This window comes from Chromohalobacter sp. 48-RD10, assembly GCF_029889785.1.
Taxonomy (GTDB): domain Bacteria; phylum Pseudomonadota; class Gammaproteobacteria; order Pseudomonadales; family Halomonadaceae; genus Chromohalobacter.
The window spans coordinates 114514-172184 of sequence record NZ_JARANX010000004.1 but is presented as its reverse complement, the minus strand read 5'-3'; the positions used below and the strand labels follow the sequence as shown (position 1 = coordinate 172184).

Genomic DNA, 57671 nt, shown 5'->3' with positions numbered 1-57671 from the left:
TGGCAGGCGAGCTGGCCGTTGTCGCTTTCGACGTGCGCCTCGTCGCCCTGCTGGGCAAACGTCAGGGTGCCTTTGCGGTAGCGCTTGCCCTCGGCGACCACGCTACGCTCGAGCCCGTAGTATCCCTGAGCCGACCACAATCGCAGATGATCCCCGGGCGAGGCCGAGATGAGATCCTGTGCCGGTGTACAGCGCCAGGACACGAATGCCTCCGCGCCATCGGCAAAGAAAGCGCTCGGCAGCAGCGGCGACTTGGGGGCGTCGTCATTCTCATCCGGCACATCGAGACGCGGCGGCGGGGTAAAATCGCTTCCCGAGGCGTCGCTCACCTGGGGTGGCTTCTCGGTACTCGCACAGCCGCCCAACACAGCGACACATACCACAGCCGACAAAACGTGCCGCGCACGCCGAGACATTTTGGGGAACATTCAGCTTCTCCTTGCTGGTCAGGACCCGCCCCACTTCCATCAGCGAGACATATTGCATGCGATATCATTCAATCAAAGAAGACCGATAGCATAGCAGTCCTCATGCCATGAGAAACGCCGGTACCATAAGAAACGCGCCGCCGAGCGGTGGCTCGGCGGCGCGTTAATGGCATCCACGCGAAAAGCTCACCCGTGGCGGCGACGCAATTCCTTGGCCGCATCGACCATGTTGGCCAATGCTGGCTCGACTTCCGCCCAACCACGCGTTTTCAGCCCGCAATCCGGATTGACCCAAAGTCGCTCGGCGGGGATCTTCTCGGCGGCTTTTTCCATCAACTGCACCATCCATTCCACCTCGGGAATATTGGGAGAGTGGATATCGTAAACGCCCGGTCCGATCTCGTTGGGATAGGCGAAGTCTTGGAAGGCGTCGAGTAACTCCATGTCCGAACGCGACGTCTCGATGGTGATCACGTCGGCGTCCAGGGCCGCAATCGCCGCGATGATGTCGTTGAACTCCGAGTAACACATGTGGGTATGGATCTGCGTCTCGTCGCGAGCCACGGCCGCGCTCAACTTGAAGCTTTCCACCGCCCAGTCGAGATACCCCTGCCATTCGCCCTGCCGCAGCGGCAGGCCTTCACGCAGTGCCGGCTCGTCGATCTGGATGATCTTGATACCCGCCGCTTCGAGATCGGCGACCTCATCCCGCAGCGACAGGGCGATTTGACGGCAGGTGGCATCGCGCGGCTGGTCGTCGCGTACGAAGGACCATTGCAGAATCGTCACCGGGCCAGTGAGCATACCCTTCATGGGCTTGTCGGTTAGCGATTGCGCGTACTCGCTCCAACGCACCGTCATCGGGCCGGGGCGGCTCACATCGCCGAAGATCACCGGTGGCTTCACGCAACGTGAACCGTAACTCTGCACCCAGCCGAAGCGCGTGAAGGCAAAGCCATCCAGCAGTTCGCCGAAGTACTCGACCATGTCGTTACGCTCGGGCTCGCCGTGGACCGGCACGTCGATATCCAGGGCTTCCTGGCGTTCGACGGCGTGGACGATCTCCTCGCGCATACGGGTCTCGTAGGCATCGCGGTCCCATTCGCCATTCTTGAAGGCACGGCGCGCGGCGCGGATGTCCTGCGTCTGCGGGAACGAGCCGATCGTGGTGGTCGGGAACAGCGGCAGGTCGAGATGACGCCGCTGGGCCTTGGCACGCGCACCGTAAGGGCTCGGACGTTCAGCATCAGCGGAAGAAACGCCCGACAGTCGCTTACCCACAGCAGGCTTGTGGATCCGTGGGGAGTTGCGGCGTGCTTCCAGCGCCTGTGTAGCGGCGTCCAGACGCTCCGTGTCCTCGTTCGTAGTGCGCCCATCGAGCAGGTGCGCCAATGTAACGACTTCATCTAGCTTTTGACGTGCGAAGGCCAACCAGCTCTTGAGCTCGGCGTCGAGGTCGGTTTCCGCCTCGAGGTCCACCGGCACGTGCAGCAGCGAGCAGGAGGCCGATATCCATAGACGCTCGCCGAGACGCGCGCGGGCCACTTGCAAACGCTCGCGCAGTGCTGCCAGATCGGCGCGCCAGATATTGCGTCCGTCGATGGCGCCGATGGACAGCACCTTGTAAGTGGGAAGACGGTCGAGCACCGCGTCGAGCTGTTCGGGCGCGCGTACCGTATCGATGTGCAGCCCGGCGACCGGCAACCCGGCGGCCAGGCCCAGGTTATCGCCCAAGGCGCCGAAATAGGTCGCCACAAGAAGCTTGACCCGCGCAGACTGCAACTTGTTGTAGGCAGCCTCGTAGGCCTGGCGCCAGTCACGGGGCAAGTCCTGCACCAGGGCCGGCTCATCGAGTTGCACCCATTCGACGCCCTGCGCCGACAAACGCTCGAGGATCTCGCCATACACCGGCAACAGCGCATCGAGCAGGGTCAGACGATCGAGCCCCTCGCTTTTTTCCTTGGCCAGCCACAACCAACTGAGGGGACCCAGCAACGCCACCTTGACCGAATGTCCCTCGGCCTGAGCTTCGGCGACTTCGTCGAACAACCGTGTGGAGGCCACCCGGAAGCGTTGATCTGCGTGCAACTCAGGGACCAGGTAGTGGTAGTTGGTATCGAAATACTTGGTCATCTCGCAGGCTGCTGCCGGCTCGCCGGTGGGCGCCCGACCACGCGCCATGCGGAACGTCGTATCCAGGTCGACCTCGCCCTCGACGGCACCGAAACGCGGTGGCACCGCCCCCAACAGCGCACTGACGTTGAGCACCTGATCGTAGAAGGCAAAGTCGCCCACGGTGACGAGATCGAGCCCCGCATCGCGACTGGCTTGCCAGTGTGCGGCTCGCAACGCCTTGCCGCTCTCCTCGAGCGTGGCCTGATCGATTTCACCTTTCCAGTAGGCCTCGACGGCCTTTTTCAACTCACGGTTCGCGCCAATGCGCGGGTAGCCCAGAATGTGTGCCAGCGCCATCGTGTTTCCCCTTGCGGTATGCGTCTAGAATAAGTGACTTCGTGGTCACGGCGACGCCGTGATGTGCTGGCGGGCAGTCTCGCTGGCGGCAGTGCGTGAATCAAACTAAATTAACTAATCATTAAAATGAACGGCTCTCATACACCATGCTCGAGCTTCGCCATCTCCGCACCTTGATCGCACTACGTGACGCGGGCTCGCTCGTCGAGGCCGCCGAACGCGTGCATCTCACCCAATCGGCGCTCTCGCATCAGATCAAGGATCTCGAGGAGCGCCTGGACACGCCCCTGTTCCAGCGCAAGACACGCCCGGTCACCTTCACGCGGGCGGGCGAGCGCCTGCTAGCGCTGGCCGAACAGATTCTGCCGCAGATCCGCATGGCGGAACGCGACCTGGCACGCCTGGCCGGCCATGAACAAGGGCGCTTGCACATGGCGATCGAATGTCATAGCTGCTTTCAGTGGTTGATGCCGACCATCGATCACTTTCGCGATCACTGGCCGGAGGTCGAGGTCGATATCCCCAGCGGCTACAGCTTCGACGCCTTGCCGTCACTGGCGCGGGAATCGCTGGATTTGGTGATCACTGCCGATCCCCAGCCGCTGGCCGGGATTCATTACGAACCCTTGTTCCGCTACGAAGGCCTACTCGCGGTGGGCAAGCAGCATGCCCTGGCACGCCGCGACTGGGTCACGCCGGAACAATTGGCCAGCGAGACACTGATCACTTATCCGGTGGAACACACGCGCCTCGACGTCTTCACCCAGTTTCTGACACCCGCGGGCTTCACGCCGGCCGAGGTGCGCACCGCCGAGTTGACGATCATGATGATGCAATTGGTCGCCAGCGGCCGGGGGGTCTGCGCACTGCCCAACTGGGCGCTCACCGAGTATCTGGAGCGCGGTTATGTACGCGCCCTGCATCTCGGCGAGCAGGGGGTATGGAGCACACTGTTCGCGGCGATTCGCGAGGAGAGTCGTGACGAGCCATGGATGGAGGACTTCCTGCGCACCGCGCGCGAGACCTCCTTCTCGGTACTCGAGGGAATCAAGCCGGCGTAGCCATGTCTCTTCTTAGCCATGCTTCACGCCAGCGCTTGCGGCATACAAGCGTCTGCCGAGTACGATAGCGGTCAAGTATTGCCCAGGCGGCGCCCCCGCGCGTGGCGCGACTCACCCTGAAGCATGTCCGACGTCGGCAACAACAGGCTAAAGCGCGCCCCGCCGAGCCGCGGGCTGCGTTCGACCACCGCGCTGCCGCCATGCCAGGCCATGATTTTCTGCACGATGGAGAGCCCCAGGCCATAACCGCCGGAGCGCCGCGTGCGACTGTCGTCGAGACGCGCGAAGGGTTTGAAGATCAACAGACGGTCGGCTTCGGGAACACCAGCGCCGTCATCCTCGACATCCAGGCGCACGGCCCGCGCTTCCCGTGTCACGCTGACATGGATGTGCCCTTCCGCATGGCGACAGGCATTGGACACGAGATTGGACAGCGCGCGTTGCAGATAGCGCGGATCGGCCTCGACATCGACCTCCTCGCCGTCCAGGACTTCGAGGCGCAAATGCGCGTGCAGCGGTGCCAGAGTATCGGTCACGCGATGGGCCATGGCACGGCAATCGGTGGTTTCGGTGGCCAGTTGGATGCCCTGGGCGCTGTCGCTCCCCAGGCGGGCGTAGGTCAAGATCTCGTCGACGAGCTGATCGAGTTCTTCGATATCGCCGTCGATATCCTGCAACTGGCGCCGCACCACGGGTTCCTCGGTCATGTCCTCGACCATCTGCACCGCGAAACGGATACGTGCCACCGGGGTGCGCAATTCATGGGAGACGGCGCGAATCATTTCCTGCTGCGTGCGCAACAACGATTGCACCTGGGCCGCCATGCCGTTGAAGGCCATCCCCAGCCGTCCGAGAAAGTCGTTGCTCTCGACCTTGACACGAGTATCCAGATGGCCCCCGGCAATACGCGTGGCGGCACGTTCCAGACGCTCCACGCGCCCTTCCACACCGCGCACCACGAAGTAGATGGTGCCTGCCAGCACCAGCAACATGATGCCCAGCAGGACCAGCGCCAACGAGATAGGCATCGGTTCGAAGGACGGGACGGGGCCGATATTGAGCCAGCGATCCGCTCCTAGCCGTGCGTGCACATACAACACGCCGAGCCCCGGCTCGAGTCGCACGACGACTTCACCGCCCTCGAGACGCGATTGCTGGATAGGATCGACACCCGAGGGGGGCGTCGGTGAAACCTCCAGCGGGATCTTGAAGACACGCTGAAGGCGCGCCAGACGCTCGTCGCGTTCATCTTCCGAGACGCCGCTGAGCCAGGTTCGCAAGGCCTCGGTTGCGCCGCGTAACTGCATCTCCTTGAGACCACCGACACGCAATTCCAGCAGCCAAGGCGTATCCGGCAGACGCCGTAGCACAGACCAAGCCGCATCGTGGCGCTCGATCAGCGGCCGTCCTTCATTGAGTCGCGAGCGATCGAAGTAATTCAGCGACACGTCATCGATGGGGTGCAACGTCATGGGAACACCCAGCGTCGATGACATCGATGCCAGCCATTCGTCGCGCTCGTCGACCGGCTGCTCGGCGGCCAGATGCGCAAGCACCTGCATCGGGCCACTGGCCAGGCGCTCGCGGTAATTCTCCTGACGCACCTGATCGACCACCAAGTATCCCAACAAGGCGAGTCCAAATGTCAGCACCAACGCCAGCAACAACAAGGCGTAAACGCGCAGAAAGGTGCTGTCCGATAGGGTTCGCCGCATCAACGTTAGCTGTCCTTGACGAACAGATACCCTTTGCTGCGCACGGTCTTGATTCGGTGCGGATGGTTGGGATCGTCACCGATCTTGGGCCGGATACGCGAGACTCGCACATCGATGGAACGATCCTGACCGTCGTACTTGATGCCCCGCAGCTGCGAAAAGATTTCCTCGCGGGTCAGTACGCGACCAGCATTACCGGCCAACAGCCACAACAGGTCGAACTCGGCGCTGGTCAAGTCGATGCGCTCGTCGTTGAGCCAAGCCTCTCGCGTGGCGCTATCGATGAGCAAGTCGCTGAAGTTCAGCCGAGTAGCGCCGCTGGCGGCGTCCAGAGCATCGGCACGGCGCAACAAGGCACGCATGCGCGCCAGCAGCACGCGTGGCTGTACCGGCTTGGGCACATAATCGTCGGCGCCCATTTCGAGCCCCAGTACCTGGTCCATATCATCGGTACGCGCGGTCAGCATGAGAATGGGGCCGGCATACTGGGCACGCACGCGACGGCAAATGGAAAGACCATCCTCGCCAGGCAACATGAGGTCGAGAATGACCATGTCCGGCTGCTCGTCGAGAATACGTTCCACGGCACGAGCACCGTCGTATTCCAGATCGACCTGGAATTCATTTGCCTCGAGGTACTCTCGCGTCAGATGCGCCAGCCGCTCGTCGTCCTCTATGATCAGGACGTGATCGTGATGTCTGCTGCTGTCCAAGCTGTCATCCATCCCTTTACATTAGTGCCATGAAGCCCTGCCTACCTTCGGCCTTGTCGTGCGAGTTCCGTTCATCTTTATTTTGTATTCTTCGCGCTATCCAGAGAGACGTCGCCTGAATAAGCGGTGCGACAAAGGGGTGCATGCCGCCACTCCCTACCATAGCGGATAGCAAGCGATGATACCCGAATTCACTTTCGAGTAGCTGTCGAGCATCATAGAGATCGCCACGCTGATTGAAAAATCGTCGCGTGGCAGCTAGTTATAGATTTTTTGACGGAGCGCAAGAATAGCACCAAGAGAACCACAGACTATCAACGACTTATCCACTTGCGACCCCCCACGAAACAGCTCTATCTTGTGCTCATCATCAGGATTCCCCCCATATATAGGACTACCGTATTTCGCGTGCTCGTTCCGAACAATCCTCTTCAGGCACGAAAATGCCGAGACAAGACGATTAATTCGGTCATCGTCGCGATAAGGCTCGACTTCTCGCGATGCGACATGAACGGCAGCACTCTTTACCCTGGGACCCGTAACGACAGGAAAGCGTCATGGATACCACTCCTTCTTCCTCTGACAAGGCGTCAGTGGACATCACCGCGCCGCAGCGACTGCGCGTCATCAAGCGTGGCGGTGATGTCGCGGTCTTTGATGGCAGCAAGATCTCGATGGCGATCACCAAGGCGTTCATCGCCACCGAAGGCGACAATGCCGCAGCATCGTCACGCATCCGTGATTTCGTTCACAAAGCGACCCAGAGCATCGTCGACACCTTCCTGCGTCGCATGCCCGATGGTGGCACCCTGCACATCGAAGATATCCAGGACCAAGTCGAGCTGGCTCTGATGCGCGCCGGCGAACAGAAAGTCGCCCGCGCCTACGTGCTGTACCGCGAAGAACACGCCCGTGCCCGTCAGCCTCAGAACGGCGATATCGCCAAGCCTCATCCCAGCCTCAACGTCACGCAGGCCGACGGCACCGTGCGTCCGCTGGATCTGGGCCGAGTCGAGACCCTGGTCTTTGACGCCTGCGAAGGGCTCACCAACGTCGAGCCACAGAAAATCGTCGACGCGTCGCTGAAGAATCTCTACGACGGCGTGTCCATCGATGGCGTGTCGCAGGCACTGACGATGACCGCGCGCACATTGGTCGAAAAAGAGCCCAACTATACCTACGCCACCGCGCGACTCTTGCAGGACAACCTGCGTCGCGAGGCGCTCTCTTTCCTGGATATCGCCGATGAAGCGACTTACCAGGAGATGGCCGACCTCTACGCGCCGGCCTTCAAAGCCTATATTGCCAAGGGTATCGCCTTCGACCAGCTCGATCCGCAGCTTGCCGAGTTCGATCTCGAGCGCCTGGGGGCAGCGCTGGATCACACCCGCGACGCCCAGTTCACCTACCTCGGTCTGCAGACGCTTTACGACCGCTACTTCCTGCACCACGACGACATTCGCTACGAACTTCCGCAGGTGATGTTCATGCGTGTCGCCATGGGCCTGGCGCTCAACGAGGACGATCGCGAAACGCGTGCCATCGAATTCTACGAGCTGCTCTCGAACTTCGACTACATGGCCTCCACGCCGACGCTGTTCAACGCTGGCACCGTCAAGAGCCAGCTCTCTTCGTGCTATCTTACCACCGTGCACGACCAGCTCGATGGCATCTACGGCGCGATTCGCGACAACGCCATGCTCTCCAAGTGGGCCGGCGGCTTGGGCAACGACTGGACCCCAGTGCGTGCGCTGGGCTCCTACATCAAAGGCACTAACGGCAAGTCGCAAGGCGTGGTGCCGTTCCTCAAGGTGGTCAACGACACTGCCGTGGCCGTTAACCAATGCTTTGCGCCCGATACCCAGGTGCATACAGCCGACGGTGTCAAGGCGATCAAGGACATCACGCGTGACGATCTCGTGCTCGGTCAGCGCGGCGAGTATCGTCAGGTCACGAACAAGTTCGCCTATAACCAGCGCGACCCGATGGTCGAGCTGAACATCAAGCATACCGTCGAAACCACGCGCGTGACTGCCGGCCATCCGCTTTGGGCGTTGCGCGGCGTGCCGATGGCGCAGGCTGGCCATCGCACCCGGGACTGGCTTGCCAAGGCGAAGATCAAGCCCGAGTGGGTGGATGCCGGCGAACTGACGGCTGGCGACTATGTTGCCCAGGTGATTCCGCGCGAAGTCGTGCCGGTGCCGGAATTCAGCGAAGACGATGCGCGGCTGTACGGCATCCTGCTCGGCGATGGCCATCTATCGAAGGACGGCCAGCAGTGGGGCGTATCCGGCAACCCATCGGCTGACGCCGATCATCTGCGCTTCGTCTGCGACTATCTCGAGGCGCGCGGTATTCATCACTGGCAGAGCGAGCGCGGTACCGCCTATCGTCAGATCCACTGGGCTGCCGGTCGCGGCGTCCAGCGTTGTGCCACGACCGGGCAAATCACCGGCGCCGGCGAACCGACGCTGCCGTTCGTCGCCGACGATCTGTACGACGCGGCCCATAACAAGCGTATCCATCGGCGCTTCGCCCATCTGCCAAAGAGCCAAACTCTGGCGCTGATTCAAGGCCTGCTGGAAACTGATGGCGGCGTGAGTCGTGGCAAGGAAATCTATTTCACCAATACCTCGCGTTCGCTCGCGGAAGGCTTGCGCTATCAATGCCTGCGTCTGGGGGTGCCAACCGCCGGCCAGTATCGCGAACGCGAGCAGAACCACGAAGGACGGCGCAGCGATGGCAGTTCGGTGCAGTTCACGGGCACCGTCAAGGCGTATGACATTCGTGTGCCGGCCGTGCCCGAGATTGCCGAACGCGTAAACTGCGTGGCACTGACCAAGCGCAACTGGATCGAGCACCACGGCTGTGTATTCACCCGCGTGCGCAACGTGTGCGAAATCGACCCGATTTCGTTCGTCTACGACCTCAAGGTCGAGGGCGATCCGTCCTATATGACCACGGCGGCACTCGCCCACAATGGTGGCAAGCGCAAGGGCGCGGTCTGCGCCTATCTCGAGACTTGGCATCTCGACGTTGAAGAGTTCCTCGAACTGCACAAGAATACCGGCGACGATCGCCGCCGTACCCATGACATGAACACCGCCAACTGGGTGCCGGACCTGTTCATGAAGCGGGTCTGCGACGACGAAGAATGGACGCTGTTCTCGCCGTCCACCTGCCCGGACCTGCACGATCTATACGGCGCCGCCTTCGAGACGCGCTATGCCGAGTACGAGGAGATGACCCTCACCGGGCAGCTCAAACTGTTCAAGCGCGTCAAGGCCAAGGACTTGTGGCGCAAGATGCTGTCCATGCTGTTCGAAACCGGCCATCCGTGGATCACCTTCAAGGACCCGAGCAACCTGCGCAGCCCGCAGAACCATGCCGGCGTCGTGCATAGCTCCAACCTGTGCACGGAGATCACCCTCAACACCTCGGCGGACGAGATCGCCGTATGCAACCTGGGCTCGGTCAATCTGGCGCAGCACATCGTCGACGGTGAACTCGACGGCGACAAGCTGAAGAAGACCGTCAAGACGGCCGTGCGTATGCTCGATAACGTCATCGACATCAATTACTACGCCGTGCCGCAGGCCAAGAATTCCAACTTCAAGCACCGCCCGGTAGGCCTTGGCTTGATGGGCTTTCAGGACGCGCTCTACAAGCGTGGGATCGCCTACGCCTCCCAGGAGGCCGTTGAATTCTCCGACACCTCGATGGAGCTGATCAGCTATCATGCCATCGAAGCCTCCAGCGACCTGGCCGCCGAGCGCGGACGCTACCAAAGCTTCGAAGGCTCGCTATGGAGCAAGGGCGTGCTGCCCATCGACTCCATCGCGAACCTGGCCGAAGAGCGCGGCGCCGACTATATCGAAGTGGACACCTCCACCACGCAAGATTGGACACGTCTGCGCGACAAGGTCGTAAGCCAGGGCATGCGTAACTCCAACGTCATGGCGATCGCGCCGACCGCGACGATCTCCAACATCTGTGGCGTGACGCAGTCCATCGAGCCGACCTACCAGAACCTGTTCGTCAAATCGAACCTCTCCGGTGAATTCACCGTGGTCAACGCCTACATGGTCAACGACCTCAAGGAACGCGGCCTGTGGGACGAGGTCATGATCAACGATCTCAAGTACTACGACGGTAGCGTGCAGCCCATCGACCGCGTACCGGATGATCTCAAAGCCCGCTATGCCAGTGCCTTCGAGGTCGAGCCCAAGTGGCTGGTCGAAGCTGCCGCGCGACGACAGAAGTGGATCGACCAAGCGCAGTCGTTGAACCTCTACATCGCCGGCGTCTCGGGCAAGAAACTTGACGTCACCTATCGCATGGCCTGGTTCCGTGGCCTCAAGACTACCTATTACCTGCGCGCGCCAGGCGCCACCTCGGTGGAAAGAGCCACTGTCGATCGTGGCCATCTCAATGCCGTGGGCAACGCCGACAGCGGTGCGGCACCGTCGCCTCAACCTGCTGCCAACCCTGCGCCCAGCCCAGCGGCCAGTGGCGCCTCCGGCGAAACGCGTGGCAAGGAGAAGCACTTTTTCGAGACGCGCGTCCCGGGAGACCAGGTCGGCGGCGCGCTAAGCTGGGATTGACACGTCACATGTAAGGCTTCGAAGTGGGCCGTGTCATGTGACATGGCCCGCTTTGCGTCATGCACTCGGTATCGGTAGGCTTGCCGCCGTTCCCACTCCCTACCCGACATCGCGAAAGGTACGAACATGCAACTCGGTATCATCGGACTCGGCCGCATGGGCGGCAATATCGCCCGACGCTTGATGCGCGGCGGCCACGACGTCGTCGCTCATGACCGCGATCGATCCATCGCCTCGGCGTTGATCGAGGACGGTGCCACCCCGGCGGACTCCCTGGCGACGCTGGTGGATCAACTGGAAACACCACGCGTGGTATGGGTCATGCTGCCTGCCGGCGACCCCACCGAGGAGACGGTCAATGCCTTGGCCGAGCAGATGGACGCCGGCGACATCATCATCGACGGCGGTAACACCTTCTACAAGGACGACATTCGCCGCGCTAAGGCGCTGGCGCTCACGGGCATCCATTACGTGGACGTGGGCACCTCGGGAGGCGTCTGGGGATTGGAGCGCGGCTATTGCATGATGGTAGGCGCCGAACAAGAGATTTTCGCTCACCTCGATCCGCTGTTCGACACTCTGGCGCCCGGTCACGGCAATCTGGAGCGCACCCACGGCCGCAACGCGCCCCATGATAGCGCCGAGCGTGGTTACATCCATGCCGGCCCGGTCGGTGCCGGCCACTACGTGAAGATGGTCCACAACGGCATCGAGTACGGTCTCATGCAAGCCTACGCCGAAGGCTTCGAGCTGATGCAGAGCAAGTCATCGCCGGATTTGCCGGAAGACGAGCGCTTCGATCTCAACCTCGCCGACGTGGCCGAAGTCTGGCGGCGTGGCAGCGTCGTCTCATCCTGGCTGCTCGACCTCACCGCCCAGGCGCTGACCGGCGACCCCAAGCTCGATCATTACTCCGGCGCCGTCGCCGATAGTGGTGAAGGCCGCTGGACCATCGACGCGGCCGTCGAGCAAGGCGTCTCCGCCCCGGTGCTGGCCAACGCGCTGTTCGCACGCTTCAACTCGCGCAAGGACAACACCTACGGCAACCGTTTGCTCTCGGCGATGCGCTTCGGCTTTGGCGGCCACGTCGAACCGCCGTCGCAGTAACCTCGGTATGCGCTGGCCAGCACATCAACATAATGGCCGGAAAGAGAACTGAGTCAGCCCGCCAGATGACTTTGGCGGGCTATCGTCATTCTCTGCGTCCCGGCAACAACCGCCACCACCTGCGCCTCATATCAATACGCGCAAACACTGCCCTGCATGGTATAGCGTGAACCCTCCTTCGTAACCGGTGCTCCACAATGGCTTGGCGCGTATGGGTTTATGGGAGCTGATCGGCAGTGGCAACAAGCTATCATCGCCAGTGTTCAGGTAATGAGCGAAGCCCTTCCCTACAACCGTGCCGGTGGTGATACCACGGCCGTTATAACCCGCAACACCTAAAATGCCCGGCGCCGGCTCGAAGAGGCGCAGAGTATGATCCGGAGTGAAGCCGACTTGGCCTGTCCAGGTACACTCCCAGTTCACCCGGCCCAATTGCGGGAAGTAATGCCGCTGGACCCGATCAGCCCAGCAGCGCAGGAAAGACGCCGGCTTGCTGTCGCCACATCCTAGGCTGCCCAGAATCAAGCGTCCCTCGGCATCGCGCCTCAAGCTGCTGAGCACCGTGCGGGTATCCCAGGCTCCCTGGCGTTCGGGCAGAATGTCACCGGCAAGCTCGTCAGAGAGTGGCGGAGAGGCAACCTGGTAGAAGTGTCCACGGAAGAAGTGCTCGCGCACTTGGTTCCAATGATCTTCCGTGTAGGCATTGGTAGCGATCACCAGACGCGGTGCCAGAATACTGCCTTGCGGGGTATCGACCCGCCAGCGGTCGCCTGCGCGTTCGATGCCCTCGGCGGGGCTATGAGTGTGCAGGTTGGCGCCTGCATCATGAGCCGCACGGGCGAGTCCCCGGGTATAGGCAGTCGGATTCAGTGTGCCGGCCCGCCGGTCGAGCAGAGCACGGTGGATGCGGTGGGTGCCGATACGTCGCTGACACGCCTCGCCCTCGAGCAACTCGACCGGCGCGCCGCACCTTGAGAATTGTTCGAAGCGCCGAGTCAGTTCCTCGGCCCCCTTGCCGTTGTGAGCAAGGTGCAAAGTACCTGTTCGAGTATCCTGGCAGTCAATGCCGTGCCGGTCGATGAGTGTGAAGACGTCGGCGGGTGCACGACCGAGCACTGCATTGGCACGTTTGCCGTTTTCCGAGCCCAAGGCTTCGAGAATATCGTCCGGCGGTATCCACATCCCTGCATTGACCAGGCCGACACTGCGCCCGGAACCACCGCTAGGAATGTCTCCCGCCTCCAGCAACGTCACCGAAACGCCAGCCTCGGCAAGATGCAGGGCGGTACTTAGCCCAGTGATGCCACCGCCGATGACGGCGACATCGGCAGCGGAGTTGTCTTCCAAACGAGAGTATTCTCGTTGTCGTTCGGGGGAAGTCGCGGTCCAGATACAAGCCGATTTCATGACGTCTCCCTAGCGTTGTTCTCGGCATGCGACCAGTCGTAAAAGCGTTGCGGATTGCGCTGCAGAGATTGTCGCTGCGACTGTTGCCACTCCCGGATTTCTGGAGCGTGTTCGCTCCCGGGATGCTGCACCAGCCAGCGCTCGAGATCCCGGAAGGCACGCGGCGCGAAGGGCTCGAAATCGCCCTGCGAGCGGAGCAGGACCAATTTGCGCTCCTCATGTCGAATCGACACGATCAGGGCGCAACTCGCCACGCCCCACAAGGCGATAATGGAGGCGATCATAACGATGATGGCGGATAGGCTCATGATGACTGACCTCCTTTGAAATTGGCGACATGCGGCGTGTCATGGCGACGGTTCATGATCCACATGCATAGCGGGATCATCAGCGTGAGTATTACGAGGCCGCTGATCGTCTTCCAGGGGGTCTGCCCAAGATTGCTATATAGGAAGTAGGCCATGATGCCGAGCATGATGGCGGGGATTTGGTAGCGAATGACGAGCTCCCAGACACGCGGCACGTAGAGATCAGCGCCCCGGTTGAGACTCAACACGCGCAGTCGGTGGGCATCGAACTTCCAGCCGATGGCGATCATGATGATGAAGGTGGCCAGGGGCAGGCCCCAGTTGCCGACCACGAAATCCAGATAGCCAAGGATATTGGCATTCATGGCGCTCGGGATGCCGAGTAGCCAGATAATGCCGCAGATGCTCAGCACGGCCTTGGTACGGCTGGTGTTCCGCTCCTCGCGATAAGTGGTGACGCCAACCTCGGTAATGGCGATAGCGGTGGTCAAGTTGGCGAAGAAAAAGCCCATGAAGAACAACAGGGCCCAGAAGTATCCGCCCGTCATGCTACCGAAGGCGTTAGCCAGAGCCACGAAGGCCAGTTCAGCGCCGGAGCTGGGCGAGATGCCGAAGGCGAAGACGATGGGAAAGACGGCAAAGATGGCAAGCAGGCCAAAACTAGTATTGCCGATCGCCGTAAAGATGCCGCCACCCAGCGGGATATCGTCGTTACGACCGAGATAGCTGCCATAGGTCAGGGCAATACCCCAGCCGAGGCCAGTGGAGAAAAGCGCCTGCCCCAGCGCCGCCAGCCAGGTTTCCCCCCGTGCCAGGTATTCCCAGTTGGGCGAGAAACTGAACTCCAGGCCCGCCATGGCCCCCGGCAATGTCACCCCGCGAATGGCGATAGCGATCAAGGCAATGGTCAAAATCGGCATCATCCACTTGGCGAGACGCTCAATGCCACCCTTGATACCGAACAGTAGGATGCCGGTGACCATCAGCATGGCAACAGTGTGCATGCCGACGTTCAGGGCCGTATTGCCACTAAAGTCTTGCCACAGGGCAGCAGTATCAAAATCATTCTGGGTGAAGGTGCCGAGCACGGCATGAAAAGCATAATAAATCGACCAGCCAACGATCGAAGAGTAATAGGACATCAATACAACGTTGAAGATCAGGATCACCAGCCCCAGCCCGACGAGGCGATTATTGCCATAGACCTTGCGGAAGGTGCCGATCAACCCCTGCCGGGTATAGCGCCCAAGGCTGGTTTCACCCATTAAGCCGGGTACCGCAATTAGGTAGAGCAGCAGAAAGTAGGCGATCAGGAAAGCACCCCCACCGTTCTCGCCCGTCACGTAGGGCATCCGCCAGATATTGCCGGCACCAACCATGGCACCGACGACGGCCATCAGGTAACCAAAGCGGCTACCCCATTGTTCTCTAGAAATTGTTGTTGTCATCATTGGACTCCATGACACGTTCTGCCTGGATGGTCGAACGTTCCAAAAACCCGACGACCATGTGCGTCGAGGTTTCGAGCACGTCCATGCAACGAGGCGCCGCCCCATCATCGGGACGGCGCTCGTGATCAGTCGAACTTGATACCTTGCGCCAGTGGTAGCTCACGGGAGTAGTTGACGGTGTTGGTTTGTCGACGCATATAGCTCTTCCAGATGTCGGAGCCGGACTCGCGACCTCCGCCGGTTTCCTTCTCACCGCCGAAGGCACCACCGATCTCCGCGCCACTCGGTCCGATGTTGACGTTGGCAATACCGCAATCGCTGCCGACATCCGAGATGAAGGCCTCGGATTCGCGCACGTCGCTGGTAAAGATGCACGATGACAATCCTTGGGGAACGTCGTTGTGCAACGTCATGGCCTCATCGAAGTCGCGGTAGCGCATGACGTAGAGGATCGGGGCAAAGGTCTCGTTCTTGACCAGATCGTTCTGTTGATCGACTTCGACGATGGCCGGGGTCACGTAATAGGCATCGGGATACTGATCGGCGAGTTGGCGTTCGCCGCCAAAGACGCTAGCGCCCTGCTGGCGCGCCTGATTGAGCACGGACTGCATCTGCTCGAAGGCTTGGACATCGATCAACGGGCCGACCAGGTTGCCCTCCATGGGATCGCCGATCGTCACGCCGGCATAGGCCTTCTTCACGCGCTCGACGACTTCGTCGCGGATCGACTCATGGACGATCAGGCGACGCAGGGAGGTGCAGCGCTGTCCAGCCGTCCCCACGGCGGAGAACAGAATGGCGCGGACCGCCATGTCCAGATCGGCACTGGGCGCCAGAATCATGCCATTGTTGCCGCCGAGTTCGAGGATGCTGCGACCGAAACGAGCGGCTACCCGAGGTGCAACCTCGCGCCCCATGCGCGTACTGCCAGTGGCACTGATCAGCGGCACGCGGGGATCGTCGGCCAGACGCTCACCTGCTTCACGGTCTCCCGGGATCACTTGGCTGAGGCCTTCAGGCGCCTCGTCGCCGAACTCGGCCATGGCGCGTTCAAGCAACGCCTGGCAGCCCAAGGCGGTAAGCGGAGTTTTCTCGGAGGGTTTCCACAACAGGCTGTTGCCGCACACTAGGGCCAGGGCAGCGTTCCAGGCCCAGGGAGCCACCGGAAAGTTGAAGGCGGTGATCAAGCCGATCGGTCCCAGCGGATGCCAGCTCTCGCGCATATGGTGACCGGGGCGCTCGGAGGCGATGGTCAGACCATAGAGCTGACGCGACTGACCGACGGCCAGGTCGCAGATGTCGATCATCTCCTGAACTTCCCCAAGACCTTCCTGATAGATCTTGCCGCACTCCAGGGTCACCAAGGCACCGAGATCTTCTTTGTGCCGACGCAACTGTTCGCCGAACAATCGAACGAGCTCGCCGCGGCGGGGGGCGGGTACTCGTCGCCACTCCTCGAAGGCTCTCTGGGCACGTGCCACGCGAGCCTCGACGGCATCGGCGCCCTCAAGGCGAATCTGGCCGAGCTCACCACCGTCGGTGGGTGAGATGACCGCAAAATCGCCCTTTCGGTAGGCGTCGCTGGAAACACCGAGACGTTGCATGAGGGATTCGATCATTCTTCCTCCTACTATTAATTCCTAGGCTCGAAAATCGAAACCAGTATTGGTGCGGAGGTTGACGCCCTTCAAACGACGTTTTATATGGAGGTCATTCCTATTTTTCTGGTTTAGCCTTCATGATGAAGAACCACGACGAGGCACAATCCATACCAAGGAGAGCGGCATGAGCCATCGACACCTGCCCAGCCTGACCGCCATGCAGTGCTTCGAGGCCTCGGTGCGGCACATGAGCTTCACGCGTGCGGCAGACGAGCTGAACCTGACCCAGAGTGCCGTCAGCAAGCAGGTAGCCCAGCTCGAGGCGGTGCTCGAACATCCACTGTTCCGTCGGGTACGCAAGCGACTTCAGGTCACACCGGAGGGCTCGCTCTATCTCACCGAGGTGCGCAAGATCCTGGCCCAGGTGGAAATGTCCACGCGTTACATGCAGTCCTACGGTGGTCAGAGTGTGGTGCTCAATGTCACCACCCTCCCGACTTTCGGGGCACGCTGGTTGATTCCAAGACTCAATGGATTCCGGTTCCGGCACCCGCGGGTCTATCTGAACATCGCCAATCGCTCGGAGCCCTTCGACCTGGAGGAGGAGCGCGTCGATGTCGCCTTCTTCTTCGGTCATGGCGCCTGGCCCCGGGCCGAGTGCATCAAACTGCTTGAAGAGGAGATGGTGCCGGTGTGTTCGCCTGCGGTGCTGCCAGTCGACGGCATTCAAGAACCGCTGGAACTGACAAAGCTGGTGCTATTGCAGAGTTCGACGCGGCCCGAGGCCTGGCACGACTGGTTCGAGGCCCAGGACTGTTACACCGAGTACAGTTACCACGGGCCATGTTTCGATACCTTCTACATGGCCTTACGCGCGGCACGAGCCGGCTGTGGCGTCGCCCTGGCACCGCGCTTTCTGGCCGAGGAGGAGCTACAGGCCGGCCAACTGACGATCCCCTGGACGTTCGGTCTGACCAGTCGCGATGCCTATTACCTGGCCTACCCCGAGCACAAGGGGGAGGACACCAAGGTTCAGGGCTTCATCGACTGGATACTTGAGCATCGGGAGGCCCCTGGCGACGTTGTGGCACCCTAGTGCATGAATTAATGGAATGGATAACACGCTTTTTTTCGTTTGAAGCCCTGAAGATGGCTCTGTTCTCATCGTGGCCATAGGCTTCTTCAGGATAACGACATGGACCTCCCACACATCAGTGACGCCCTCGGCATCGTTCACCCTCTCTGCATCGACAGAGGCCGCAACGCCGAGGTCTGGGACGAACAGGGCAAGCACTATGTCGACTTCGTCGGCGGTATCGGCGTGCTCAACCTGGGGCATGGGCATCCCGACGTGGTCGAGGCGGTCAAGGCGCAGGTTGATACCCTGATGCACTCCGCCTTCAATGCCCTTCCGCATCGTGGCTATCTCGAGGTGGCCCGAACCCTTGATGCCTTCGTGCCGGTGTCGTATCCGTTGTCCTGCATGCTCACCAACAGCGGTGCCGAGGCCACCGAGAACGCCCTCAAGATCGCTCGAGCCGCCACCGGACGCCAGGGAGTGATCGCCTTCGACGACGGCTTCCATGGCCGCACGCTGGCGGCGTTGAATCTCAATGGCAAGGTCAAGCCTTACAAGAATCGTCTCGGCGCCTTGCCCGGGCCGGTGCACCATCTGCCCTTCCCCAGTCGCGACGCTGGTGTCGACGCCGACACCGCCATGGCAGCCCTGGAGCGGTTATTCGAGGTTGCGATACCCGCCGAAGAGGTCGCCTGCATCATCGTCGAGCCGGTTCAGGGCGAAGGGGGCTTTCGTCTGCTGTGCGCCGATTTCGCCGCGCGTTTAAGGGCGCTGTGCGAGGCCTACGGCATTGTGCTGATCTTCGACGAGATTCAGTCCGGCTTCGGACGCACCGGCAAGCGTTTCGCCTTTTCACATCTAGGGGTCGAACCCGACTTGCTGTTGATGGGCAAGAGTATGGCAGCCGGGCTGCCGCTGGCAGCGGTGGCCGGCAAGGCGGAACTCATGAACGCCCCGCCGAAAGGCGGCCTAGGCGGCACCTATTCGGGCAATCCCGTCGCCTGCGCTGCGGCCCAGACAGTGATGGCGCTAATGAGCGATGAGCATCTGACCGATTGGAGCGAGCGCCAGGAAGCGATGATCTTGGAAGCGTATCGTGGCTGGCAAGCGTCTGGCCGCTATTCAATGCTTGGCGACATGACCGGCGTTGGCGCTATGCGCGGCATTGTCTTCGAGGATACGCCCGCAGCCACCGGCGCCGAACATCTCGCCGCGCTGATCGTCGCCGGTCGCGAGGAAGGCGTACTATTGATGCCCAGCGGGCGAAGGCGCAACGTACTGCGCCTTTTACCCCCGTTGACTACCGAGCCCGAAGTGCTGGTCGAAGGGCTGGCGAGGCTCGAAAGAGCGCTAGGACGACTGTCGCCATGATCGCCAGAACCGTATCTTCGTGCAGCCCCCAACCGAATTCATGACGACCGACACCGAGAGGCACAGCCGATGACAACCCTCGTTTCCCATCACGAGATTCGTGACCGTTTTTCCAAGGCCATGTCGGCCATGTATCAGGCCGAAGTGCCGCAGTACGAAACCCTGCTCGACCTGGTGGCGGAGGTGAATCGCGAGACTCTTGAGCGCGATCCCGAGCTGGCCGCGCGACTCAAGGCTCATGATGAGCTGAATCGCCTCGGCGTCGAGCGGCATGGTGCCATTCGCGTCGGTACACCCGCAGAACTCACCATGCTGCGCCGGCTGTTCGCGGTGATGGGCATGTATCCGGTGGGCTACTACGATCTCTCCGAGGCCGGCGTGCCGGTACACTCCACCGCCTTCCGACCCATCGACGACGCCGCCCTGGCGCGTAACCCCTTCCGTGTCTTCACCTCGTTGCTACGCCTGGAGTTGATCGAGAGCGCCGAGATGCGTGAACGCGCCACCGATATCCTCGCCGAGCGCGACATTTTCACGCCCGTCGCACGGGAGTTGATCGAACTCAGCGAATGCCAGGGCGGGCTCACCGACGAGCAAGCCGACCGCTTCGTGGCCGAGTCGTTGGAGACCTTTCGCTGGCACCAGGACGCCACGGTGGACCTGGAAACCTACGAGGCGCTGCACGCCGAGCACCGACTGATTGCCGATGTGGTTTGCTTCCACGGGCCACATATCAATCATCTGACGCCACGCACACTGGATATCGACGAGGCGCAACGCCGCATGCCCGCGGCGGGGATGAATCCCAAGGAAGTCATCGAAGGCCCGCCGCGCCGCGACTGCCCGATCCTGCTGCGTCAGACCAGCTTCAAGGCTCTGGAGGAACCAACCCGGTTCGCCGGCGAACGCCAGGGCACTCACACCGCGCGCTTCGGCGAGATCGAACAACGTGGCGTGGCGCTGACCGCCAAGGGGCGTGCACTCTATGATCGGCTGCTCGCCGAATCGCGTCAGCGTACGGCTGGACTGACCAATGAGGAGCACCAGCGCGTACTGGCCGAAGCATTCGACGACTTCCCGGATACCGAGACCGAACTGCGCCGTCAGGGCCTGGCATTCTTCGAATATCGACCGACCGAGGCGGGATGCGAGGCCGGCCCGGCCACCGAGACCGAGGTCGAGCAATTGATAGAGCAGGGACTGATCACGGCCCGGCCGATCACTTATGAGGATTTCCTGCCCGTCAGCGCGGCCGGCATCTTTCAATCGAATCTCGGCGGTAACGGTAGCGAAGCCTATGCCGGTCACGCCAATCGTGAAGCCTTCGAGGCGGCACTGGGCGCACCGGTCACCGACGAGCTGACGCTCTATGCCGAACGCGAGCGGAGTTCTCTGGATGCCGCCCTGGCGTCTTTGGGCATCCCGTCAATCCGCTAGGCGTCCTGCCCGAGCGAACGCCGCCAGCGAGCTTCCAGGCTATCGGGGCCGCTGGGGCCGAACAGCGCGCAAGATTCACCGCGGTACCAGGCCCACATCTGATCGCCATAGCTGTAATGCCACCACTCGCTGGGCAGGTTGGTGAAGCCGGCATCGACCATGGCGTGGTAAAGAATGCGCCGACGATCACGATAGGCCCGTGTCGCGGCGTCGTGGGCATGATGCTCGAAATGCACGGTATGCGAGGCGACCCGCGCTTCATCGAATGCCGACCCCATCTCCAGCAGCATCCCATCGGCATCGCACAGGGCCACGTCCACCGCGCCGCCAGTGAGATGTGGACTCGGGCACTCTGGCCGATCGCTAGGCGGCGAGACGAATTCCCGGGTCATCGCCCGCAGATCCGACTCGTCGAGATCGGCGTAGCGCGTTTCCACCATTCTAAGCAAGGTGTCATAGAAGTGGCGCTGCACGACATAGGGCCGCCAGGCATCCAGCACCACCAGACCCACCCCCGCCGGCAGGCTCCGCGCCACTTTGAGAAGCCGCCGATAGACGGCCTCCCGCGCCCAGCACTCGGGCACTGCCCGAGGCACGCCAAGCGCATGATAGATGGGATGCACGCGCAAGGCTGGCGCGGCAAGGCTAAGTGCATGTAGCGCCGTGCCGTCGTCGTCGATGGAAATAGCCGCAATGGCCTCCCACTGGGGATCGGCAATGTCGGCGATGGGTCGGGACGTCGAGTCAGTCACATTCAAGCGATTCGTTTCCAAGTTGTAGGTATCATCCCACGAACGATCATAGGGGATGGGATTGATTCCAATCCGCAACCGGCGTAGCGTGAAAGCGTCGAATTCATAGGAGACTGGATCATGGCGGAAGCCAAGAGTGTCATCAAACGTGTCTACGTCCCTACCTATGTCCGCGATCTGCCCAATGGTGAACGCGTGACAGTGCCCGGACACTACAAGAAGACACCCACGCACTCGCGCTGACGCTCGTGACTGGGTCACCCCCGTTTTTCAGCGCGGAAAGGCAACGAACCAGCAACACCCTGCCACAACCGGCGGGGCGTTCGTCATTGGGCTCATGTATCGCGCGTCAACGGCTTAGATCGACCTCTCGCGTCTGCCCGGCGCCGATCTCGATTTGCTTCAGGATCAGCGGGCTGCGCGAGCCATCCGGCAGTCGCACGCTTCCGGCCACATAGAAGACCCCCGCGGGGATGCCGGTAGCTTCGAAGTATCCGCTGTCGTTGGTCTTGGCGTAATGCGTGTATTCACGGGCACGTGGGTCCGCAGGCTCGATACGCTTCCCCGCCAACGCGGCTTCGGCGGCCTCGGCGGAATAGCGCGTAGCCGGGGCGATCGACACGGTTTCGTTCTTGCCCACCAACGTGCCTTCCGTCGATGAGGTGTAGCGCAACCGGCCTTTAACGACAGCAGCGCCTTGCTTGTCCAGCTTGGCGTATTCCTCGGCGGGAAACGCGACCTGACGTTCGACGGCGCCCACCGGCGTGCCTTCGCCGGCTTCCTCGATATCGACGGGCTGCGTCGGTCCCCCCGTCGGCAGCATTTCACAGCCACTCAGCGCCAGCCCCACCAGGGCCAGCCACCATCCCGTGCGTCTATGTCTCATTCCATGAGCCACCTTTGTGAACGAGCTTAACGTGCCAGCTCGGGGTTGAGTGTGTAAGTACCCATCACGCTGGATTGCTCGATGACATGCCCTTGCATGGCGTCGAGCACTTCATCACCGGTGAACTCGCCCTGCAGACCCAGCGAGGCCACATCCAGCGCATAGACGGTGAAGTGATAGCGATGCACCAGAGCATCGTTCCACGGAGGGCAAGGTCCATCATAGCCCCCATAGATACCTTCGAGCTGTTCGTCATCGACGAAGAAATCCGTATAACTATTGATACCGCGCACGCCCTTGCCGGTCTCACCCGGTGCCTTGCCCATGGCCACGACACCGTCGGCATCTTCGCCTTCGTCGATGCCGCTCACCTGCACTGGGATATCGATCAAGACCCAGTGGTAGAAATCGGCACGCGGTAGGTCGGCTGGCACGCTGTGGCCTTCCTGATTGACATCGCCAGGATCCGTGGGCGCATCCACATCGACCACCAGCAGCGCAAGGCTAAGCGTCCCGGCGGGCACATCGTGCCAGCGAACACGCGGGTTGCGATTGTCGCTGAAACGAAGGTGTTGCTCGGGATCGGGAACGGCGAACGCGAAGCGTTCGGGAATAGGTTCACCGTCGATGATGTCCTGCACGTCGATGCGCATGCGGCTGCCTCCGGGTAGTCCGTGGTGAAGAAGGTGACGTCCTTCAGTTTGGCATATCCATGAGGTTTTGCGCATAGGACGAACGGCGCGCCCATGCGCTATGTCACTAGTGACACAACGAGATGCCGCGCATGCCAAAATGGAAATGGTTAGCATGCGCGGCATTGTAGTCTGGCCCGAGAGTCGTCCCGAATACTTCGCAGGCACCGTCGCGCACGCGATGCAGGAAATTCGCCGCGTCATCGTCGCCTTCCCAGTCGTCGAGCACGGACACACGACGTCCGTCCGCCATCCGAAAGGCCGCCACATCGAACGCTTCAGCAGAGGCATGGTCACTGCGGCGAGCATTGTCGCGATGATAGATATTGCGGCACGCAAAGCTCCCCAAGTGACGCACCGACTCCACCGGCTCACCGAATACCTCCCGCGCAGCCGGCTGCAAGCGTTGACGCTCGAACAGCGTCCAAGCCACCGCCAGTGGACAGCTGGCCACGAAGCTGGCATTGAAATCGACGCCAGCACGGCGCACACGCACCACGTTTTTAAGCGGGCAGCCGGCAACGGGAGTGTAATCCGCCAGTGGCGTGTAATTCAGGGTACCGTCAGGCGCGGAGTCGAGAACATCGCGACATGCCTCGCGGTCCCCCTTGAGTCGGCGCAACTTCCACTGCGTGACCGGGGTCAACGAGTCTTCGATGTGCAAGGGCTGAAAAGGATTCCATGCCCGGGGAACTGTCCAGACGCCCTTGTCCAGAGCGATACCGGCGGCAATCACGGCGACACTCAACGCGAGGAAGGCAAGCGGCGGTTTCATGGTGCTCCTGGCATGGTGCAAAGCCTACAGTGTAAAGAACGCCAGAAATCATATGACGATCATCCTGTAAGACATGTAAATTTGACCGATACTGTACGCACCTTCGATCTGAAAGGAGAATTGCCATGCCACGCTGGATTCCACTCGCCTTCATCGCTGGCTTCTTCGCGGTGCTTTGCTTCCATCAGCCCATGGCGGGCTTGTTACACGCTTACGCCATTATTCCGTCTGCACCCTATGGCATGACAGCCGTACCACCCCTGGATATTCCTCAGTGGCTGTCGGCAAGCTTCTGGGGCGGTGTATGGGGGATCGTCATGCTGTGGGCATTCACGCGTTTCCACGTCACGACCGGTCTGTGGTGGAAAAGCGTGTTGTTCGGCGGCATCGCCTTGACACTCGTGGCGCTGTTCATCGTCTTTCCGCTCAAGGGACGCGGCCTCAACCTCGCTGGGTTTCCTATCGGCTTTCTGGTCAATGGTGCCTGGGGGATGGGCATCTGGGTCTTCGCACGCTGCTTCGGGCTCTGGAGAATTTCACCACAACCAACGTGATTAACCCCACAACAAGGTTACCAGCAACGCCAATATGCCCACGATCAACGCGGTGAGCACGGCGATGCTCACCAGTCGATTCAACCAAGCGTCGACGCCGCCCCGGGGACGCACAGGGCCTCCTCTACGGCGGCGAGTGGCACCTTGGTGTCGCCGCCTGCCTGCTTTGGCCACTTGGGACACTCCTCACTCCCGTGCATGCAATTTGGCTTACCATAAGGGGTGGAGCGCCTTTTCACCAACGTCAAACGCCCGACCGAAACCGAGCGTTACACATGTCGTCATGTGATGCATTACCCGCCTTCACGCGTATTGATACGCCGGTTGACCACATTCGGAGCGCGACGATATCGCTCGGCATCGGCCAATGTTTCAGCTTCGAAGGCATCGGCGCCGACCGGGGTCTCACCGTGACGATGGTACAGCGAAGTCAGCATTGCCTTGCGGTCCGCCCGCAACTCCTTGACCAAGACGAGAATCATGCCATAGAGAATAAAGGTGAAGGGCAATGCCGCCAGCACCGCGGCGGATTGCAACCCGTTCAAGCCTCCAGCAACCAGCAAGGTGAGACAGATCGCTGCGATCAACACGCCCCAGATAATCCGCTTCACCAAGGGTGGATTCAGTGAGCCGCCATCGGTCATCTGCGAGACGATGTACGTCGCCGAGTCTGCAGACGTCACCAGGAAGATGAAGATCAAAAACAGCGCCACTATCGACAATACATTAGAAAGTGGCATCAAGTTGAACATCTGGAACAGCGCCACGGTGATGTTGTCAGCCGTTGCCGAGGCCAGCCCGACATCGCCGGTCAGCTCCATATTGAGCGCCGCTCCACCGAAGACGCCGATCCACAGGCAGGCCAGCAGCGGCGGCACGATCAACACGCCAAACACATATTCCTTGATGGTCCGACCGCGCGAAACACGCGCCACGAAGGTCCCCACGAACGGCGACCAGGCAATGACCCACGCCCAGTAGAAAATCGTCCAATTGCTCGCCCAGGTATTATCGCTATAAGGCGCGATACGCAGGCTCATCCCCACGATGTTCTGCAGGTAATCACCGATGCCCAGAGTAATGGTTTCGAGAATCGCCACGGTCGGCCCGGTAAGCAACACGTAGAACATCAACGCGAAGCACAGCACCATGTTGAGGTTGGAGAGGCGCTTGATCCCCTTATCCAGCCCCGACCAGGTGGACACCATGTAACACAGGAACATGGCACCCATGATGATGAATTGCCACTGGATGCCTTCCTCGACACCGAATACTGCGTGTAGACCACCGTTGATCTGCAACACCGCCAAGCCGATGGAGGTCGCTACCCCCATCACGGTCGCCACCACGGCGAACACATCCAGTGCCGGCCCAACCTTACGCAACTTGGGCCGCTTGGCGGTCATGCTCGACAGTACGTTGGACACCAGTCCCGCCTGCCCCTTGCGGAACTGGTAATAGGCGATGATCAACCCCACCACCGAGAACGCCGCCCACTGATGAATGCCCCAATTGAAGAAGCTATATTGAATGGCATAGCGTGCCGCTTCTTCGGTGCCGCCTTCCATGTCACCGTAAGGCGGTTCGAGAAAGTGTGTCATCGGCTCGGCCATGCCATAAAATACCAAGCCGACGCCAAATCCCGCCGCCAGCAGCATGCTGACCCACGAGAAAAAGCTGTAGGAGGGCGAGCTATCCTGCGGGCCCAGGCGAATCTTGCCGTACTTGCTGAAGGCCAGCGTCAACAGGAACACTACAAACCCGAAGACCGAGAACAGGTAGAACCACCCGAAATAGTGTGAAATGGTTGATAATGCCGTCGATGCCGCCTCACCGAAGCCCTCGGGAAAGGCCGCACCAATGGCGACCAGAACCGCAACGATCAGGGCGGAGACGATGAATACGTATTGCCTTCCAATATTGGCCATGCCGTTATCCCTTTAGTCTCCAACGATACAGTGCCTCATGCACCTTCCGGGTTCTTATCACCGAGCTCGGCATGCCTGCAATGGCCCAAGGAACCAAAGCAGGGCTCGTGAGACCAATCGACAACGATGGCAGAACCAACGCTGCACGACCATAACCGTAATCTATATTTAAGCATATCAACCATTAAACGCCATTGAAGAGCCTATTATGCCGTCCATGAACCGCCTGGCGTCCGCCACTGCTTGGCTCGAGCATTTTTCACATTCGCGGCATGCCCTGTCGCTTTTGTTTTTGGCTTCGATACTGGAAACCCTCCTGGTGCCGATTCCCATCGAGACCATCCTGATTCCCTGGATGCTGGCCCAGCCACGTCGCAAATGGCGCCTGGCAGGCGTAGCGCTGGCCGGCAACTTGGCCGCCGCCTGTATCGGCTACGCACTGGGCGCCTGGGCATTGAATACCTGGGGAACGACGCTTATTCCTTTGTTCGGTGGCCAGGACGCCTATGCCGCCTTTCAGGCGCGCATGGCCAGCGACGGTTTTATGGCAGTGCTCGCGGTGGGCATCATTCCCATTCCTTTCCAGATCGCTATGCTCGCTGCCGGTTCCAGCGGCTACCCATTTCCGTTGTTCCTGTTGGCCGCCTTGCTGGCCCGGGGCGTGCGTTATTTCGGCCTCGCCTTGCTGGTGCACCTTGCCGGCGACGCAGCCCTGTCATTGTGGCGGCGCCACGCACGCCCCATCGGCGTGCTGGGCATCGCGCTCTTTAGTATCTGGGCGTGGACTCAGTTAGTGCCATGAGCAAGTTTCGAAAGCGTCCGTGCCTTGAGTTATGTCCTCACCATCCCAACAGACTAAAATATTGAGGACGCTAACGTTTACCGATCCAAGAGGCTATCATGAGCCGACTCTCGCAGATTCCGCTATCCGTGCTCGATCTCGCCCCGATCGCGCATGACGGCACGCCCGCCGAGACCTTCGAACGCATAGTCGATCTCGCCCAGCTCACCGATACTCTGGGCTACAACCGCTATTGGCTGGCCGAGCATCACAACATCGACGGCATCGCCAGTGCCGCCACGTCCTTGCTCATCGGCCATGTCGCTGGCAAGACGCAACGTATCCGCGTGGGCAGTGGCGGCATCATGCTGCCCAATCATCCGCCGCTGGTGGTCGCCGAACAATTCGGCACCCTGGAAACGCTCTATCCCGGTCGCATCGATCTCGGCCTGGGACGCGCGCCCGGCTCCGACGGCGTGACCATGCAGGCCATGCGCCGCAATCCTCGCGCCGGCGTGAATGACTTCCCCGACCGCTTGGCCGAACTACGCGGCTATCTGGGCGACGTCCAGCCCGACCAGCGCGTCAAGGCGATCCCCGGTCAGGGCACGCATGTCCCGCTCTGGCTGCTGGGCTCCAGCGACTTCAGCGCGCGCCTCGCCGCACAGCTCGGCCTGCCGTTCGCCTTCGCCGGACAGTTCGCGCCGGGCTACATGCTCGAGGCCATCCAGCTCTATCGGCAGATGTTCCAGCCCTCCGATGTGCTGGACGCGCCGTACGTGATGCTGGGCATCCCGCTAGTCGCTGCCGACAGCGACGCACATGCGCAGTATCTCGCCACCACTCAGCAGCAAAAGTTCCTCAACCTGATTCGCGGCAAGAGCACGCGGACCCTGCCGCCTGTCGAAGCACTCGACTGGTCGCCGCAGGAACGCGCCATGGTCAGCCAGAACCTCGGCGCCTCCATCGTCGGCGGCCCCGATACGATCCGCGAGGAACTCGAGAATTTCCTGGCACATACCCAGGCCGACGAACTCATGATCAACGGTGATTTCTACAACCATGAGGACCGCCGTCGCTCGTACGAGATTCTCGCCGATGTCTGGAAAGGCTGAGTCTCACACTACTCATCCCTTCAAACGCAAAAGGCCGGCTGACGCCGGCCTTTTGCGTTCATGTAGTACGACTGCGCCTCACCCCAGCCGCGCGGCGAGTTTCTCCTCCAACGTTGCCTGATCGTCGGCGAAGCGGCGGATGCCCTCGGCGAGCTTCTCTGTCGCCATAGCATCCTGATTGAGCCCCCAACGAAATTCGGTTTCATTGATCGGTGTGAGTCGCTCGCTGGAATCTCCGACATCGCTGATCTTGCGCTCTATCGCGCCTTCCTGGCCCTCGAGTTCCTCGAGCAGCGCCGGCGAAATAGTCAGGCGGTTGCAGCCGGCCAGCCCCAGGATCTGGCCCTTGGTACGGAAGCTTGCGCCCATGACCACGGTGTCGTAGCGGTAGCGGCTGGCGATATCGCATACCTCGCGCACGAACACGACGCCCGGGTCTTCATCCGGCGCGTACTCCTGCCCGGTTTTCTGCTTGTACCAATCGGTGACGCGGCCCACGAAAGGCGAGATGAGATATACCCCGGCATCGAAGCAGGCACGGGCCTGCGCCTTGGAGAACAGCAGCGTCAGATTGCACTGAATGCCCTCTTTCTCGAGCTGTTCGGCGGCACGAATGCCTTCCCAGGTGGAGGCCAGCTTGATCAGCACGCGTTCACGGCCGATCCCACGCTGCTCGTAAAGCTCGATGAGACGATGCGCTTTCTTGATGCTCGCCTCGCGGTCGAAGGACAGCTTGGCAGCCACTTCCGTGGACACACGCCCCGGAATCAGTTGCGTGATCTCACTGCCCATGGCGACGGACAAACGATCCACTGCTTCGTCGACCCGGGCCTGGGGATCGGCGATATCGGCTTTGACCTGCGCCAGCGTCTCGTCGATCAGCGCTTGATGGCCGGGCAGCTCGAAGGCCTTGAGGATCAGCGAAGGATTGGTCGTGGCATCGTGCGGCTGATAGCGCTTGATCGCCTCGAGATCGCCGGTATCGGCGACTACCATCGAAAGTTGCTTGAGAGCCTCGAGTTGCGTCATGGCAAATATCCTGTAACGAAAAGGGTCATCGCGCGTCTCATGGCGCGACGTCGTAGCGTTCGGCCAGCGCTTGACGGTAACGCTGGTAGAGTTCCTGATAACGGCGCACCGGTTCGCCACGCGGGCGGGTCAGGGTATCGAGATCCACCTCGACGAGGCGTTCGGTCAGTGCCGCCAACGACTCGCCCCGCCCACGCGTCTGAGTATCGCACCAGGCAGCCTGAATCGCCCCGCCCAGGGCAGCAGCCTCGGTAATGCGTGGACAGATCACATCGACATCCAGCACATCGGCAACGATTTGGCGCCAGACGGCACTCTTGGCGCCACCGCCGACCAGACGGACTTGGCTGGCCTGCGATGCCAGCTCGCCCAAGCGTTCGAACCCATAGCGTAGCCCGAACGTCGTCCCTTCGACTACCGCGCGACAGAGATTGTCCGCCGTCGTGTTGAGACTCGTCATGCCCTCGAAGCTGGCGGTGGCATGCGGCAGTGCCGGGACGCGCTCACCATTGAAAAAAGGCAACGCCATGACGCCCTCGGCGCCCAGCGGGGCTCTAGCCACCCGCTCGCCGAAGGTCTCCAGATCGAACCCGAACAGCTCACGAACCTTGGTTGTCGCCGAGGTCACGTTCATGGTGCAGATAAGCGGTAGCCACCCGCCGTGACTGGCGCAGAAATTGGCCACCTGGGCGTCCTCGGCTTCCATCGACGCGGCCGAATGCGCGTATACGGTTCCCGAGGTACCCAGGCTCAGGGTCACCATACCGGGGGCGATGTTGCCGGTGCCGATGGCCGCCATCATGTTGTCGCCGCCACCACTGGACACCAGAACGTCATCACCGAGGCCCAGCAGGCGCGCGACCTCGGGACGCACCGTTCCCACTGGGGCGTGCGAGTCGATCAAACGCGGTAGTACCGCGTCCGGCGACAGTTCGGGCGCCATGATTTGGAACACATCATGACGCCAGTTGCGCGTGCGGGTATCGAAATACCCGGTGCCGGAGGCATCGCCGCACTCAGCGACACGTTCGCCGGTCAGCCAGAAGTTCAGATAGTCGTGGGGCAACAGCAAGGTGGAGATACGCTGATAGGCGTCCGGATGCGTATCGCGCAGCCAGGCGACTTTCGAGGCCGTAAAGCCGGTTTGCAACACCAGCCCCAGCTTGTCCAGGCAGCCTTGCCGGCCACCCAAGCGCTCTATCAGCGTCTCGTTATGCAGCGCCGTTTCGGTATCGCACCACAGCTTCGCGGGATGCAGTGGCTGGCCATCGGCATCCAGCGCAACCATGCCGTGCTGCTGCCCCGAGACACCGATGGCGCGGATCTCGTGCGCATCGATCCGCGCCGCGCTCACCGCCTCTTGGAACGCCTCGGTCAAGGCCGCGATCCATTCGCTAACATCCTGTTCGCGCTTGCCGTTATCGCCTTCGATCAGATGATGCGGACGACTCGCCTCGCCCAGAATCGCCGCACGCTCGATATCGACCACCACTACCTTGGTGCTCTGCGTTCCACAATCCACGCCCACGTACATGCTCTCTCCTTCGGCTGCATCGCATTCCCCGGTGGGGTATGGAGTATCCGCTCCTTGGCCGTGTTACGACATACGACCCTCGACCAAGGCGTGGAGCGTCGCGCGCGCTCCCTCGGCATGCAAGGACTCAAGCGCCTGAAGATAAGCGTCGCGGAAACGCGCGTCATTCGCCAGGTCGCCGAACAAAGTAGACTGCTCGATGAACGCCGCTGGCACGCTGCGAACGCGTCAGATGACGATCAGGACTCGGTACCGCTTGGCGCCACCGGTGACGTGGGCAGCCAGATACGTGCGGCGAGTCCGCCGAGCGAAGCGCGTGACAGCGAAAGCCGGCCACCGTACAAGGTCATCAAATCCTCGACGATGGCCAGGCCCAACCCGGAACCGGAGCGTCGCTCGTCAAGGCGGGAGCCTCGCGCCAGGGCAGCGTCACGCTGCTCTTCGCTCATGCCCGGCCCGTCGTCTTCGATCAACAGTTCGACACCAGCCGCCTGCGAATGAAAGCTCACGGTGACCTGGCTGTCGGCCCAGCGCAGCGCATTTTCCAGAAGATTGCCGACCAGCTCCTGTAGATCCTGGGCCTCCATGCGCACCTTGAGGTCATCGGCCAGCGATTGCGTCAACTGGATACCGCGCCGCTGCCCCATTCGCGTCAACCCCTCGAGCACTGGCGCCAGGGTTTGCGCAGCGTCTACCTTGCCGGCGAGAACGACCCCGCCGGCGGCAGAGGCCCGGGCGAGATGATGACGTACGGCGTCATTGATGCGCCCCAGCTCACCGTGCAGGCGGTCGCGCGTGTCAGGTGGGAAGCGTTCGGCAAGGGTCGTGAGCACACTGACCGGGGTCTTGAGCGCATGCGCCAGATTGCCAGCGGCATTACGACCGCGCTCGATCAGGCGCCTGTCTCGCTCCAGCACACCGTTCATGGCACGTGCCAGACGAGCCAACTCGTCGGGCAGGAAATACGTCTCGAGGCTGTCGGCATCGCCTGATTCAACCGCGCGCAGGTTGGTATGCATGCGACGCAACGGCGCTAGTCCCCAGCGAACCTGCACCGCCAGCCCAACGAGCAGCAAGGCCCCCAGCGCCAGCAGCGACAAGCCCAGCAGCCACTCGAAACGCGCCACCTCGGTATCCAGCTCTTCGCGTGACGCCGCCACGCTGACATGCAGCGTCTCGGCATGCCCCGGCAGGCGGATATCACGCTCAATGACGCGCAGTATGTCACCACGCGGGCCCTCGACTTCGGTGACCGCCATACCGTCGACATCATCGGTCGGCAACCGCTGATCCCACAGCGAACGCGACGTCAGCGTTTGGTCCCCCTCATCGCTGATCTGCCAGTACCACCCCGAAAAGACCCGCTCGAACCGTGGATCGCCCAGCGAGCGTGTCATGTGCAGCTTTTCATTCTGAGCATCGACCTGCACGCCGGCCAACAACACGTTGAGCAGCGACTCGAGGCGGTCGTCGAAGGCGGTGGTGACGGAATCGCGGAAATTGTAGGCAAGCCCAGTACCCGCCAGGGGCAGCGCCACCATGACCAGTAATAGCGAGGCGATCAGCAACCGGGCGCGGATCGAAGTACGCGCGAGGCGTTGGCGCCAGGGGCGTCGTCTCATTGCTCATCCTCGGGTGCCACCAGACGATACCCCTGCCCGCGCAAGGTCACGATGCGCTGATTGCCGAGCTTGCGACGCAAGCGGCTAACCTGTACGTCGATGACATTGGAGTCGGGCTCATGATCACGATCATAGACATGTTCAGAGAGTTCTATACGGCTCACGATGCGCGGCGCGGCATGCAACAGATACGCCAGCAACCGCGATTCCTGGGCCGTCAAGGTGATCGGACGCCCCGCCAGAGTAACGCTGCCGGTATGCGTATCCAGCGCCAATTCGCCCAGCCTGAGTATGGGGTGTGCATGTCCGTGGCTGCGTCGCACCAAGGCACGCAGACGAAACAGCACCTCAGCGGTCTCGAAAGGTTTGGTGACGTAGTCATCGGCGCCGGCGGAAAAGCCTGCCGCCTTGTCCGACCAGCGCTCGCGGGCCGTGAGCACCAATACCGGCAAATCGATGCCATCCTCGCGCCACGCTGCAAGCCAGCGCGTGCCATCACCATCGGGGAGTCCCAGATCGAGAATCACGGCGTCATAGGATTCGACGCGCACGAGATAATCGGCCGCATGACCGGTCGCGGCATGTTCCCACAACAGTCCAGCCTCGACGAACGCTTCGCCGAGCGCCTGTGCCAACGCGGTATCATCCTCGACCAGCAACACCTTCATTGACGTGCCATCCCATCGATATTGACCCCTTCGATACCAATCATTTCCCCGCTCGTGGCATCGAACTCGAATTCAACTACCTGCCCCTGCGGACCGATCATGTCGATTTCATAGCGCGGCACATCATCGCCGCGGTCGAGCTCTACCTCCAGCACCTGACCGATATAGTGACGCTCGAGCCAGTCGAGCACCTTGGGCAGCGCCACCACACGCCCTTCCTCCACCTCGCGGTGCAGTGAGCGCCATTCGTCATCGTCGGCCGCGACCAGCGACTGGCAGGCCATGATGCCCACCGCCACCAGCATCAGCGCTTTGATACAGCGATTGAAGCGTTTCATAGACACGAGTTTGCCTCAGCCGACATGAATGCAGCATGAATATCCGCAGGGCTCGATGCCGGAGACCTCATCAGCGCCGTGCATACTCGCTATCGTTAACATGAATGAAAGATGAACATCGTTTTCAGGTGACTGCAAGGTCGACGGCGTTAGCGTGCCTCTATCCGCAGTCGCGGTATGTCATACCAATCTCGAGGCACAAGCCAGGAGTAAATCATGAAGACGATGCATATGCTGATGATGCCGATGGTCCTCACAGGAGGACTGTCCACCGCCGCGCTTGCCGATGATGGCAGCCTATCACCCGGCAAGCTCGAGTCACTGCTCAACGATGCCAGCACCTATGGCTTCACCCATTATGACGAAGTCGCCATCGATGACGGTAACCGTCTTGAGGTGGAAGGCTGGCGTGATGATGGCTGGCAACTCGATATCGACATGCTTATCGAGGATGGCAGCCTGGTGCACGAGAAACGCCACAAGGACACCATTCCTGACTGGAGCCTGACCAGCGACGAACTGCACCAGGCACTGAGCAACGCTCAGGAATCCGGCATGCAACGATTCTCTGAATTGGATGTCGATGAAAGAGGGCATGTGGATATAGAAGGCTACGACGCCCAGAATAGTGAGATCGACATTCGCCTCGAGCGCAATGACCTAACGGTCACCGGAGTGGAACATGACTGATCGACAGCAAAATGCCGCCTGGCAGGCGGCACAGCAATGGCGGGAACGGGCGCGTCAGGCGCGCCCGTCACAGGGCGCCGGCGGGCTCAAGCTACTCGCCACCTGGTTATTGTTCGGCGCCATGATGATCGTCGGCACCTTGCTCGGCCTGTTCTTCTTGATCGTCGGCTGGGCGATGCTGCCCTTCTTGCGCCACCGCATGAAGAAACGTGCCGAGGCGTTTCGCGCCGACCAGGCCCGCCCGGCTGGCGGCAATGGCGCCCAGGACGCACCGGCGCAAGACGCCACGCACGCGTCTCAGGTGCTCGAGGGCGACTACCGCGTCAAGTCAGGCGACTGATCAAGGAGTACGAAACGAAAAAATGGCACGCAAGGCGTGCCGGAAACGACTGCTTACCTGCAAATCACAGGTCTTGCCGTCAAGGAAGGGGAATCGTCGACACAGACGAAAAAGCCCGCCCCCGGAGGGACGGGCTTGATATCTGGTGCGCCCGGGAGGATTCGAACCTCCGACCACCTGATTCGTAGTCAGGTACTCTATCCAGCTGAGCTACGGGCGCTTTACACAACGCACGACCAGCTCTGCTGTGTTTCGCGCTGCCTCAAGAGCCAAGGCTCTCTCATGCATCATCACGTGACTGAATCACGTTGTTAAAGTGGTGCGCCCGGGAGGATTCGAACCTCCGACCACCTGATTCGTAGTCAGGTACTCTATCCAGCTGAGCTACGGGCGCAATACTTTATTCACTTCAATGCACTGCATTGGGTTGATTGGCGGAGAGAGAGGGATTCGAACCCTCGATGGGGCTACAAACCCCATACTCCCTTAGCAGGGGAGCGCCTTCAGCCACTCGGCCATCTCTCCCTCATCAACACGGCGCGTATGTTACCGATTATACTGGGGTCTTGTCTAGAGCGGATTGAAAATCTCTTGATATCAATCTCTACCGTCACTGTTTGCCTAGCGGGAGACTCGCTTGCCGTACTGCGTTCGCGTCAAACTGCTCACCCCGGAAAGTATGCCTTATCCAAAAGCCCGAGCCGATAAAGGGGACGACTTCACCAGCCCAGACGGCCCCACGCATGCGTCACTTCAAACGTTTGAACCGCCGTCTTCGCTATCGGTCTTCTCGCGCTGAATACGCTGGTAGATCTCTTCGCGATGTACGGCTACGTCCTTAGGCGCATTGACACCGATACGGACCTGATTGCCTTTCACTCCCAGGACTGTAACGGTGATGTCGTCGCCGATCATCAGTGTTTCACCGACGCGACGGGTCAGGATGAGCATGTCTGATCTCCTTCTCAGGCTTTCTTCCAACGGGATGCATGCACCGCCAAGCGACAGTACGAAGGCGAATTATGCGTCATACAGGCCCCGAGAGCCAATGGCGCGTGCTTTGCAGCCACGGATACACTGAATGAAAGGCCACATCTGGCCTTCCGGCGTCGTCCTGACGCCACCCCTAGCGTAGAAGCCGATGGGGCAGGAAGGCCAAATTTCTGTGCTTATTCGCCTTGTATGCTGTCTTTATCGAGACCGAAGGCGGAGTGCAACGCACGTACGGCCAGCTCCATCTGCTTCTCGTCGATGACCACGGAGATCTTGATTTCCGAGGTGGAGACCATGCGAATGTTGATGTTTTCGTCGGCCAGCACGCGGAACATCTTGGATGCCACGCCGGCATGCGAACGCATACCCACACCGACCAGCGAGACTTTGGCGATATTCTCATCGCCACGCAGCTCACCACCACCCAGCGCCGGGATCACTTGATCCTGCAGGATACTTCGAGTCTGTGTGAAATCGCTTTTGGCAACGGTGAACGTGAAGTCGGTGTAGTCACCGGCGGGCGCCACGTTCTGTACGATCATGTCGATTTCGATGTTGGTATCGGCGATGGGCCCCAGTATCTTGGACGCCACGCCGGGCACATCGGGGGTGTTGAGCAACGTCAGCTTGGCTTCACTGGAGGTGAAGGCAATACCGGAGATCAGCGGTTCTTCCATGGAGGCCTCTTCTTCTTCAGCGACGATCAGGGTACCGGGGCCGTCCTCGAAACTGGACAGCACACGCAGCGGCACATTGTATTTACCTGCAAACTCGACGGCGCGAATCTGCAATACCTTGGAGCCCAGGCTGGCCAGCTCGAGCATTTCCTCGACGGTGATGGAAGACAGGCGTTGTGCCTTGGAGCAGACACGCGGGTCGGTGGTATAAACGCCGTCCACGTCGGTGTAGATCTGGCATTCATCGGCCTTGAGCGCCGCCGCCAGAGCGACACCGGTGGTATCCGAGCCACCGCGTCCCAGCGTGGTGATGTTACCCTCGTCATCGACACCCTGAAAGCCGGCCACGACCACGACCTGGCCGTCGTCGAGATCTTCCTGAATGTCGTCGGTCTCGATACGCTGAATGCGCGCCTTGGTGTGAGCGCTGTCGGTCTGGATGCCGACCTGACCGCCGGTATAGGACGTCGCCGCCACATCCAGCTTGTGCAAGGCCATCGCCAGCAGCGAGCTGGTGACCTGCTCGCCGGTGGACACCAGCATATCCATTTCGCGTGGCGTGGGCTCATCGTTGATCTGGCTGGCCAGATCGATCAGCCGGTTGGTTTCCCCGCTCATTGCCGACACCACGACGACTACTTGATGGCCTTCGTCGCGGAATCGCTTCACTTTTTCGGCGACGGCCTTGATGCGCTCTACCGAGCCCACCGAGGTCCCCCCGAACTTCTGTACATATAGCGCCATAGCTGCCTGTCCGTGGTGGTTTTCCCAAGCATGAATGAAGAAAAGGGCCGGCGCCATGCGCACGACCCTCTTCACGATCTCACTCGCCGAGCCGAGCCTCGACCCAACTCGGTACACTCGCCAAGGCATCAGGCAACGCCTGCGGCCGCGATCCTCCCGCCTGCGCCATATCGGCCCGGCCGCCGCCTTTGCCGCCGACCTGCTCGGCGACATGCCTGACCAGGTCGCCGGCCTTGAGACGCGCGGTCAGATCATCGGTCACCCCGACGATCAGGCTGACTTTTTCGTCGCCGGCCACGCCCAGCACGATGATCCCCGAGCCCAGCTTATTCTTGAGCTGATCGAGCAGGCCACGCAGATCCTTGCCACCGATGCCCTCGACCTGCTTGGCGAGCAGCTTGACGCCCGCCACCTCGCGCACCTCGGCCAGCATGTCGCCACTCGCAGCACTCGCCAACTTGGCCTTGAGCCGTTCGAGCTCCTTCTCCAGGCTGCGATTGCGCTCGAGCGTCGCCTCGAGACGTGACTCCATCTGCTCGGGCTTGGCCTTGAGCTGCTCGGCGACACGCGTGACCTTGGCTTCCTGATCGCGGAAATACGCCAGGGCGCCTTCGCCGGCGACCGCCTCGACGCGGCGCACGCCCGCGGCGACTCCTGTCTCGCTGAGAATGTGGAAGCAACCGATATCGCCGCTACGTGCCACGTGTGTGCCGCCGCAGAGTTCGATGGAGAAGTCATCGGCGCCAATGGTCAGCACACGCACGCTATCGGCGTACTTGGCCTCAAAGAGCGCTGCGGCGCCTTTAGCCTTGGCCTCGTCGAGTGTCATTTGCTCGGTGCGCGTATCGGCGTTGGCCAGAATCTGCGCATTGACGATGCGCTCGACCTCCTCGAGTTGCGCTGGAGTCATCGCCTCGAAATGGCTGAAGTCGAAACGCAGGCGCTCCGCCGTCACCAACGAGCCCTTCTGCTGTACGTGCTCACCCACTACTTGCTTGAGCGCCTCATGCAACAGGTGAGTCGCGGAGTGGTTGCGCATGGTCGCCGCACGCAGACGGGCATCGACCTGTGGCGTGATGCTGTCACCCACGTCGAGCCGTCCTTCGACGAGCACGCCGTGATGCAAGTGATGCCCGCCCTGCTTCTGGGTATCGGTCACCTGGAAGCGTGTGCCATTGGCGTTCAAGTAACCGGTGTCACCGGCCTGCCCGCCCGATTCGCCATAGAACGGCGTACGATCCAGCACCACGACGCCCTGCTGACCCGCTTCTAGCGCCGTCAGCGCGTTGCCTTCGCGATCCACCAGGGCGGTGACATGGGCCTCATCTTCCAAACGGTCATAGCCGGTGAAGGCCGTTTCGCCGTCGAGTTCCAGGGCCGCGGTGTAATCGGCACCGAACTGGCTCGCTGCACGGGCACGCTCGCGTTGCGCCTCGAGCTCACGCTGGAAGCCAACCTCGTCCGGCGTCACGCCACGCTCGCGACAGACATCCGCCGTCAAATCGAACGGGAATCCATAGGTATCGTAGAGCTTGAAGACGGTCTCGCCTGGCAGTACGTCGCCTTCGAGTGTGTCCAGTGCTTCCGTCAGCAGCCCCATGCCATGATCCAGCGTGCGCGCGAACTGCGCCTCTTCCTTGGCCAGCACCGTCTCGATCTGAGCGCGAGCCTGGCGCAGTTCCGGATAGGCCTCGCCCATCTCAGCGTCAAGCGCCGCTACCAGGGTATGGAAGAAGCTGCCCTCGGCGCCCAGCTTGTGACCGTGGCGCACCGCACGGCGGATGATCCGGCGTAGCACGTAGCCGCGCCCCTCGTTGGACGGCAGCACGCCGTCGACGATCAAGAAGGCGCAGGAACGAATATGATCGGCGATCACGCACAGCGACGGTGCGCTGGTGTCCGCGTAGCCCGTGGCCTCTGCCGAGGCATCGAGCAGATTCTGGAACAGGTCGATCTCGTAGTTGGAATATACGCCCTGCATGACCGCCGCGACGCGCTCCAGGCCCATGCCGGTATCGATGGACGGCTTGGGCAGTGGGTTCAGCGTCCCGCCGCTGTCGCGATCGAACTGCATGAAGACCAGATTCCAGATCTCGATGTACCGATCGCCGTCCTCGTTGGGGCTTCCCGGTGGGCCGCCCGCGACCTCAGGTCCATGATCGTAGAAAATCTCGGATGACGGGCCACAGGGGCCGGTGTCGCCCATCTGCCAGAAGTTGTCTTCCTCCAACTTGGAGAAGCGCGCCGGATCGACGCCTATCTCGTCTTTCCAGATACGTTCGGCTTCGTCGTCACTGACGTGAACGGTGACCCACAGCTTGTCGGCGGGCAGCCCCAGGCGTTCGGTCAGGAAGGTCCACGCGAACCCGATAGCGTCGCGCTTGAAATAATCGCCGAAGCTGAAATTGCCCAGCATCTCGAAGAACGTATGGTGCCGCGCGGTGTACCCGACGTTATCCAGATCGTTGTGCTTGCCCCCGGCACGCACGCAACGTTGCGGAGAGGTGGCACGTACATAGGGGCGCGGATCGCGCCCCAGAAAGACGTCCTTGAACGGCACCATGCCGGCATTGGTGAACAGCAACGTTGGATCGTTGTCAGGCACGAGCGAGCTCGACGGCACGATGGTGTGGTCGTGCTCCTCGAAGAACGTCAGAAAGGCCTGTCTGATGTCTGCGCTTTTCATAGAAATTCCGTGGCGGTGTGCGTTAGGCGCTGCGGGCACGCGCGGCCCGACCGGACAAGCGGTGGGCGAGAAACGCGAAAGTCGGCGAATGACGGAAAACGAGTCGCCCCGAACCATCTCAAGGCGCACTAGTATAACGCGTTCGGCGGGGGACTAAAGAGGTGCCGCGACAGCGGCAGGAAGGGAGGCCGCATGGCATACGGCCCGCGAAGGTCTAGCGAGTGTTATCCCAGGCATGTGCCATGGCATGACGCACCTGGTCGAAATCGAACCCGCGTGAGGCCAGAAACCGCTCACGTTTGGCGCGGTCGCGAGGCTCGCGACCGGGGGAGTCGAAGCGCTTGGCCAAGGCCTCGCATGCCAGCCGATGCCAATCGGGGGATTCGCTTTCGAGCGCCTCGCGCGCCATCTCATCGGTGATACCACGCGAACTCAACTCGGCGCGAATCTTCATTTCCCCTTGCCCACGAAACAAACGCGAACGCACGAACTGCTCGGCGAAGCGCGCATCGGACTGCAAGCCTTCCTCGGCCAGGCCATCCAGCGCCAACGCAATATCGACGCGCTCATGCCCACGCGTCGTCAAACGCGACACCAGCTCAGTCCGCGAGTAATCGCGACGCGCCAGCAGGCGGATGGCATCGTCGCGAGGTGTCGTCTCTTGCTTATTCATGGTTACAGAGGGCTATCGTCGTCCTGGGTCGCCGCGGCCTTATCTTCGCTCGCACCTTCCCCCGACTCGCCTTCCTCCGCCTTGGGCGCGGCCAGCAATCGTGCACGAATCTCGCCTTCGATCTCCTCCATGATCGCCGGATTGTCCTCGAGGAACTGGGCGGCATTGGCCTTGCCCTGGCCGATTTTACTGCCCTGATAGCTGTACCAGGCACCCGCCTTGTCGACCAGACTTTGCTGTACCCCGAGATCGATGACCTCGCCGGCATGGTAGATGCCCTTGCCGTAGAGGATCTGGAACTCGGCCTGGCGGAACGGCGGTGCCACCTTGTTCTTGACGACCTTGACGCGAGTTTCGTTGCCAGTCACCTCGTCGCCCTGCTTCACCGAGCCGGTCCGGCGGATATCCAGGCGTACACTGGAATAGAACTTCAGCGCGTTGCCGCCAGTGGTGGTCTCGGGACTCCCGAACATCACACCGATCTTCATGCGGATCTGGTTGACGAACATCACCATGCAGTTGGCGTTCTTGATGTTGCCGGTCACTTTGCGCAGCGCTTGCGACATCAGCCTGGCCTGCAGACCGACGTGGGAATCGCCCATTTCGCCTTCGATCTCGGCACGCGGTGTGAGGGCCGCCACCGAGTCGACGACGATGACGTCGACACCGCCGGAACGTACCAGCATGTCGCAGATTTCCAGCGCCTGCTCGCCGGTATCCGGCTGCGAGACCAGCAGATCATCGAGATTGATGCCCAGCTTTTCGGCATACGTCGGATCCAGGGCATGCTCGGCATCGATGAACGCACAGGTTTTGCCTTGTTTCTGTGCCTGGGCAAGCACCGATAGCGTCATCGTGGTCTTCCCCGAAGATTCGGGGCCGAAGATCTCGACCACGCGACCCAGTGGCAATCCGCCCATGCCAAGCGCGATATCCAGCCCCAGCGACCCGGTGGATATGGCCGGCGTCGCTACTCGGGGCGTATCGCCAAGACGCATCACGGCGCCCTTGCCGAACTGGCGCTCGATCTGGGAAAGCGCTGCGTTGAGCGCCTTGGAACGGTTGTCGTCCTGTGCCATGAAGGTCTCCTATCGAAGGACATCGAAGCTCGCACGGTGGCGCTGACACATGTCGGCACCAACCGCAAAACACTGTATGACTAGACAGTAGTATGACGAAAAAATTCCTCGCCGCCTACCTCTGTTTCCTACCCGATATCACGCTGACGACACCTTCTTCTCAAGCCTGTCGATCAGGCCGATCAGCGCCACGCGTACCGCTTGGCCCCGTACGACGTCACGCGTGCCCGGCAGATGGTGGCACTCGCGCTCTTGGGCTCGCACATCGCCCCAGGCGAACCATACCGTGCCCACGGGCTTTTCGGGGCTGCCGCCGCCGGGACCGGCGACCCCGCTGATCGCCACACCCAGCGTGGCACCACTGTCTCGACATGCGCCCGCTACCATCTCGCCCACGGTGTCGGCACTGACCGCTCCGTGTTCGGCAAGGGTCACGTCACGTACCCCAAGTAGGCGCTGCTTGGCACTATTGGCATAGGTCACGTAGCCGGTCTCGAAATACGCGGAGCTGCCCGCGATGTCGGTAATGGCACTGGCCACGCCGCCCCCAGTACAGGACTCCGCCGCCGTCACGCTGGCATTCGCCGCGAGACAGGCACGCCCCAGGCGCTCGGCCAATGCCTCGAGCGAAAAGGCTTGCCAGGCCGTCAAATTCACCGCCATGTCGCGTCTCCCAATTGCCATCCTAAGCAGCGCCACTGACGCCGCCCACCCGAATGCGTAGAATAGAGGCTTTGGCGAACATTTGCAGGCTATCCAGCGCCGCGCTCCGTCGCCTTCTTCCATTTGGCAACATCAGCCACCGGCACGACAAGGATTCGCATGAGCCAGGCCTCTGCCCAGCATACCCCGATGATGGTCCAGTACCTGAAGGTCAAGCGCGAGCATCCCGAGGTGCTGCTCTTTTATCGCATGGGCGATTTCTACGAGCTGTTTTATGAAGACGCCAAGCGCGCCGCGCAACTGCTCGACATCACCCTGACCCAGCGCGGCCAATCGGCGGGCAAACCGATTCCCATGGCCGGTGTGCCGTATCATAGCGCCGAAGGCTATCTGGCGCGGCTGGTCAAATCCGGGGAATCGGTGGCCATCTGCGAGCAGATGAGCGACCCCAGCACGGCCAAGGGTCCCGTGGATCGGCAGGTCGTGCGCATCGTCACGCCCGGCACCCTGCACGATGAAGCCTTGCTCGACGCGCGCCGCGACAATCTCGTGCTTGCTGTGCATCCTCACGGCGAACGCTGGGGCATGGCCTGGCTGGAGCTCTCAAGCGGCCATTTCAGCGTGCTCGAAGTCGATGGCGAGAGCGACCTGCTGTCCGAGATCCAGCGCCTCGACCCCGCCGAACTGCTCGCCGCAGAGAGTCTTTCGCTACCACCTGCCCTCGCCGAGCGTCCCGGCTTTCGCCGCCAGGGCGACTGGCTGTTCGACCTGGAGAGCGCTCAGCGCTTGCTATGCGATCAATTCGGTGTAGCCGACTTGCGCGGCTTCGGCTGCGCGCATCTCACCACCGCGCTGACCGCCGCTGGCGTGCTCATCGACTACGCCCGCGACACCCAGCGCTCGCGCCTTCCCCACGTCACCGGGATCGCCGTGGAGAACCGCGACGAGGCAGTGGTAATCGACGCCGCCAGTCGTCGCAATCTCGAGATCGACATCAACCTCGGCGGCGGCTTCGAAAATACGCTGGCCAGCGTGTTGGACACCACCGCTACGGCCATGGGCTCGCGTCAGTTGAAGCGCTGGCTAAACCGGCCGCTGCGCGACACCCCCCAGGTCCAGGCACGTCAGGCGGCGGTACAGTGCCTCATCGACGACGACCGTTATGCGGCCCTGCGCGAGCCGCTCAAGGCAATCGGTGACATCGAGCGCATACTTGCCCGCGTGGCTCTCTACAGTGCTCGACCCCGCGACCTGGCACGCCTGCGCGATGCCCTCAACGCCTTACCTGCGCTGGAGCAGGATCTTGCTGAGCTCGACGACGGCAACGCCATCGACGAGCTCAAGCACCATATCCGACCATACCCCGAGCTGGCCGAGACACTGACTCGTGCCTTGGTCGACAACCCGCCCGTAGTGATCCGCGACGGTGGAGTAATCGCCACAGGTTTCGACGAGGAGCTCGACGAATACCGTGGCCTGGCCGAGCATGCCGGCGACTACCTGGTCGAGCTCGAGACTCGCGAGCGCGAACGCACCGGTCTGGCCGGCCTCAAGGTCGGCTATAACCGCGTCCACGGTTACTTCATCGAGATTCCGCGCGCCCAGGCTCGCGAAGCGCCGGCCGAGTATATTCGTCGCCAAACGCTGAAAAACGCCGAACGCTTCATCATCCCCGAGCTCAAGGAATTCGAAGACAAGGCACTCTCGGCCAAGTCGCGCTCATTGGCCCGCGAAAAACTGCTCTACGACGGATTGCTGGAAACACTCAACGTCGACCTGCAAGCATTGCAGGACACGGCACGCGCTCTGGCGACCCTCGATGTGCTGGCATGTTTCGCCGAACGCGCCCTGGCGCTGGATTTCGTGCGCCCCCGGCTAAGCGATCAGCCCGGCCTGCGCATTCATGGAGGTCGCCATCCTGTGGTCGAGCATGTCAGCGACCATCCGTTCGTGCCCAATGACTTGATGCTCGACGAAACGCGACGCTTGCTGGTCATCACCGGGCCCAACATGGGCGGGAAATCTACCTACATGCGCCAGGCGGCCTTGATCGCTCTGCTCGCGCATACCGGAAGCTGCGTGCCCGCCGACGATGCCGAAATCGGCCCCGTGGATCGTATCTTCACGCGCATCGGCTCCAGCGACGATCTGGCCGGTGGCCGCTCGACTTTCATGGTGGAGATGACCGAAACCGCCACCATCCTGCACAATGCTACCGAGCACAGCCTGGTACTGATGGATGAGATCGGTCGCGGCACCAGCACCTTCGATGGTCTCTCGCTGGCCTGGGCCAGCGCCGAACATCTGGTCGAACGGCGCGCGTTCACGCTCTTTGCCACGCACTATTTCGAAATGACCGCTCTGACGGAACCCTACGACGGCGTGGTCAACGTGCATCTGACGGCCGCCGAACACCAGGACGGCATCGTCTTCATGCACCGTGTCGAGGAAGGGCCCGCGAGCCAGAGCTACGGCCTGCAGGTCGCGCAGCTCGCTGGCGTGCCGCCGCGCGTAGTGGCCCGAGCACGCGAGAAGCTCGCCACCCTGGAGCAGCAGGAAGTCCATCAAGCCAACACACGTGGCGGGGTGCACGAGGGCGACGCGCCCAAACCGCAACAAGCAGATCTTTTCGCCAGTGCGCCGCATCCAGTCGTCGAGGCCCTGGAAAAGCTCGACCTTGATGACCTTTCCCCACGCCAGGCCATGGCCTTGCTCTATGAATGGCGTGAGCAATGCTGAAGATGCGTTTGGCTATGAGGCCATTCCAAAACGTTTATGGTGCCGGCTTGCCCGCGCGCCGGGCGCGCGACTAAAATGTAGCGCCATTAGAATACGCCATTATAAATCGCCGCCCGTTTATAACCGTACTGTCACTTTTGGGCACTGCCGCGACCGAGATCCAGGAGATCGTCATGACATTCGTCGTCACCGAAAACTGCATTCGCTGCAAATACACCGACTGCGTCGAAGTCTGTCCCGTGGACTGCTTCTACGAAGGGCCTAATTTCCTGGTGATTCATCCCGACGAGTGTATCGACTGCGCGCTGTGCGAGCCCGAATGTCCGGCCGAGGCGATATATTCAGAGGATGAGCTTCCGGAGAATCAGAAAGACTTTACCGAGCTCAACGCCGAGCTTTCCGAAGTCTGGCCCAATATCAGCGAGAAGAAGGATCCTCTGCCCGAAGCAGAGCAGTGGAACGGCAGCGCCGACAAGCTGCAACACCTCGAACGCTGACGCTGGTTGCCAACATCCTCGGCGCGCCACGTAATGCCGGCCTTTCGACAAGGCCGGCTTTTTTGGGTCGCAAGGGCAATGGCAAGACAAAAAAAAGCGGCCCGAAGGCCGCTGCATCCCATACATCCCTGAGCGGCTCCCTCCGCTCGACTCCCGAGGTGCGCTCCATGCCTACCATGGACTCCCTCCACGACAGGCGCACCTTGCTGCATCCCAATCTGCCTCCAGGCAAGCAATGCTTTTGCTCATCCTGTGCATCCACATTGTTACCAAACCTTCTCGTCGCAACAAGCGGGTACATTGACTGCCATCTTTCTTCAGGCAGACATCAACCCAAAAAATTATCTTTAAAAACATAAAGATAATTAATTAGAAAGCGTGTCTATCGCATCGATCATCGGAATTTATCACACATTGAGGGCATTTTTTGTAGGAAATATATTACAAAAAATGGAGATTATGCTTACCCCAAAACACCCACGGCGGCCCTGAAGGCCGCCGTGGGTATCACAACCTAGCCGTCATAGACGTGCGTCAGTCTTGGCCCTTGATCGCAGACAAACCGGGGTAGGCAGCCTGGCCCTCCAGAGACTGCTCGATAACCAGCAAGCGGTTGTACTTGGCCACGCGATCGCTGCGGCACAGCGAGCCGGTCTTGATCTGGCCGGCGGACGTGCCCACGGCCAGATCTGCGATGGTGGTGTCCTCGGTCTCGCCGCTACGATGCGAGATGACCGCCGTGAAGCCGGCATTCTGCGCCATTTTGATGGCATCCAGCGTCTCGGAGAGCGAGCCGATCTGGTTGAACTTGATCAGGATGGAGTTACCGATATGCTCGTCGATCCCGCGCTTCAAGATCCGCGTGTTGGTGACGAACAAGTCATCGCCGACCAGTTGCACCTTGTTGCCCAGTTTATCGGTCAGGGCTTTCCAGCCCTCCCAATCGGACTCGTCCATGCCATCCTCGATGGAGACGACCGGGTATTGATCGCATAGCGCTGCGAGATAGTCGACGAAGTCTGCCGCGTCGTAGGACTTGCCTTCGCCCGAGAGGTTGTACTGCCCATCCTGGTAGAACTCCGAGGAGGCACAATCCAGCGCCAGTGTCACGTCCTTGCCCAAGGTGTAGCCAGCCTTTTCCACGGCTTCCTGGATCACCGCCAACGCCTCGACATTGGAGGCCAGGTTCGGAGCGAAACCGCCTTCGTCGCCCACCGAGGTCGACAGACCGCGCGCGGCGAGCACCTTCTTCAGGGTATGGAAGGTTTCGGCACCCATGCGCAGCGCTTCACGGAAGTCGGGCGCGCCGACCGGCTGAATCATGAATTCCTGAATGTCGACGTTGTTGTCGGCATGCTCGCCACCATTGAGGATATTCATCATCGGCACCGGCATGCGGAACTGTCCCGGCTGGCCGTACAGCTCGGCGATGTGCGCGTAGAGCGGCACGCCCTTTTCGGTGGCAGCGGCCTTGGCGGCGGCAAGCGACACGGCGAGGATGGCGTTGGCGCCGAGCCCCTCCTTGTTATCGGTGCCATCCAACTCGAGCATGGCGTTATCCAGACCGCGCTGATCGAGCGCGTCCTTACCCACCAAGGCGTCGCGAATCTTGCCGTTGACGGCCTCGACCGCCTTGAGCACGCCCTTGCCAAGGTAGCGCGACTTGTCGCCGTCACGCAGCTCCAGTGCCTCGCGAGAGCCCGTGGAGGCGCCGCTCGGCGCGCACGCCGTGCCACGCACACCATTCGCCAGCACTACATCAGCCTGAACGGTTGGATTGCCGCGGGAGTCCAGCACCTCGAGAGCGTGGATATCTTTGATCTCAGCCATTGCGAGTCATCCTCGTGTTAACGATGGGTCGTTTCAGCATATCGAGAGGGTAGCGGTCACGTTGACCGCTACGGGCGGCTCCGCTCGTCGTGTACTCGACTATTGCATTCGTCGGCGTCTCAGTCGATCTCCAGGGGTGTAAAACCCTTGACCATGTCGTCGATCGACTTGAGTTGGCTCAAGAAGCCTTCTAGGCGATTCAAGGGCAAGGCACAGGGGCCGTCACACTTGGCATTATCGGGATCGGGGTGCGCCTCGAGGAACAGCCCTGCCAGCCCCACGGCGGCACCTGCACGCGCCAGCTCGGCGATCTGCGTACGACGCCCGTCGGCGCTATCGGCGCGACCACCGGGTTGCTGCAGCGCATGGGTGACATCGAAGAACACCGGATAGCCCGTCTTTTTCATTTCACCCAAGCCCAGCATGTCGACCACCAGGTTGTTGTAGCCGAAGCTCGAGCCGCGCTCGCAGAGTATCAGCCGCGAGTTGCCGGCCTCCTCGCACTTGCGAATGATATGACGCATCTCGTGCGGGGCGATGAACTGCGGCTTCTTTATGTTGATCGCCGCACCGGTCTCTGCCAATGCCACCACCAGATCGGTCTGGCGGGCCAGGAAGGCCGGCAACTGAATGACATCCGCCACTTCGGCCACCGGCTTGGCCTGCCAGGGTTCGTGTACGTCGGTGATCACCGGCACGCCAAAGCGTGATTTGATCTCGTCTAGCCATTCGAGGCCTTTTTCCAGACCCGGGCCACGATAAGAGTGGATCGAGCTGCGATTGGCCTTGTCGAAGCTCGACTTGAAGACATAAGGAATGCCCAGGCGTCGCGTCACCTCGACATAGGCCTCGGCGACTTCCAGAGCCATCTCGCGGGACTCGAGCACGTTCATGCCGCCGAACAGCGTCAGCGGCAATGAATTGCCGGCACTCAGGCCGGCAAACTCGATCTGTTTGGATGTCTCGGCCATGGTGCCTCCTCAGCTCTGCTGTTGTGCACGCGCCCGGGCAACCGCAGCCTTGTTCTCCAGCGCGGCGTTGATGAAGCCGGAGAACAGCGGATGCCCATCGCGCGGGGTGGAGGTGAACTCCGGATGGAACTGGCACGCTACATACCACGGGTGATCGGATAGCTCGATCATCTCGACCAGAGAGTGGTCGGCGCTCTTGCCGGAAATCACCAGGCCAGCGTCTTGCAGGGCCTCGACGAACTGGTTGTTGACCTCGAAGCGATGGCGATGGCGTTCGGTGATGTCTTCCAGACCATAGGCCGCGTGCGCCCGAGTCCCCTGTGTGAGGTGGCACACCTGGCCGCCGAGCCGCATGGTGCCGCCCAGGTCGGACGCCGCATCACGCAGTTCGATCTTGCCCTCGGGCGTGACCCATTCGGTAATCAGCCCCACCACCGGATGCTGCGTGTCGTGGGTGAACTCGGTGGAATTGGCATCCGCCCAACCCGCGACATGGCGCGCATATTCGATGACCGCTACTTGCATGCCCAGACAGATGCCCAGGTACGGCACTTTATTTTCGCGGGCATAACGGGCGGTGGCGACCTTGCCTTCCACGCCACGCTCGCCAAAGCCACCGGGTACCAGAATGGCGTCCTTGCCGGCGAGGCGTTCAGTACCGTGACGTTCGATGTCTTCGGAGTCGATATAGTCGATGTTGACCTTGACTCGTCCTTGAATACCAGCATGGATCAACGCCTCGTTGAGCGACTTGTAGGCGTCGAGCAACTCCATGTACTTGCCGACCATGGCGATGTTAACCGACTTCAGCGGGTTCAGCTTGGCGTCCAGAACGTGCACCCATTCGCCAAGATCGACGTCGTCGGCCTCGAGGCGTAGCTTGTCGCAGATGATGTCGTCCAGGCCATGCTCATGCAGCATCAGCGGGATGCGATAGATGGTATCGGCATCCTGCAGCGGTACCACCGCGCGCTCCTCGACGTTGGTGAACAACGCGATTTTGCGCCGCTCGCTTTCCTCGAGCTCGACTTCGCTACGGCAGATGAGGATATCCGGCTGGATACCGATGGAGCGCAGTTCCTTGACGCTGTGCTGGGTCGGCTTGGTCTTGGTCTCGCCAGCGGTCTTGATGTAAGGCACCAGAGTAAGGTGCATGAAGAGTGCCTGGCTGGCGCCCTTCTCGCTACGGATCTGACGCGTCGCCTCGAGAAACGGCAGTGATTCTATATCGCCCACCGTGCCGCCGATTTCCACCAGCGCGACATCGAATCCATCGCCGCCCTCATAGACTCGGCGCTTGATCTCGTCGGTGATATGCGGAATCACCTGCACGGTCCCACCCAGATAATCGCCGCGGCGCTCCTTGCGCAGTACGTGCTCGTAGACGCGCCCGGTGGTGAAGTTGTTGCTCTGGGTCATCTTGGTGCGGATGAAACGCTCGTAGTGGCCCAAGTCGAGATCGGTTTCGGCGCCATCTTCGGTGACGAACACCTCGCCGTGCTGGAACGGGCTCATCGTGCCGGGATCGACATTGATGTACGGGTCCAGCTTGAGGATGGTGACCTTGAGGCCGCGCGCCTCGAGGATCGCCGCGAGGGAGGCGGAGGCGATGCCCTTGCCGAGTGAGGACACAACACCGCCGGTCACGAAGATATATCGCGTCATGGAAAACCTGTCGAAACGTGATCTGAAGGCCGTGGAGAAAACCGGGCCTGGATGGGACGCCAGAATAGCAGATTCGCCCAGAACGCTCAATTTGAGCTACGAGCTACGAGCTACGAGCTACGAGCTTCGGGCTTCGGGCTTCGGGCTTCGGGCTTCGGGCTTCAGGCTTCGAGCAGAATGATGGCGCCACCCTGCTCGAGGCTCGCAGCCCGTAGCTCGAGGTTTCACACACCGAGGTAGTCGAGAATTCCCTCGCCGGCCTGACGGCCTTCATAGACGGCGGTGACCACCAGGTCGGAGCCACGCACCATGTCGCCACCGGCGAAGACCTTTTCATGGCTGGTCTGGAAGGCGAATCCACCCTGTGCCGGCGCCTTGACGCGACCGCGCTCGTCGAGATCGATGCCCACCGTGTCGAACCAATCGGCGGGATTGGGCTGGAAACCGAAGGCGATGAGCACCGCGTCAGCAGCGAACACTTCCTCCGACCCCGGGACCACCTCGGGGCGTTGGCGCCCATTGGTATCCGGCTCACCGAGACGCGTACGCACCAACTTGACGCCTTCGACCTTGTCCTCGCCGACGATGGCGACCGGCTGACGATTGAACAGGAATTCCACACCCTCCTCGCGGGCATTGGCCACTTCTTTGCGCGATCCCGGCATGTTGTCTTCATCGCGACGATAGGCACAGGTCACACTCGCCGTCCCCTGACGGATCGAGGTACGGTTGCAATCCATCGCCGTGTCACCACCGCCCAGTACTACCACGCGCTGGCCTTCGAGCGACACGTAATCATCGGGGTTCTTCTCGAAGCCCAGGCAGTGATTGACGTTGGCGACCAGGAAATCCAGCGCCTTGTGGACCCCGGGCAGATCTTCGCCGGGGAAGCCACCTTCCATGTACTTGTAGGTGCCCATGCCCATGAACACGGCATCGAATTCGTCGAGCAGCGCCTCATGAGACATATCGCTGCCAATTGCTACGCCCAGGCGGAATTCGATACCCATCTCCTCGAACACCGCGCGGCGACGCTTCATGACATTCTTCTCGAGCTTGAACTCGGGAATGCCGAAGGTCAGCAGCCCACCGATTTCGGGGTGCTTGTCGAATACCACCGGCTTGACGCCATTACGTACCAGAATATCGGCACAGCTCAATCCCGCCGGGCCGGCGCCGATCACCGCAACGCGTTTACCGTTCCACTCGACCTTGGACATGTCCGGGCGCCAGCCCATGGCGAACGCCGTGTCGGTGATGTACTTCTCCACCGAGCCGATGGTCACCGCACCGAAACCGTCGTTCAGCGTGCAGTCACCCTCGCAGAGGCGATCCTGCGGGCACACGCGACCACAGACCTCGGGTAGTGAGTTGGTGCGGTGAGACATCTCCGCCGCTTCGAGGATGTTGCCCTCACTGACCAGCTTCAACCAGTTAGGGATGTAATTGTGGACTGGGCACTTCCACTCGCAATACGGATTGCCGCAATCCAGACAGCGATGCGCTTGGCTGGCTGCCTCGCTGGGCTTGTAAGGCTCGTAGATTTCGGCGAACTCGCGCGCTCGAGCGCTCGCTTCCTTTTTCTGGGGGTCCTGCCGGCCGACATCGATGAACTGGAAATCGTTATTCAGACGGTTTGCCATGATCGTCTCTCCTGTTATTCAGCGAGTAGCAGGCGCTACTCGGGCCGCCGACGGCTCTTGTTCCGGCCACCGACGGCTCTTAATCCGGCTGACGCCGCCTCTTATTCCGGCTGACGCCGCCTCTTATTCCGGCTGACGCCGCCTCTTATTCCGGCTGACGCCGGGACTGGGCCAGCAGACTGTTGAGGTTCGCCGCCTTGGGCTTAACCAGCCAGAAATGGCGGATGAAGTCGGAGAAGTCTTCGAGAATCGCCTGCCCCCGCGCGGAGCCGGTTTCGGTGACGTATTCCTCGATCATTTCCCGCAGGTGGCGCCGATAGGCTTCCATGACCTCGGTGTTGATGCGATGGATCTCGACCAGTTCGTGGTTGTACTTGTCGACGAAGGTGCGATCTTCGTCGAGTACATACGCGAACCCGCCGGTCATGCCTGCGCCGAAGTTGATGCCGGTCTCGCCGAGCACGGCGACCAGGCCGCCGGTCATATATTCGCAGCAGTGATCGCCGGCGCCCTCGATGACCGCATGCACGCCGGAGTTGCGCACCGCGAAGCGCTCGCCCGCCGTGCCCGCCGCGAACAGCTTGCCGCCAGTCGCGCCGTACAGGCAGGTGTTTCCGATGATCGCCGTCTTGTGGCTTTCGAAGCGACTCTCGCGCGGCGGCACGATGACTACCTTGCCACCATTCATGCCCTTGCCGACATAATCGTTGGCATCACCTTCGAGATAGAGCTTCAGGCCACGCGCGTTCCACACCCCGAAGCTCTGCCCGGCCACGCCGGTGAAACGCGTGGTGATCGGCGCGTCTTCAAGCCCGCTCTCGCCGTAGCGTTTGGCGATCTCGCCGGACACCCGCGCCCCCACACTGCGGTCGCAGTTGGTGATCCGCAGGTGGAAATCGCCACCCGACTTGGCCTCGATGGCGGGCAACAGGGCATCCAGCATTTCTTGATTCTTGGCGCCCGGGTCGTGCGGCTCGTTGCGACCGAACTGGCAGAACTGCGGCGCCCCCTCAGGCACATGGTCATTCTGCAACAGCGGCATCAAATCGAGCTTGCGCTGGGACGACGTCTCGCCCTCGAGGATCTCGAGCAGGTCAGTACGCCCGATCAGATCGGTCAACTGGCGCACGCCGAGCAACGCCATCAGCTCGCGGACCTCCTCGGCGATGAAGCGGAAATAGTGCTTGACCATGTCCACGGTGCCGCGGAAATGCTCGTCACGCAGATGCTGATGCTGGGTCGCAACGCCGGTGGCACAGTTATTGAGGTGGCAGATACGCAGGTATTTGCACCCCAACGCCACCATCGGTGCCGTGCCGAAGCCGAAACTCTCGGCGCCGAGAATCGCCGCCTTGACCACATCGAGGCCGGTCTTGAGGCCGCCATCGGTCTGCAGACGAATCTTGTCACGCAGACTGTTGATGCGCAGCGCCTGATGCACCTCGGGCAGGCCCAGCTCCCACGGGCTGCCGGCATGCTTGATCGAGGTCAGCGGACTCGCCGCGGTGCCGCCGTCGTAGCCGGAGACAGTAATCAAATCGGCATAGGCCTTGGCCACGCCGGTGGCGATGGTGCCGATGCCCGGCTCGGAGACCAGCTTGACCGAGACCTGCGCCGCCGGATTGACCTGCTTCAGGTCGAAGATCAACTGCGCCAGATCCTCGATGGAATAGATATCGTGATGCGGCGGCGGTGAGATCAGCGTCACGCCGGGCACCGCATAGCGCAGTCGGGCAATCAGTTCATTGACCTTGCCGCCGGGCAACTGCCCGCCCTCGCCGGGCTTGGCGCCCTGCGCGACCTTGATCTGCAGCACCTCGGCATTGACCAGATAAGCCGGCGTCACGCCGAAGCGCCCAGAGGCGATCTGCTTGATCTTCGAGGAGCGAATGGTCCTGTAGCGTGCCGGATCCTCGCCGCCCTCACCGGAGTTGGAGCGGCCGCCGGTCTCGTTCATGGCTTGCGCCATCGCCTCATGGGCCTCGGGTGACAGCGCGCCGAGCGACATCCCAGCGCTGTCGAAGCGTGGCAGCAGATTCTCGACCGGCTCGACCTCGTCGAGGGGCAACGGCTCAGGGGCCGGCTTGAGCGTAAGCAGGTCGCGGATGGTGGCCACCGAGCGCTCATTGACGGTCTGTGCGAACTGCTTCCACTTAGCGTAGTCGCCACTTTGCACCGCGCTCTGCAACTGCATGACCACGTCCGGGTTGTAGGCGTGGTATTCATGATCATGCACGTACTTCACCAGACCGCCCTGGCGAATCCCCTTGCGCGGGATCCAGGCATCGCGGGCCAGCAGTTCCTGCTGCAGTTGCAGCTCGGCGAATCCGGCGCCTTCGATGCGCGACGCCATGCCGGTGAAGCACATGTCCATGACATCAGAAGACAGCCCCACCGCTTCGAACAACTGCGAACCGCGATAGGAAGCCAGCGTCGAGATCCCCATCTTGGAGAGGATCTTGTAGAGCCCCTTCTGCAGGCCCTTGCGGTAATTCTCGCGGGCGTCCGCCGGGTCGCCGGTCAACTCGCCGGTGTTGTGCATGTCGGCCATGACCTGATAGGCCAGATACGGATACACCGCCGTGGCCCCTACACCAAACAGAACCGCCATCTGGTGCGCGTCACGCGCATAGCCGGTCTCGACCACCAGATTGACGCGCGGCCGCAAGGCCTTGCGGCCCAGGTGATGGTGGATCGCCCCCACTGCCAGCACGGCATGAATCGGCAACTTGCCGCGTTCCAGGTCGGCATCCGAGAGCACCAGAATCACCTTACCCTCGCGAATCGCGTCCTCGGCCCGTTGACACAGCCCAAGCAACGCCTGCTTGAGCGTATCGCGCTCAGGATCGTAACTCAGACTCAGCTTATGGCTGGCGAATGCCGGGTCCTCCTGGGTCACCAAGGCGGTGAACTTGCGCGGCGAGAGCACCGGCGTGGTCAGGATCAGGCGATGCGCGTGTTCGGGGGTCGCCTCGAAGACGTTCAACTCGGCGCCGCAGCAGGTTTCCAGCGACATCACGATCGCTTCACGCAGCGGATCGATGGCCGGATTGGTGACTTGCGCGAACTTCTGACGGAAGTAATCGGTCAGCAAGCGTCCATGACGCGACAGCACCGCCATCGGCGTGTCGTCGCCCATCGAACCAACCGCCTCCTGGCCCCCTTCGGCCAACGGGCGCAACAACTGCTCGCGCTCCTCGAAAGTCACCTGGAACATCTTCTGAAAGACATTGAGTTCATCGTTGGCCATGGGCTGGAAACGCGCCAGCTCGGTCAGCGCCGACTCCAGGTAATGCGCATGCTGCTTCAGCCAGCGACGATAGGGATATGCCGAGCGCAGACGTTCGTCGACGTCAGGCGTATGCAGCACCTCGCCGGTCTGCGTGTCCACGGCGAGGATCTGCCCCGGGCCCACGCGGCCCTTGGCGACGACGTCCTCGGGCTTGTAGTCGTAGACACCAATCTCGGAGGACAAGGTAATGTAGCCGTTCTCGGTGATCACCCAGCGCGCCGGACGCAATCCGTTACGGTCGAGCATGCATACCGCATGGCGACCATCGGTCATCACCAGGCCAGCGGGGCCGTCCCACGGCTCCATGTGCATGGAATTGTATTCATAGAAGGCGCGTAGATCGCCATCCATCGTCTCGACGTTCTGCCACGCCGGCGGCACCATCATGCGAATGGCGTTATAAAGATCCATCCCGCCGGTCAGCAGCACCTCGAGCATGTTGTCCATGCTCGAGGAGTCGGAACCCGAGGTATTGACGATTTCGTCGAGTTCGGTGATTTCCGGCAGCAACGGCGACAGGAAGTTTTCCTTGCGCGCGTTGGCCCAGCCGCGATTGGCCTGGACCGTGTTGATCTCGCCGTTGTGCGCCAAAAAGCGGAAAGGCTGTGCCAGCGGCCAGCGCGGCGCGGTATTGGTGGAAAAACGCTGATGGAAGACGCAGATCGCCGTGTGCAGCCGTTCATCGCCCAGATCCCGATAAAAGGTGGGCAAGTCCGCAGGCATCATCAACCCTTTATAGGAGACCACCTCGGAGGACAACGAGCAGATGTAGAAGTCCTCTTCATCCTTCAACGCTTGCTCGGCATAACGCCGTGCCATGAACAGATCGACATTGAACGCCTGGGTGTCGCGCTCGCCCTCCCCTTCGACGAAGACCTGACGAATGCGCGGCAGGCACTCCAAGGCCATGGGGCCACACACCGAGGCGTCGGTAGGCACTTCACGCCAGCCACTGACACGCAGTCCGCGCGCCAGAAGCTGCGCATCAAGCACCTCCCGCGCATGCGCTTCTCGCGCATCGTCATCAGGCATGAACACACTACCTACGGCAAAGCGCTCACCCAGCACCACACCGAGTTCTTCGCTTGCCACGGCACGCATGAAATCGCTGGGCATCTTGAATAGCAGACCGCAGCCATCGCCGGTCTTGCCGTCGGCGGCAATACCGCCACGGTGGGTCATGCAGGTCAGGGACTCGATCGCGGTCTTGAGCAGGTCATGACTGGCATGTCCTTCCATGTGGGCGATCAAGCCAAAACCGCAGTTGTCACGGAACTCGCCAGGCTGGTGAAGGCCTCTCATCATGGGCGTGCCTCACAAAATTTTGAAACTTGTGTCCAGAAATAATCGTGTTATGCTTATCAGTTATCTTTTATTCTTTTAAGGTCGAAAAGCATGTCATGCGATGACGCATAGGGCGTGAAAAAGGTCGACCAGCATAGCCCCTGCCCACCTCTCAAGCAATTCCACTACCTGCCGTGCTGCCTCAAAGCTGCGCAAAATCGCGGGGTTAGCCACAAAATCTCGCTAAAACCCCTGACATGTCAACGCGTTAGCAAGCTTGCAAGCTTGAGGCTCTAAATACGCGACTTTAGTCTAAGTTTTAACCTTATCTCATGCCGATCCTGCATGAGGCATGCGGATACAAGCATATTGTCGCGCGAAAAACGCCACTGCACAAACGCGGCGAGGCCCTACGCAAAACGCCTGCCGAGAAGGCAGGCGTCGCGGGGGCCGGGTCAGCGGGAGAAGCGAGAGCGTCAGGCGCGAGGGAACTCGCCGAGCAGCGCCTTGAGCATAGCCGGCGGGGTGTCGTCATAGACGCACGCCTCACCCAGGCCGGACAACAGCACCAGGCGCAAGCGGCCGTCGATGTTCTTCTTGTCCAAGCGCATGGCGGCGAGAAAATCATCGGCGCTCATCGCAACAGGCACTGTGACCGGCAAAACGGCATGCGCAATGAGCGTCTCGACACGCGCCACCTCGGCGGCCTCGAGCCACCCCAGACGCTGCGACAGCGTGGCAGCCATCAGCATGCCTGCACCCACGGCCTCACCATGCAGCCAGTTACCATACCCCTGATGCGCTTCGATGGCATGACCGAAGGTGTGCCCCAGATTGAGCAGCGCCCGCTGCCCCTGCTCCGTCTCGTCACGAGCGACGATCTCGGCCTTGATCGCGCAGCTCCTCAGGATTGCCTCGGTGAGCGCCTCGACATCAAGCCCGCGCAGCGCCGACATGTGCGCCTCCAGCCAGGCAAGGAAGTCGGCATCCTGGATCAAGCCATACTTGATGACCTCGGCGAGTCCTGCGGAGAGCTCGCGGTCCGGTAGCGTGGCCAGCGTATCGGTGTCTATCAAGACCGCACGCGGCTGCCAGAAGGCACCGATCATGTTCTTGCCACGCGGGTGGTTGACACCGGTCTTGCCGCCCACCGAGGAATCCACCTGCGACAGCAGGGTAGTGGGTATCTGCACGAAAGCTACACCGCGCTGATAGCACGCCGCTGCGTAACCTGCCATGTCGCCGATCACACCGCCCCCGAGCGCGACCAACGTGCAACGACGATTGAACCCCTCCGCCAACAGTGCATCCCAGATGCGCTCGACACTGGCCGACGTCTTGGTGTGCTCGCCATCGGGCAGAACCACCTCGTGCACGTCGTGGCCATCGCCGCTCAGCGTGCGCTTGAGGCGCTCGAGATACAGCGGCGCCACCGTCTCGTTGGTGACGATCATCACCTGACGCCCGGCCAGGTATGGCACCAGCATATCCGGCGCGTCGAGCAACCCCGGCCCCACATGGATGGGATAGCGCCGGGCGTCGAGTTCGACATGCAGACGTTGATACGGCAATGCGGATGAAGCGGTCATGATCAAGCCTTTAGATCGAGTGGATCGGACAAACGCTTGGTGCGACGAATGATCTCGTTGACCACCGTCTTGGGGCCGCGCCGATCGGTGCGTACCGTCAAGTCGGCGGTGGCGCGATAAAGCGGGTCACGCTTGGCGAATAGATCGCGTAGCACTTGCTCGGGATTGCCTTGGCGCAACAATGGGCGG

The 57671-nt window shown here is 61.3% G+C and carries 45 protein-coding genes and 3 tRNA genes (2 of these 48 only partly in view); 14 read left to right on the top strand and 34 right to left on the bottom strand.

From position 1 onward, the window contains the following. Both OP496_RS07035 and metE read right to left on the bottom strand, forming a co-directional pair. Positions 1–428: the 5' portion of a C-type lysozyme, inhibitor gene (locus OP496_RS07035; RefSeq protein WP_280562801.1), read on the bottom strand. Its footprint begins 361 nt before the window's first position; only the first 428 of its 789 coding nucleotides appear in the window; its start codon is at positions 426–428; its stop codon lies beyond the left edge, outside the window. Between the two features lie 186 nt (positions 429–614). Next, a complete protein-coding gene (metE, locus tag OP496_RS07030) occupies positions 615–2900 on the bottom strand; it encodes a 5-methyltetrahydropteroyltriglutamate--homocysteine S-methyltransferase (RefSeq protein ID WP_280562800.1) in 2286 nt (761 codons plus the stop codon). Positions 2901–3046: 146 nt separating this feature from the next. Between metE and OP496_RS07025 the strand changes: the two genes are divergently transcribed. Beyond that, positions 3047–3961: a LysR family transcriptional regulator gene (locus OP496_RS07025; protein ID WP_280562799.1), complete on the top strand. Its 915-nt coding sequence runs from the start codon at positions 3047–3049 to the stop codon at positions 3959–3961. A gap of 71 nt (positions 3962–4032) precedes the next feature. Here the strand turns inward: OP496_RS07025 and OP496_RS07020 are convergent, their stop codons facing one another. Continuing rightward, the gene (locus OP496_RS07020; protein ID WP_280562797.1) at positions 4033–5676 is read right to left on the bottom strand and encodes an ATP-binding protein; all 1644 of its coding nucleotides are present in this window, start codon (positions 5674–5676) and stop codon (positions 4033–4035) included. A 5-nt stretch (positions 5677–5681) separates the two neighbouring features. After that, the gene (locus OP496_RS07015; protein ID WP_280562796.1) at positions 5682–6401 is read right to left on the bottom strand and encodes a response regulator; all 720 of its coding nucleotides are present in this window, start codon (positions 6399–6401) and stop codon (positions 5682–5684) included. A 545-nt stretch (positions 6402–6946) separates the two neighbouring features. On the opposite strand from OP496_RS07015, the gene OP496_RS07010 reads away from it, so the two are divergent. Further along, positions 6947–10993: a ribonucleoside-diphosphate reductase subunit alpha gene (locus OP496_RS07010; RefSeq protein ID WP_280562795.1), complete on the top strand. Its 4047-nt coding sequence runs from the start codon at positions 6947–6949 to the stop codon at positions 10991–10993. A 126-nt stretch (positions 10994–11119) separates the two neighbouring features. Beyond that, positions 11120–12100, top strand: a complete 981-nt coding sequence (gene gnd / locus OP496_RS07005; protein ID WP_280562794.1) for a phosphogluconate dehydrogenase (NAD(+)-dependent, decarboxylating) — start codon at positions 11120–11122, stop codon at positions 12098–12100. Between the two features lie 126 nt (positions 12101–12226). Here the strand turns inward: gnd and OP496_RS07000 are convergent, their stop codons facing one another. From OP496_RS07000 to OP496_RS06985, 4 genes are all read right to left on the bottom strand, one after another. Then, positions 12227–13507, bottom strand: a complete 1281-nt coding sequence (locus OP496_RS07000) for an FAD-binding oxidoreductase (protein ID WP_280562793.1) — start codon at positions 13505–13507, stop codon at positions 12227–12229. Next, positions 13504–13815 carry a hypothetical protein gene (locus tag OP496_RS06995; RefSeq protein ID WP_280562792.1) on the bottom strand — a complete coding sequence of 104 codons (312 nt, stop codon included), beginning with the start codon at positions 13813–13815 and terminating at the stop codon, positions 13504–13506. Before OP496_RS06995 ends, OP496_RS07000 begins: the two co-directional genes overlap by 4 nt. Beyond that, positions 13812–15263: a sodium-dependent transporter gene (locus OP496_RS06990; RefSeq protein ID WP_280562791.1), complete on the bottom strand. Its 1452-nt coding sequence runs from the start codon at positions 15261–15263 to the stop codon at positions 13812–13814. Before OP496_RS06990 ends, OP496_RS06995 begins: the two co-directional genes overlap by 4 nt. Before the next feature lie 128 nt (positions 15264–15391). Then, positions 15392–16885 (bottom strand): aldehyde dehydrogenase family protein, encoded by a 1494-nt coding sequence (locus OP496_RS06985; protein WP_280562790.1) that lies wholly within the window; start codon positions 16883–16885, stop codon positions 15392–15394. Positions 16886–17051: 166 nt separating this feature from the next. Here OP496_RS06985 and OP496_RS06980 point away from each other — a divergent pair, with 166 nt between their 5' ends. From OP496_RS06980 to OP496_RS06970, 3 genes are all read left to right on the top strand, one after another. Further along, positions 17052–17963 (top strand): LysR family transcriptional regulator, encoded by a 912-nt coding sequence (locus OP496_RS06980; RefSeq protein ID WP_280562789.1) that lies wholly within the window; start codon positions 17052–17054, stop codon positions 17961–17963. A 99-nt stretch (positions 17964–18062) separates the two neighbouring features. Continuing rightward, on the top strand, positions 18063–19316 hold the full coding sequence (locus OP496_RS06975) for an aspartate aminotransferase family protein (protein WP_280562788.1): 1254 nt from the start codon (positions 18063–18065) through the stop codon (positions 19314–19316). A 69-nt stretch (positions 19317–19385) separates the two neighbouring features. Then, positions 19386–20753: a VOC family protein gene (locus OP496_RS06970; RefSeq protein ID WP_280562787.1), complete on the top strand. Its 1368-nt coding sequence runs from the start codon at positions 19386–19388 to the stop codon at positions 20751–20753. Here the strand turns inward: OP496_RS06970 and OP496_RS06965 are convergent. Further along, positions 20750–21505: a M15 family metallopeptidase gene (locus tag OP496_RS06965; protein ID WP_280562871.1), complete on the bottom strand. Its 756-nt coding sequence runs from the start codon at positions 21503–21505 to the stop codon at positions 20750–20752. The two genes, OP496_RS06970 and OP496_RS06965, sit on opposite strands and share 4 nt — an antisense overlap. 120 nt (positions 21506–21625) lie before the next feature. Between OP496_RS06965 and OP496_RS06960 the strand changes: the two genes are divergently transcribed. Then, a complete protein-coding gene (locus tag OP496_RS06960) occupies positions 21626–21748 on the top strand; it encodes a hypothetical protein (RefSeq protein ID WP_263433926.1) in 123 nt (40 codons plus the stop codon). Positions 21749–21854: 106 nt separating this feature from the next. Here OP496_RS06960 and OP496_RS06955 read toward each other — a convergent pair whose 3' ends face one another. The 3 genes from OP496_RS06955 to OP496_RS06945 form a co-directional block, all read right to left on the bottom strand. Continuing rightward, the gene (locus OP496_RS06955; RefSeq protein WP_280562786.1) at positions 21855–22391 is read right to left on the bottom strand and encodes a carboxypeptidase regulatory-like domain-containing protein; all 537 of its coding nucleotides are present in this window, start codon (positions 22389–22391) and stop codon (positions 21855–21857) included. A 26-nt stretch (positions 22392–22417) separates the two neighbouring features. Then, complete coding sequence (locus tag OP496_RS06950; protein ID WP_280562784.1) at positions 22418–23044, bottom strand: YbhB/YbcL family Raf kinase inhibitor-like protein; 627 nt, start codon at positions 23042–23044, stop codon at positions 22418–22420. Positions 23045–23150: 106 nt separating this feature from the next. Further along, entirely contained in the window at positions 23151–23858 is a 708-nt protein-coding gene (locus OP496_RS06945; RefSeq protein ID WP_280562783.1) for an extensin family protein, read from the bottom strand. 125 nt (positions 23859–23983) lie between these two features. Here OP496_RS06945 and OP496_RS06940 point away from each other — a divergent pair, with 125 nt between their 5' ends. Continuing rightward, positions 23984–24412 carry a hypothetical protein gene (locus tag OP496_RS06940; protein ID WP_280562782.1) on the top strand — a complete coding sequence of 143 codons (429 nt, stop codon included), beginning with the start codon at positions 23984–23986 and terminating at the stop codon, positions 24410–24412. 293 nt (positions 24413–24705) lie between these two features. Here the strand turns inward: OP496_RS06940 and OP496_RS06935 are convergent, their stop codons facing one another. Continuing rightward, complete coding sequence (locus OP496_RS06935) at positions 24706–26340, bottom strand: BCCT family transporter (RefSeq protein WP_280562781.1); 1635 nt, start codon at positions 26338–26340, stop codon at positions 24706–24708. Positions 26341–26548: 208 nt separating this feature from the next. Between OP496_RS06935 and OP496_RS06930 the strand changes: the two genes are divergently transcribed. After that, entirely contained in the window at positions 26549–27142 is a 594-nt protein-coding gene (locus tag OP496_RS06930) for a VTT domain-containing protein (RefSeq protein WP_280562780.1), read from the top strand. A gap of 98 nt (positions 27143–27240) precedes the next feature. After that, positions 27241–28236 carry an LLM class flavin-dependent oxidoreductase gene (locus OP496_RS06925; protein ID WP_280562779.1) on the top strand — a complete coding sequence of 332 codons (996 nt, stop codon included), beginning with the start codon at positions 27241–27243 and terminating at the stop codon, positions 28234–28236. 78 nt (positions 28237–28314) lie between these two features. Here OP496_RS06925 and tal read toward each other — a convergent pair whose 3' ends face one another. The 5 genes from tal to OP496_RS06900 all read right to left on the bottom strand — a co-directional run bounded on the left by tal (position 28315) and on the right by OP496_RS06900 (position 33427). Next, positions 28315–29265 (bottom strand): transaldolase, encoded by a 951-nt coding sequence (gene tal / locus OP496_RS06920; RefSeq protein ID WP_280562778.1) that lies wholly within the window; start codon positions 29263–29265, stop codon positions 28315–28317. 37 nt (positions 29266–29302) lie between these two features. Then, entirely contained in the window at positions 29303–30799 is a 1497-nt protein-coding gene (gene xylB, locus OP496_RS06915) for a xylulokinase (RefSeq protein WP_280562777.1), read from the bottom strand. A gap of 239 nt (positions 30800–31038) precedes the next feature. Beyond that, entirely contained in the window at positions 31039–32421 is a 1383-nt protein-coding gene (locus OP496_RS06910; protein WP_280562776.1) for a sensor histidine kinase, read from the bottom strand. Next, complete coding sequence (locus tag OP496_RS06905; RefSeq protein WP_280562775.1) at positions 32418–33089, bottom strand: response regulator transcription factor; 672 nt, start codon at positions 33087–33089, stop codon at positions 32418–32420. The genes OP496_RS06910 and OP496_RS06905 overlap by 4 nt, the downstream gene beginning before the upstream one ends. Then, positions 33086–33427: a PepSY domain-containing protein gene (locus OP496_RS06900; RefSeq protein WP_280562774.1), complete on the bottom strand. Its 342-nt coding sequence runs from the start codon at positions 33425–33427 to the stop codon at positions 33086–33088. Before OP496_RS06900 ends, OP496_RS06905 begins: the two co-directional genes overlap by 4 nt. A gap of 216 nt (positions 33428–33643) precedes the next feature. On the opposite strand from OP496_RS06900, the gene OP496_RS06895 reads away from it, so the two are divergent. Beyond that, positions 33644–34117 (top strand): PepSY domain-containing protein, encoded by a 474-nt coding sequence (locus OP496_RS06895; RefSeq protein WP_280562773.1) that lies wholly within the window; start codon positions 33644–33646, stop codon positions 34115–34117. Then, complete coding sequence (locus OP496_RS06890; protein ID WP_280562772.1) at positions 34110–34457, top strand: hypothetical protein; 348 nt, start codon at positions 34110–34112, stop codon at positions 34455–34457. The genes OP496_RS06895 and OP496_RS06890 overlap by 8 nt, the downstream gene beginning before the upstream one ends. 143 nt (positions 34458–34600) lie before the next feature. Here the strand turns inward: OP496_RS06890 and OP496_RS06885 are convergent. The 9 genes from OP496_RS06885 to OP496_RS06845 form a co-directional block, all read right to left on the bottom strand. Then, positions 34601–34677, bottom strand: a tRNA-Arg gene (locus OP496_RS06885). 97 nt (positions 34678–34774) lie between these two features. Further along, positions 34775–34851, bottom strand: a tRNA-Arg gene (locus OP496_RS06880). 38 nt (positions 34852–34889) lie between these two features. Next, positions 34890–34982, bottom strand: a tRNA-Ser gene (locus OP496_RS06875). A gap of 228 nt (positions 34983–35210) precedes the next feature. After that, positions 35211–35408: a carbon storage regulator CsrA gene (csrA, locus tag OP496_RS06870; protein WP_040239634.1), complete on the bottom strand. Its 198-nt coding sequence runs from the start codon at positions 35406–35408 to the stop codon at positions 35211–35213. Between the two features lie 218 nt (positions 35409–35626). Further along, a complete protein-coding gene (locus tag OP496_RS06865; RefSeq protein ID WP_280562771.1) occupies positions 35627–36871 on the bottom strand; it encodes an aspartate kinase in 1245 nt (414 codons plus the stop codon). Between the two features lie 79 nt (positions 36872–36950). Continuing rightward, positions 36951–39557: an alanine--tRNA ligase gene (gene alaS, locus OP496_RS06860; RefSeq protein ID WP_280562770.1), complete on the bottom strand. Its 2607-nt coding sequence runs from the start codon at positions 39555–39557 to the stop codon at positions 36951–36953. Positions 39558–39771: 214 nt separating this feature from the next. Next, a complete protein-coding gene (locus OP496_RS06855) occupies positions 39772–40230 on the bottom strand; it encodes a regulatory protein RecX (RefSeq protein ID WP_280562769.1) in 459 nt (152 codons plus the stop codon). 2 nt (positions 40231–40232) lie between these two features. Continuing rightward, on the bottom strand, positions 40233–41309 hold the full coding sequence (gene recA, locus OP496_RS06850; protein WP_280562768.1) for a recombinase RecA: 1077 nt from the start codon (positions 41307–41309) through the stop codon (positions 40233–40235). Between the two features lie 138 nt (positions 41310–41447). After that, complete coding sequence (locus OP496_RS06845; protein WP_280562767.1) at positions 41448–41972, bottom strand: nicotinamide-nucleotide amidohydrolase family protein; 525 nt, start codon at positions 41970–41972, stop codon at positions 41448–41450. A 159-nt stretch (positions 41973–42131) separates the two neighbouring features. Between OP496_RS06845 and mutS the strand changes: the two genes are divergently transcribed. Together mutS and fdxA are read left to right on the top strand one after the other, a co-directional pair. Further along, on the top strand, positions 42132–44711 hold the full coding sequence (gene mutS, locus OP496_RS06840; protein ID WP_280562766.1) for a DNA mismatch repair protein MutS: 2580 nt from the start codon (positions 42132–42134) through the stop codon (positions 44709–44711). A gap of 173 nt (positions 44712–44884) precedes the next feature. Then, complete coding sequence (fdxA, locus tag OP496_RS06835) at positions 44885–45208, top strand: ferredoxin FdxA (RefSeq protein ID WP_280562765.1); 324 nt, start codon at positions 44885–44887, stop codon at positions 45206–45208. 534 nt (positions 45209–45742) lie between these two features. On the opposite strand, the gene eno is transcribed toward fdxA, so the two are convergent. From eno to aroK, 7 genes are all read right to left on the bottom strand, one after another. Beyond that, positions 45743–47038 carry a phosphopyruvate hydratase gene (gene eno, locus OP496_RS06830; protein WP_280562764.1) on the bottom strand — a complete coding sequence of 432 codons (1296 nt, stop codon included), beginning with the start codon at positions 47036–47038 and terminating at the stop codon, positions 45743–45745. Positions 47039–47157: 119 nt separating this feature from the next. After that, positions 47158–48009: a 3-deoxy-8-phosphooctulonate synthase gene (gene kdsA / locus OP496_RS06825; RefSeq protein WP_280562763.1), complete on the bottom strand. Its 852-nt coding sequence runs from the start codon at positions 48007–48009 to the stop codon at positions 47158–47160. Positions 48010–48018: 9 nt separating this feature from the next. After that, positions 48019–49674: a CTP synthase gene (locus OP496_RS06820; protein ID WP_280562762.1), complete on the bottom strand. Its 1656-nt coding sequence runs from the start codon at positions 49672–49674 to the stop codon at positions 48019–48021. Between the two features lie 224 nt (positions 49675–49898). Then, complete coding sequence (locus tag OP496_RS06815; protein WP_280562761.1) at positions 49899–51317, bottom strand: FAD-dependent oxidoreductase; 1419 nt, start codon at positions 51315–51317, stop codon at positions 49899–49901. 145 nt (positions 51318–51462) lie between these two features. Next, the gene (gene gltB, locus OP496_RS06810; protein ID WP_280562760.1) at positions 51463–55914 is read right to left on the bottom strand and encodes a glutamate synthase large subunit; all 4452 of its coding nucleotides are present in this window, start codon (positions 55912–55914) and stop codon (positions 51463–51465) included. A gap of 455 nt (positions 55915–56369) precedes the next feature. Further along, positions 56370–57482 carry a 3-dehydroquinate synthase gene (gene aroB, locus OP496_RS06805; RefSeq protein WP_280562758.1) on the bottom strand — a complete coding sequence of 371 codons (1113 nt, stop codon included), beginning with the start codon at positions 57480–57482 and terminating at the stop codon, positions 56370–56372. Between the two features lie 2 nt (positions 57483–57484). Continuing rightward, positions 57485–57671: the 3' portion of a shikimate kinase AroK gene (gene aroK / locus OP496_RS06800; RefSeq protein WP_280562757.1), read on the bottom strand. Its footprint extends 356 nt past the window's final position; 187 of the gene's 543 nt are visible here — the last part of the coding sequence; the start codon falls outside the window, past its right edge; the stop codon is at positions 57485–57487.

Bases quoted from the DNA above. Each gene is read 5' to 3' on its own strand.
- metE (WP_280562800.1), bottom strand. From the start codon at position 2,900: ATGGCGCTGGCACACATTCTGGGCTACCCGCGCATTGGCGCGAACCGT.
- OP496_RS07025 (WP_280562799.1), top strand. From the start codon at position 3,047: ATGCTCGAGCTTCGCCATCTCCGCACCTTGATCGCACTACGTGACGCG.
- OP496_RS07020 (WP_280562797.1), bottom strand. From the start codon at position 5,676: ATGCGGCGAACCCTATCGGACAGCACCTTTCTGCGCGTTTACGCCTTG.
- OP496_RS07015 (WP_280562796.1), bottom strand. From the start codon at position 6,401: ATGGATGACAGCTTGGACAGCAGCAGACATCACGATCACGTCCTGATC.
- OP496_RS07010 (WP_280562795.1), top strand. From the start codon at position 6,947: ATGGATACCACTCCTTCTTCCTCTGACAAGGCGTCAGTGGACATCACC.
- gnd (WP_280562794.1), top strand. From the start codon at position 11,120: ATGCAACTCGGTATCATCGGACTCGGCCGCATGGGCGGCAATATCGCC.
- OP496_RS07000 (WP_280562793.1), bottom strand. From the start codon at position 13,507: ATGAAATCGGCTTGTATCTGGACCGCGACTTCCCCCGAACGACAACGA.
- OP496_RS06995 (WP_280562792.1), bottom strand. From the start codon at position 13,815: ATGAGCCTATCCGCCATCATCGTTATGATCGCCTCCATTATCGCCTTG.
- OP496_RS06990 (WP_280562791.1), bottom strand. From the start codon at position 15,263: ATGACAACAACAATTTCTAGAGAACAATGGGGTAGCCGCTTTGGTTAC.
- OP496_RS06985 (WP_280562790.1), bottom strand. From the start codon at position 16,885: ATGATCGAATCCCTCATGCAACGTCTCGGTGTTTCCAGCGACGCCTAC.
- OP496_RS06980 (WP_280562789.1), top strand. From the start codon at position 17,052: ATGAGCCATCGACACCTGCCCAGCCTGACCGCCATGCAGTGCTTCGAG.
- OP496_RS06975 (WP_280562788.1), top strand. From the start codon at position 18,063: ATGGACCTCCCACACATCAGTGACGCCCTCGGCATCGTTCACCCTCTC.
- OP496_RS06970 (WP_280562787.1), top strand. From the start codon at position 19,386: ATGACAACCCTCGTTTCCCATCACGAGATTCGTGACCGTTTTTCCAAG.
- OP496_RS06960 (WP_263433926.1), top strand. From the start codon at position 21,626: ATGGCGGAAGCCAAGAGTGTCATCAAACGTGTCTACGTCCCTACCTAT.
- OP496_RS06955 (WP_280562786.1), bottom strand. From the start codon at position 22,391: ATGAGACATAGACGCACGGGATGGTGGCTGGCCCTGGTGGGGCTGGCG.
- OP496_RS06950 (WP_280562784.1), bottom strand. From the start codon at position 23,044: ATGCGCATCGACGTGCAGGACATCATCGACGGTGAACCTATTCCCGAA.
- OP496_RS06945 (WP_280562783.1), bottom strand. From the start codon at position 23,858: ATGAAACCGCCGCTTGCCTTCCTCGCGTTGAGTGTCGCCGTGATTGCC.
- OP496_RS06940 (WP_280562782.1), top strand. From the start codon at position 23,984: ATGCCACGCTGGATTCCACTCGCCTTCATCGCTGGCTTCTTCGCGGTG.
- OP496_RS06935 (WP_280562781.1), bottom strand. From the start codon at position 26,340: ATGGCCAATATTGGAAGGCAATACGTATTCATCGTCTCCGCCCTGATC.
- OP496_RS06930 (WP_280562780.1), top strand. From the start codon at position 26,549: ATGCCGTCCATGAACCGCCTGGCGTCCGCCACTGCTTGGCTCGAGCAT.
- OP496_RS06925 (WP_280562779.1), top strand. From the start codon at position 27,241: ATGAGCCGACTCTCGCAGATTCCGCTATCCGTGCTCGATCTCGCCCCG.
- tal (WP_280562778.1), bottom strand. From the start codon at position 29,265: ATGACGCAACTCGAGGCTCTCAAGCAACTTTCGATGGTAGTCGCCGAT.
- xylB (WP_280562777.1), bottom strand. From the start codon at position 30,799: ATGTACGTGGGCGTGGATTGTGGAACGCAGAGCACCAAGGTAGTGGTG.
- OP496_RS06910 (WP_280562776.1), bottom strand. From the start codon at position 32,421: ATGAGACGACGCCCCTGGCGCCAACGCCTCGCGCGTACTTCGATCCGC.
- OP496_RS06905 (WP_280562775.1), bottom strand. From the start codon at position 33,089: ATGAAGGTGTTGCTGGTCGAGGATGATACCGCGTTGGCACAGGCGCTC.
- OP496_RS06900 (WP_280562774.1), bottom strand. From the start codon at position 33,427: ATGAAACGCTTCAATCGCTGTATCAAAGCGCTGATGCTGGTGGCGGTG.
- OP496_RS06895 (WP_280562773.1), top strand. From the start codon at position 33,644: ATGAAGACGATGCATATGCTGATGATGCCGATGGTCCTCACAGGAGGA.
- OP496_RS06890 (WP_280562772.1), top strand. From the start codon at position 34,110: ATGACTGATCGACAGCAAAATGCCGCCTGGCAGGCGGCACAGCAATGG.
- csrA (WP_040239634.1), bottom strand. From the start codon at position 35,408: ATGCTCATCCTGACCCGTCGCGTCGGTGAAACACTGATGATCGGCGAC.
- OP496_RS06865 (WP_280562771.1), bottom strand. From the start codon at position 36,871: ATGGCGCTATATGTACAGAAGTTCGGGGGGACCTCGGTGGGCTCGGTA.
- alaS (WP_280562770.1), bottom strand. From the start codon at position 39,557: ATGAAAAGCGCAGACATCAGACAGGCCTTTCTGACGTTCTTCGAGGAG.
- OP496_RS06855 (WP_280562769.1), bottom strand. From the start codon at position 40,230: ATGAATAAGCAAGAGACGACACCTCGCGACGATGCCATCCGCCTGCTG.
- recA (WP_280562768.1), bottom strand. From the start codon at position 41,309: ATGGCACAGGACGACAACCGTTCCAAGGCGCTCAACGCAGCGCTTTCC.
- OP496_RS06845 (WP_280562767.1), bottom strand. From the start codon at position 41,972: ATGGCGGTGAATTTGACGGCCTGGCAAGCCTTTTCGCTCGAGGCATTG.
- mutS (WP_280562766.1), top strand. From the start codon at position 42,132: ATGAGCCAGGCCTCTGCCCAGCATACCCCGATGATGGTCCAGTACCTG.
- fdxA (WP_280562765.1), top strand. From the start codon at position 44,885: ATGACATTCGTCGTCACCGAAAACTGCATTCGCTGCAAATACACCGAC.
- eno (WP_280562764.1), bottom strand. From the start codon at position 47,038: ATGGCTGAGATCAAAGATATCCACGCTCTCGAGGTGCTGGACTCCCGC.
- kdsA (WP_280562763.1), bottom strand. From the start codon at position 48,009: ATGGCCGAGACATCCAAACAGATCGAGTTTGCCGGCCTGAGTGCCGGC.
- OP496_RS06820 (WP_280562762.1), bottom strand. From the start codon at position 49,674: ATGACGCGATATATCTTCGTGACCGGCGGTGTTGTGTCCTCACTCGGC.
- OP496_RS06815 (WP_280562761.1), bottom strand. From the start codon at position 51,317: ATGGCAAACCGTCTGAATAACGATTTCCAGTTCATCGATGTCGGCCGG.
- gltB (WP_280562760.1), bottom strand. From the start codon at position 55,914: ATGATGAGAGGCCTTCACCAGCCTGGCGAGTTCCGTGACAACTGCGGT.
- aroB (WP_280562758.1), bottom strand. From the start codon at position 57,482: ATGACCGCTTCATCCGCATTGCCGTATCAACGTCTGCATGTCGAACTC.